Below are 57,671 nucleotides of genomic sequence, written 5' to 3'. Positions count from 1 at the left end.
GCTGCCCTTCGCCGGCCGACTCGCCGCCGCGATCGCCCTGGCCTTCGCCCCCATCTTCTGCGCCAACCTCATCTTCTCCGACCGACTCGCACTGGCCCCCGACCCGACTTCCGCGTTCGGCGCGAATCTGCTGGGCGCGCTGACGGGGGGCGCGCTTGAATACCTGGCCCTGATGACGGGCTATCAGACGCTGCTACTGATCGTCGCCGCGCTGTACCTGGCGGCATGCATCGCCATGCAGGTCATCGGACGCGGACCGGGCCGACAGACCACACGGATGCCGGACGAGACCGTGACCATCAAGACCTAGCCGGCACGAAATGCCTCCCCGTCGACGCCGGGTATCGCTCGCGGGTCGTAACCACCTAGGCGTGGTCGAGTTGGTCGGCCAAGCCGGCCAGATCGTCGGCGTACAGGTCGAACCCGTCCGAGAAGGCGGGCGGGTCGCCGACAGGGCGGGCGACGTAGGCGGTGCGCAGGCCGAGGCGCTGTGCTCCGCGCAGGTCCCAGGCATGGGCGGCGACCATCAGGAGCCGCTCCGGTGGTCGTCCGGAGACGGTGACGGCCAGCTGATAGACGGCCGGGTCCGGCTTGTAGGCCCGGGCTTCCTCGGCGGACAGGGCCTGGTGCCAGCGCAGTCCGGCGTAGGCGTTGAGTCCGAGCAGCGCCGTCCGGCTCGCGTTGGAGAGTCCGATCAGCGGGAACCGTTCGGCGAGCCGGGCGAGCCCTGCCACCGTGTCGGGCCACGGCGGGAGCCTGCGGCCGGACAGGGCCAACGCCGCCACGGCGGTCGGGTCGTCGACTCCGGCGGCATCGGCGACGAGCCGGGCGGCTTCCAGGTCGAGGACGTCGCTGGGGCGGTAGTGTCGGGCGCCATCGGCGATGCGACGCTGCTCGCGCTCGATGTACTGCTGCCACAGCGACAAGAGCCGCTCGACCCCGGGATCGTCGAACGACGGGTCGAGTTCACGGATGCCGGCGCGGATCCCGGCGGGTTCGTCGACGAGCGTGCCGAGCACGTCGACCACGACGGCATCGATCTCTGGCTCTGACTCTGGCATGAGAGCGGTCTCCTGGACGAAGCAGGGGAGCGAGGGTGGCTATTGGCCGAACACGGCCGGCAGCCACCCTGATTCCCGAACCGCACGACGGGTGGGGCCTCGGGTTGACGGTGCGCACCCGGACCGGTAGCCACGACGGCTCAGCCCTCCATGCCGACGGCTCCCCGATCCTGCACGCCGGAGCGCGTCAGCGCGAGGGCCGCGATGTCGTCGTCGAGCCTTCCGCCGCTGTGCTGGAGCAGATCCCGGTGCAGCTGGTCCAGCAGCTCGCGGGGCTGCTCCAGGCCCTGCCGCCGCATCCAGTCCCGCAGCGGGAAGAACTGTCCGGCGTGGTCCCGGGTCTCCGATACTCCGTCCGTGTACAGCAGCAACTGGTCACCCGGGGCGAAGGCGACGCTGTCGACGCAGTAGCGGTCACCGATGAGCGCCGCGAGGTTGAGGGGCGGGGAGGGGACTGTGGGCTCCAGGACCCGGACCTTCCCGCCATGCGCGATCAGCGGCGGGGGGTGCCCGCAGTTGAGAAGCCGTAGGTGGCCGCCCCCGTGCGGGATCTCGGCCAGGATCGCGGTGGCGAAGTGCTCGGGCTGGTCCGGCGCGGGAAACGCGGCGCTGTGGCGCGTGACGGTGGTCTCCAGGCGGTGAACGATGCCCCGCAGGTCGGGCTCGTCGTACGCGGCCTCCCTGAAGCAGCTGATCACCGCCGAGGCCGCCCCCACTGCGGACAGACCCTTGCCCCGTACGTCGCCTATGAGCAGCCTGACCCCGTGCGGTGTACCGATCGCCTCGAAGAAGTCGCCGCCGATCCGGGCCTGCTCCTGGGCCGCCAGATACAGCGACTCGATCTCGACGTCGGCGATGCGGCGCGGCAGCGGGCGCAGCAGCACCTTCTGGGCCGCGTCGGCGACGAGCCGGACCTGGAAGAGTATTTCCTCTCGCTGGAGTCGGACATGACTGCCGTATGCGGCCGCCAAGGTGACCGCGACGATCGCGGCCGACGTGTACTGCGTCCCCAGATCGGTGTAGAAGAAGCTGAGGACGATCATGAGCAGCAGGCAGAACGCCCCCAGCAGCATCGTGGGGAGAACGGGCCACATGGCGGCGGCAAGGGCCGGTGCGGCGGGCAGAAGGCGGCTGACGGCGATCTCCCTGGGTGTGGAGAACGCCAGGCCGGCGATGAGGACGGTCAGGACCACGGGTGCCAGCCGGGCAGCTTCCCATCGGCCGCTGTAGGCGGGGCGACGGCGCCACAGCCGTGCAGACATGATCACAAAATGCATCATATCGGCCTAAACGGGCATCAGGCACGGAAGGATCATGTGCCGCGCGCGAGAATCTGCGGTGCGCGGCCCCGCCGGGAGGGGCTGAGACCATGCGGCACATCGCCGTAGAGACACCCGAGGTCGGCCGAGCAAGGATCGGTCGGGCTCTGGCCACTCGGGATCACCGGTGTTAGAAAGGTCGCATGGCGAGTCGTTTCGCCCGTTTTCTACGCCTATCAGTCAAGCGCCTGATCAGCAAGAGCACGCGGAGCGTAGCCGGGCAGGTGTTGGTTTTCCAGGTGGCTCTGGTAGTGCTGCTCGTCACCTGCGGCGTCTTCGCTCTCATCCTGCAGTCGGAGCGGGACACCAACGCCGAGGCCAGGCGCCGCTCCACGGCCGTCGCGCAGACCTTCGCGCACGCACCAGGCGTCCTGGCGGCTTTGCAGAGCCCGGACCCGAGCAAGATTCTCCAGCCGCTCACCGAGGCGGCACGCCGGGCCGCGGGCGTCGACTTCATCGTGGTCATGGACACCAAGGGCATCCGGTACACGCACCCCTTGCCGGACCGGATCGGAAAGCGGTTCGTGGGCGAGATCGGGCCCTCGCTGGCCGGGAAGGTCTATGTGGAGAGCGTCAACGGCCCGCTCGGCCGCGAGGTGCAGGCCACGGTCCCCATCGAGAACGCCGACAGCGAGGTGGTGGCCCTCGTCTCGGCCGGAATGAAGGTCAAGAACGTCGAGAGTGAGCTGGCCCGGCAACTACCGATCATCCTGGGCGCCGGGGCCGGAGCGCTCGTGTTGTCCACCGGCGTGACGGCACTGGCGGGCAGGCGGCTGCGACGGCAGACCCACAGCCTGGCACCGGACGAGATGACCCTGATGTACGAGCACCACGACACGGTGCTGCACTCCGTTCGGGAAGGGTTGCTGATCGTGGCCGCCGACGGGCGGCTGATGCTGGCGAACGACGAGGCCAGACGGCTGCTGGAGCTGCCCCCGGACGTCGAGGGACGGCATGTCTCGGAGCTGCCGGGCCTCGATCCCGAGACGAAGGCGCTGCTCACCTCCGGGCGCGAGGCCACCGACGAGGTGCACCTCGCGGGAGAGCGGCTGCTCGCGGTCAACCAGCGGCCCACGGATCGCGCGGGAGGCCCCGAGGAAACGGTGGTGACGCTACGCGACTCCACCGAGCTGCAGGCGGTGACCGGCAGGGCGGAGGTGGCACGGGAGCGGCTCCGGCTGCTGTACGACGCCGGACTCCACATCGGTACCACCCTGGACGTGCTGCGCACCGCCGACGAGTTGGCGCGGGTCCCCATTCCTCGCTTCGCGGACTTCGTCACCGTGGACCTGGCCGACGCCGTCCTGCACGGCGAGGAGCCGGCCCCCACGGGCACGGACATGCGCCGCGCGGCCGTGAGCGGCATCCGGGACGACCATCCGCTCTCCGAACAGGGCCGGCTCTTCGACTATCAGCCCGCCACGCCCCAGGCGCGCGGCTACGGCAGCGGCCGCTCCCAGTTGGTGAGCGATCTGCCGAACGCCACGGGCTGGCGCGTGCAGGACCCGACGCGCGCCAAGGCGATCATCGACTACGGCATCCATTCCCTCATCACCGCACCGATCCAGGCCCGTGGCGTCGTGCTGGGCATGGCCAGCTTCTGGCGCGCGCAAGAGCATGAGCACTTCAACGAGGAGGATCTGTCGCTGGCGGAGGAGCTGGTGGCCCGTGCCGCGATCAGCATCGACAACGCCCGCCGCTACACCCGCGAGCACACCCTGGCGGTGACCCTCCAGCGCAGCCTGCTGCCGCAGGCCATGCCCGAGCAGAACGCCCTCGACATCGCCTATCGCTACCTCCCCGCCCAGTCGGGCGTGGGCGGAGACTGGTTCGACGTGATCCCCATGCCGGGGAGCCGGGTGGCACTGGCCGTCGGCGACGTGGTCGGCCACGGCCTCCACGCCGCCGCCACGATGGGACGGCTGCGGACCGCGGTGCACAACTTCTCCGCCCTCGATCTGCCACCCGACGAGCTGCTCAGCCATCTGGACGACCTGGTCGGAAGCATCGACCAGAACGAGGCGGCGGAGAGCGCGGCGGGCGTCGTGGGCGCCACCTGCCTGTACGGGATCTACGACCCCGTGACGCGCCACTACGTCATGGCGCGTGCGGGGCATCTGGCGCCCGCACTTGTCCACCCCGACGGAACCGTCACCTTCCCGGACGTGCCGGCGGGTCCGCCGCTGGGCCTCGGCGGCATGCCGTTCCAGACCGCGGAGCTGTGCCTCGCGGAGGGAACCCAGCTCGTCCTGTACACCGACGGCCTCATCGAGGACCGCAGGCGTGACCTGGACGTGGGCATGGAGCTGCTGCGCGACGCGCTGGCCGGCCACCCCGGCCGACCGCCCGAGGAGACCTGCCAGGACGTACTGCACAGCCTGCTCCCCGAGCGCCCCAAGGACGATGTCGCCCTGCTCGTCGCCCGCACCCGGGAACTGCCGCCCGACCGGATCGCCGACTGGGACGTACCACCGGACCCGGCCGCCGTCGCGGGCATGCGCGACGCCGTGTCCCGAAGGCTCGAAGCGTGGGGCCTGTCGGAGTTCGGCTTCACCATGGAGCTCATCCTGAGCGAGCTCGTCACCAACGCCATCCGCTACGGCTCCGGGCCCATCCACGTACGGCTGATCCACGACCGTGCGCTGATCTGCGAGGTGGCCGACGGCAGCAGCACCTCACCGCATCTGCGGTACGCCGCGACGACGGACGAGGGAGGCCGGGGACTGTTCCTGGTGTCGCAGATGGCCGAGCGCTGGGGCACCCGGTACACCCCGCAGGGCAAGGTGATCTGGGCCGAACAGACCCTGCCCGAGGCCGGCCGTCGGCCCGTCCCCGCACCGGCCGACGCCGGCCCACCCGTCACACGGGGTGATCGGGGCGGTGGAGAAGCGGGCGCAGGGTCTCGATGACGGTCGGGTCGTCCACCGTGGAGGGGATGGGTTCGTCGTGGCCGTCGGCGATGCCGCGCATCGTCTTGCGCAGGATCTTCCCCGAGCGCGTCTTGGGCAGGGCGGCCACGATGGCGACCTCCTTGAGGGAGGCGACGGCGCCGATGCGCTCGCGGACGAGCTGGACGAGCTCGGCCTCGACCTCGCCCGGGTCGCGGACGGCGCCCGCCTTCAGGACGACGAAGCCGCGCGGGACCTGCCCCTTGAGGGCGTCCGCGACGCCGATGACGGCGCACTCGGCGACATCGGGGTGAGCGGCCAGGGCCTCTTCCATGCTGCCGGTGGACAGCCGGTGTCCGGCGACGTTGATGACGTCGTCGGTGCGGCCCATGACGTACACGTAGCCGTCCTCGTCGAGGTGTCCGCTGTCGCCGGTGAGGTAGTAGCCGTCGTAGGCGGAGAGGTAGGAGGCGACGTAGCGTTCGTCGTCGTTCCAGAGAGTGGGCAGCGAACCGGGCGGCAGGGGGAGCTTCACGACGATCGCGCCGTCGACGCCGGCCGGCACCGGCTGCCCCGAGGGGTCGAGGACGCGGACGTCCCAGCCCGGCAGCGGAAGGGTGGGCGAGCCGGGTTTGACGGGGGCGGCCTCGATGCCGACCGGGTTGGCGACGATCGGCCAGCCGGTCTCCGTCTGCCACCAGTGGTCGATCACCGGGATGTCCAGCAGGGCGCTCGCCCAGTGGTAGGTCTCGGGGTCGAGACGCTCACCGGCGAGGAAGAGGTACCGCAGCCGGGAAAGGTCGTAGTCCGAGGTGAGGGCGCCCTTCGGGTCCTCCTTGCGGATGGCGCGGAAGGCGGTGGGCGCCGTGAACATGGTCTTGACGCCGTACTCGGCGGCGACCCGCCAGAACTGGCCCGCGTCCGGGGTACCGACGGGCTTGCCCTCGTACAGCACGGTCGTGGCACCGGCCAGCAGCGGCCCGTAGACGATGTACGAGTGCCCGACGACCCAGCCGACATCGGACCCGGTGAACATCGTCTCGCCCGGGCCGATGTCGTACACGGCGCCCATCGACCAGTGCAGAGCCACGGCGCAACCGCCGCAGTCGCGGACAACTCCCTTGGGTTTTCCGGTCGTTCCAGAGGTGTAGAGGATGTAGAGGGGGTCGGTCGCGGCCACGGGAACACAGGCGGCCGGCGGTGCGTCGGCGACCAGGTCGGCCCAGTCGAGGTCGTCCGGCCCCAACTCGGCCCGTTCCTGCGGCCGTTGCAGGATCACCCGCTTCTGGGGCTTGTGCCCGGCGAGTTCGATCGCGCGGTCCAGCAGCGGCTTGTACGGGATGACGCGCTTGCCCTCGATGCCGCAGGAGGCGGAGACGACCACCTTGGGGGTGGCGTCGTCGATACGGACCGCGAGTTCGGGTGGGGCGAACCCGCCGAAGACGACCGAGTGGACGGCGCCGATGCGTGCGCAGGCCAGCATCGCGATGGCGGCCTCGGGAACCATCGGCATGTAGATCACCACCCGGTCGCCGTGCCCCACACCGAGCCCGGCGAGTGCCCCGGCGAAGGCCGCCACCTCGTCCCTCAGCTGCGCGTAGGTGTAGGTACGCCGGGTGCCGGTCACCGGGGAGTCGTGGATGAGCGCGGGCTGTTCGCCCCGGCCGGCCTCGACGTGCCGGTCCAGCGCGTTGAAGCAGACGTTGAGCCGGCCGTCCGGGAACCAGCGATGGAAGGGTGCGCCCGAGGAGTCCAGGGCACGGGACGGCGCCACCTCCCAGTCGACGCCCTCCGCCGCCCGCAGCCAGAAGCTCTCGGGGTCTTCGAGGCTGGCCCGAAAGACGTCCTCGTACATTCCCATCGCGCTCTCCTTGACCAGAGTCGTGGTGGCCTGACGGCCGCCATGTCACTGAGGTCATTCTGGATGCGTACGTCGATGGCGTGCGAGGGCGATGGCCCAGGCGGGGACCGGTCAGCCGTTGGCGAGCAGTTCCAGCGTGTCGATCACGCGGTGGGAGAAGCCCCACTCGTTGTCGTACCAGGCGACCACCTTGACATGGCGGCCGTCGACGCGGGTGAGGGCCGAGTCGAAGATCGACGAGGCGGGGTTGCCGACGATGTCGGACGACACGAGCGGGTCGTCGGAGTACTCCAGGACGCCCGCCAAGGGGCCCTCGGCCGCGGCGCGGTAGGCGGCCAGCACGTCATCGCGGGTCACGTCGCGGGCGACGGTGGTGTTGAGCTCCACGAGCGAGCCCACCGGAACCGGTACGCGGATGGAGTCGCCCGACAGCTTGCCGTCGAGGCGCGGCAGCACGAGGCCGATCGCCTTGGCGGCGCCCGTCGTGGTCGGCGCGATGTTGACCGCGGCGGCGCGGGCCCGGCGGGCGTCGCGGTGCGGGCCGTCCTGCAGGTTCTGCTCCTGCGTGTAGGCGTGCACCGTGGTCATGAATCCGTGCTCGATGCCGGCGAGTTCGTCGAGGACGGCGGCCAGCGGTGCGAGCGCGTTGGTCGTGCAGGAGGCGTTCGAGACGATCGTGTGCAGGGCCGGGTCGTAGACGTCGGTGTTGACCCCGTAGGCGAGCGTGATGTCCGCACCGTCGGACGGCGCGCTGACCAGGACCTTCTTGGCGCCCGCGTCGAGGTGGGCGCGGGCGGCCTTGGCGGAGGTGAAGCGGCCGGTCGACTCCAGCACGACGTCGACGTCGAGTTCGGCCCAGGGCAGCTGCGCCGGCTCACGCTCGGCGAGCACCGTGATGCGATGGCCGTCGACGACGAGGGTGTCGCCGTCCACGGTCACCGGGCGGCCGAGCCGGCCGGCCGTGGAGTCGAAGGCCAGGAGCCGGGCAAGGGCGGTGGGCTCGGTGAGGTCGTTGACGGCGACGATCTCGAGGTCGCTGTCGCGTTCGAGGAGGGCGCGCAGCACGTTGCGCCCGATGCGGCCGAATCCGTTGATGGCGATGCGAGTCATGGATGCCCCTTGGGTGTCCCTACGGTTCGTCACCACCAGCCTCGCCTGCGGGATCCGGCCGGGGCAGTGGCGGGAGCGCCATGGTTCGCAAGGATCGCGCCACGGCTCGGACGGCCTGCTATGCGCCGCGGGTGAAGGTGCGGCGGTACTCGCTCGGGGTGGTGCCGAGGATGCGCTGGAAGTGCATGCGCAGATTCGCGCCGGTGCCCAGACCCACGTCGCCCGCGATCTGCTCGACGCTCCGCTGCGACCGCTCCAGCAACTCGCGGGCCAGGTCGATGCGGGCCCGCATGACCCATTGCATCGGCGTGTATCCGGTGTCCTCGACGAAGCGCCGCGAGAAGGTGCGCGGTGAGACCGCCGCGTGTTCGGCGAGGGCTTCCAGGCTGAGAGGTTCGTCGAGCCGATGCAGGGCCCACTCGCGGGTGGCGGCGAACCGTTCCCCGAGCGGCTCGGGCACGCTGCGCGGGACGTACTGCGCCTGGCCGCCGCTGCGGTAGGGGGCCGCGACCAGGCGCCGGGCGGCGTGGTTGGAGGCGGCGACGCCGAGGTCAGCGCGCAGGATGTGCAGGCACAGGTCGATGCCCGAGGCGGCGCCTGCCGATGTCAGCACGCTGCCCTCGTCGACGAACAGGACGTTCTCGTCGACCCGGACGAGGGGGTGCTTCTCGGCGAGCGCCCGCGTGTAGTGCCAGTGCGTGGTGGCGCGCTTGCCGTCGAGCAGGCCCGTGGCGGCGAGCGCGAAGGCGCCGGTCGAGATGGCGGCGAGGCGGGTGCCCCGCTCGTGGGCGGCGGTCAGCGCGTCGACGACGGCGCGCGGCGGATCGTCACGGTCGGGGAACCGGTAGCCGGGTACGAAGACGATGTCGGCCCAGGCGAGCGCGTCGAGGCCGTCGGCGACGTGGTACGCCAGACCGTCCCCGCCGGTCACCAGTCCGGGCGCCGCACCGCACACCCGTACCTCGTAGGGCATGCTCGCGCGCCTCGTGAACACCTGTGCCGGGATGCCGACATCGAGCGGTTTGGCACCTTCGAGCACAAGGACGGCGACACGGTACAGGCGAGGGGGCGGCACGGGAACAGAGTACGAGCGGTCGGGGCCGCCACGATCATCCGCGACCCCTCCCTCTTGTCTCGAACGGCACACCACCCGTACGCTCCCTCCTCGTACCGACCGGCCGGTATGCCGTGTGGGAGCGTCGGTACGTGACTACGGCAGCCTGCCGACCGGGTCGGCCGTACCGGCCGCCGATCCCACGCGAGCGTCGAAGGAGCCGCCGGAGATGAGCAGCATCAACCGCCAGGTGCGCCTGGCCGCACGTCCCGTGGGAGAGCCGCGGGCCACCGACTGGGAGCATGTCGAGGAGCCGGCCGGGCAGCCCGGCGACGGGGAGTTCCTGGTGCAGGTGCTCTGTCTGTCGATCGACCCGGCGATGCGCGGCTGGATGAACGCGGGCCGGTCCTACATCCGCCCGGTGGAGCTCGGCGAGGTGATGCGGGCCGGCGCGGTGGGAAGGGTGATCGCCTCCCGGCACTCCGGGTTCGCGGTCGGCGACCATGTGTCGGGCTCGTTCGGCGTGCAGGAGTACTGCGTGTCCGACGGGCGCGACGTGACAAAGGTCGACCCGGCGGCGGCCCCCTTGCCGACGTATCTCGGCACGCTCGGCATGTCGGGCCTGACGGCCTACTTCGGCCTGATCGAGGTCGGGCGTCCCGAGCCCGGGCAGACCGTCGTGGTCTCCGGAGCGGCCGGGGCCGTCGGCAGCGTCGTCGGGCAGATCGCCAAGATCCTCGGCTGCCGGGTCATCGGCATCGCCGGCGGCGAGGCCAAGTGCCGCCTGGTGGTGGAGGAGTTCGGTTTCGACGCCGCGATCGACTACCAGAACGAGGACGTCCGCAAGGCGCTGCGCGAGCACGCCCCCGACGGCGTCGACGTGTACTTCGACAATGTCGGCGGAGACGTTCTGGACGCCGTGCTGCTGCGGCTGGCGCGCGGTGCGCGCGTCGTCGTGTGCGGTGCGATCTCCCAGTACAACAGCACCAAGCCACAAGGTCCCGCCAACTACCTGTCGCTGCTGGTGAACCGCGCCTCCATGACGGGCATCGTGGTGTTCGACTACGCCGACCGGTACGCGGAGGGCATCGCACGCATGGCCACGTGGCGGGCGGAGGGCCGGCTCAAGTCCCTGGAGGACGTGGTGTCCGGATCGGTCGCGGCGTTCCCCGACACCTTGATGCGGCTCTTCCGTGGCGACAACCACGGCAAGCTCGTGCTGAAGATCGCGGACTGACCGGGCCGAGGGGAGGGAGAGATCCGATGAAGGCACTGACCTACCACGGCCGTCACGACATCCGCTACGGCGATGTCCCCGACCCGGCCGTCACCAGCCCCACCGACGCGGTGGTGCAGGTGACCGCGGCCGGCATCTGCGGCAGCGACCTGCACATCTACGGCGGCAACCCGTTCAGCCCGGAACTGGGCTACACACCGGGACACGAGTGCGTCGGGGTGGTCGTCGACACCGGCGGCCAGGTCACCCGCGTCAAGCCCGGCGACCGGGTTCTGGTGCCCGCCTCGGTCGGCTGTGCGCACTGCCGATCGTGCGCGGCCGGGTTCACCGCCCGGTGCGAGCGTGCCAAGTCGAGCACGGAGCTCTGCTACGGAGTGAGCCCGCAGCTCCCGGGCAGCCAGGCCCAGGCCCTGGCGGTGCCCTACGCCGACGTCAATCTGGTGTCCCTGCCCGAGGACATCTCCGACGAGGCCGCGGTCGTCCTGACGGACAACGCTCCCACGGCCTGGTACGGCTGCCGCCGCGCCCGCATCCAGCCCGGCGAGACCGTCCTGGTCATCGGCCTCGGCCCGGTCGGCCTCATGGCGGCCCAGTCCGCCTTCGCGATGGGAGCCGCGCGGGTGCTGGGCGCGGACCTGGTCGCGGAGCGCCGCACCTTCGCCGCAACGCTGGGTGTCGAGCCGGTCGAGGGCGAGGACGTGCGGGCTGCCATACGGGAGATGACCGGTGGACGCGGGCCGGACGCCGTCGTGGAGGCCGTGGGCTCCGACACCACCATCGAACTCGCCCTCAAGGCGGTCCGGCAGGCCGGCCGGGTGAGTGTCATCGGGGTCAGCCAGAACAAGGCATTCCCCTTCCACATGGGACTGGCGCAGATCAAGGAGCTGGAATTCGCCATCGGCCTGTGCTCGGTGCACTACGAACTCCCTCCCCTGATCGCCCTCACCCGCGCCGGCCGGATCAAGCCCGAGGTCGTGGTCTCCCACCGCTTCGCCCTCTCCGAAGGCCCGGCGGCGTACGAACTGTTCGCGGGCCGCTCCGACGGCGTCCGCAAGATCCTCCTCGACCCCACCGGCTGAAGCGGCGCTCTCCTTCGCTCCCGTGGGCGGCATACCGCGCCGCCCACGGAAAGCGCCGGTCAGCGGACCGTCCGTACCGCCTCCTCGATGACACGGGTGACGTCCGGGTGGGACACGCTCACAGCGTGGGAGGACTGGATCTCCTCTATGTGGGCGTTGGCGCGCTCGGCCATGTAGACCTGAGCATCCCTGGGGATGATCTGGTCATGGGAGCCCACCAGGGCCCAGGAACGGATGGTCTTCCAGGCAGGCTCATCAGAGGGCTCGTTAAGGGCCGTGCCGGTCCCGGGACGCTGGGAGACCGCCATCAGACGGGCGGTGTCCGCGGGGACGTCCGCACCGAACGCCTGACGGAACTTGGACTGGTCGATGTAGAAGTCGAAGTCCTTGGACCCGTCGGGGTTGGTGATCGGGACGGGACGCAGAACGTCGCCGATGACGCTGCCCTCGAACTTGCTCACCAGCTCATTGGCGCTCTCCCCCTTGTCGGGGAGGAAGGCGTCGGCGTACACCAGTGCCTTGACGTTGGCGGAGCCGTAGGCAGCGTTGCTGATCACCGCTCCGCCGTAGGAGTGCCCGACGAGGACCACGGGCCCGTCGATGCTGGCCAGCAGGTTCTTGACCAGGGCGGCGTCGCTGCTCAGACCCCGCAACGGGTTGGCCGCGGCCACCACCGGGTAGCCGCCCTTCTTCAACTGTTTGATGACGCCGTTCCAGCTGGAGGAGTCGGCGAATGCGCCGTGCACGAGCACGACGGTCGGCTTGCCGCCCTTTGCGGACATGGTCTCGGCAGCGCTCGCCGGACCGACCGTCGTGGCGAAAAGGCCGGCAGCGGCAGCCGCCGTGGCTACGAGGGTGAGAGGGGTGCGGGCACGCCGAAGGCGCGGGAGACAGTACATGAGGAGCCCTTTCGAGGCGAAGGTTTCGACCATGTCCGGTCAGGTGGACATGGCCGCGGCAGGGCAGGGCGGCTGCCGCGGGTCATGGATGCGCACGAGCACCGAGGCGGGCAGGCAGCCGAGTGAACGGCTTCAGCGCTGCTCGTTCTTCAGGTGCTGCGCCTGAACAGCGCAGGACTCTCAGCTGCTGTGAAGGACGGTGCGCAGGGTATGGATGGCCTGCTCCGTCGCAGCGGTTGTGGCCTGCGTGTGCCGCAGGGGGTTGAGCATCATGAAGTCGTGCAGGATGCCGTTGTAGCGGATGCTCGTGGTGGGCACGCCGGCCTTGGACAGCTTGCGGGCGTACGCCTCGCCCTCGTCCCGCAGCACGTCGTTCTCGTCCACGATGACAAACGCCGGCGGTAGCCCGCGCAGCTCCTCAAGGCTCGCGCGCAGCGGCGAGGCGGTGATCTCCGCCCGCTGGGCGGGGTCGGTGGTGTAGCAGTCCCAGAACCAGGCCATGCCCCTCGCGGTGAGGAAGGGCCCGTTCGCGAACTCCCGGTAGCTGTCGGTGTCCTGAGCCGCGTCCGTCACGGGGTAGTACAACGACTGGTGGACAAAGGTCACGTCACCGCGCTGCTTGGCCATGAGGGTCAGCGCCGCGGTCATGTTGCCGCCGACGGAGTCGCCGGCCACCGCCAGCCGGGAAGCGTCCAGGTCTTCCCCAGCACCCTTCTCGGTGATCCAAAGTCATGAGTGCCGGCGTTGCCGAGGACCCAGCCGCCACCGTGCACGTACAGGACGACCGGCAGCTCGCCCTGGCTGCCGACGGGCCTGACGATACGTACCCGCACATCGCCCACATCGGCGGGCACCGTGATCCACTTCTCCTCCACGTCCGGCTTCTCCACGGGTGACGCCTGGAGGTCGTCCAGGACCTTCCGAGCGCCCTGAGGGCCTAGTTCGTACAGAAACGGCGGGTTGGCCGTCGCATCGGCAAGCGTCTGAGCTGCAGGTTCCAGAACGGGACTCATCATCACTGCACTCCTTGGCCATCGGGCTTTTGCCCTGGTTTTGCCCTTATGACAAAGAAGGTGCGAAACCTGTGACACACCCCGACCCGAACCACCCCGGGGTTCGGTAGCGCGGGATCTTGCGCCCAGACTGCAACCGCTTGCCCTCCGTTCCCGTCTGTCCCACGGGTGGCTGACCGTCGGCCGTCCGGCTGACCCGCGCAGGCGGGCGGCCATGTTGATGCTTGGACGGACATGCAGAAGAAGACCGTAATCATCGTTGGTGTGTGCGTGGGTCTGTGCGCCGGCGCCTGGGCCATCACGCCGGTTCTGAAACAGCACAACGAGTCCTTCCCGGACGCGTTCAACGACCACTTCCTCAAGGAACGGGTCAAGACCTTCGCGACCACGCGCGACGCTCCCCAAGTGGGCGACGGCGAGGGAATGTTCGTCCTTCCGGACTGGGTCCCCGAAGATGCCACGGACATCAAGGTCAAGATCCAGACCGATGGCAACGCCGAGCTGATCCGTTTCACGCTCGCCGACGGCCGGCCGAAGCTCGACAACGGGAAGGGCTGCTCCAGTGGTGGCGTCTTCGGCGACAGCCCGTCGCTCGTCGCGGACTGGTGGGGACAGGGAATCGGCGAGGGGGACGGACGACCGGACTGCTCCGGGCAGTACCAGTTCCGAGTGGTGGTCAAGGACGGCAAGGCCTACGCCTGGAGCAACGGCGACCTGGTGGAAGGCTGACCTCGCAGGCGCGACCTCTGCCCGGGACCGGGCTGACAGCCCTCAACCCCCCTCCTAAATCTGTGGTGCCCGGGAGGAGTTGGCCGCTACCCTCCGGCTGGGCAGAGCGAGGTGGGTGACCGCGAGGGGAGCCGGGCATGGGGACTGGGCGTGTGCGGACCGGCCGTTTGGGTTTGCTGACCGAGCAGTTCGACTGCGCCAGGGAGAGGGCGCAGGTGCGGCTGACGGGGCTCAGCGACGAGGAGTATCTGTGGGAGCCGGTACCGGATTGCTGGTCGATCCGGCGCCGGAGCGAGGCGACGACGCCCAGGGCGTTCGGGCCCGGCGACTGGGTGCTCGACCAGGGCGCCCCCTACATCCCGGCGGGCGAGTACGCCGAGGTCGCCCGGCAGGCGGCCGACGGCATGTCGGTTGCCAAGATCGCCGACGACTGGAGCGTCAGCGTCGAGCAGGTCGAGGCGATCCTCAACCACTCCGGCCCGCCGGAGCCCGAGGTGACCCCGGTGACGACGATCGCGTGGCGGCTGGGGCACCTGCACTACTGCTTCGCGGGCGAATGGGAGTGGACCTTCGGCGAACGGCGGCACGAGCCGAAACTGCTGGTCGACTTCACCCCCAGCGCCACCCTGGCACTCGAGCGGTTCTGGGCACTGATCGACCGCTGGCGCGACAGCGTCGGCACCGTGACCGACGCACAACTCGACACCGTCGGCTTCTCCCAGTACCCGTACGGCTCCAATCCCGACGAGTCGTACCTCGACGTGTTGTGGGGGGCCAACCTCGAATTCATCCACCACATGGCCGAGATCGCCCTCCTGCGTGACCTGTGGCAAGCCCGCTTCAGCGCACGCGGGTAGAGCCGGGTCCGGGTCGGGAGGACGGGTTCCGGGGAGGAAATTCCCTGGCGTGGGGATCGGGAACGGGCGGAGACTCGTCTCATGGCTGACTTTGGGGCGTTCCGGGAGGCGGTCACCGCGTGGGCGGCCGGCGGCCCCGACGGCCACGCACACGAACTGGCCGCGCGGCTGCCTGTGCGGGCGGCCGTCCTGCTCGAAGGACCGAGCGACGTGGCGGCGGTCAATGCGCTGGCCGAGCGGCGCGGCCGGGACCTGGAGGCCGAGGGAATCTGCGTCCTGACCATGGGTGGCGCCATGAACGTCGGGCGCTACGCCCGTCTCCTCGGTCCACCCGGCCTGGGCCTGCGCCTCACGGGGCTCTGCGACGAAAGAGAACGGCGCTACTACACCCGTGCCCTGGAGCAGGCCGGTGCCGCACCGCCGAGGTACTTCGTCTGCGCGGCGGACCTGGAGGACGAGCTCATCCGCGCCCTGGGCACGGGCCAGGTGGAGGAACTCGTACGAGGGGAGGGTGACCTGCGCGCCCTGCGGACCTTCCGGTCCCAGCCCGCGCAGCAAGGACGCACCGCCCACCAGCAGTTGCGGCGGTTCCTCGGCACGAAGAAGGGGCGCAAGATCCACTACGGCCGCGTCCTCGTCGACGCCCTCGACCCCGACCACGTACCCGCCCCGCTCGTCGGCCTGCTGGCCAGCCTCTGACAGCGGCCGGCACCCGCTTCGAGAGCGGTCGCCTCGTCGAACGCCCCGAGGGGTCCGCCCCGGCGTGACACCCCTCAACCGACCTGCAACTACTGCCTGTTGCTCAGGGAACCAGCGCCCATGGCACTACGCTGCTGTGTCGTGCTGGAGACGCGTCTCGACACTGATCGGATCCGGGCGGCTCGCCAGGTCATCGACCCGGTCTTTCTCGACACTCCGCTGTACCGCTGCGAGGCGCTGGAGTCCGGTCTCGGGTGCGCGGTGAGCATCAAGCTCGAAACGGCGAACCCGGTCCGCAGCTTCAAGGCCCGCGGCACCGAGGTAGTCGCGAGCCTGCTGGCCGACCAAGCCTCGCGAGCCGCGGTGTGCGCGAGCGCGGGCAATCTTGGCCAGGCCCTCGCGTGGTCCGGTCGCGGCCGGGGACTCGACATCACAGTCGTGGCATCCCGCTTCGCGACTCGGGCCAAGCTTGATCGCATCCGCGCATGGGGCGCCGGGTTGGAGCTGGTGGACGGCGACCACGAAACGGCCCGCGAGCGGGCGGCGGCCATCGCACGGTATGACGACATCCGGCTGGTCGAAGACAGCCTGGACATCGAGACCTGCGAGGGCGCGGCGACCATCGGCCTGGAGCTGGTGGACACCGCGCCGTCGTTCGACACCGTCCTGATCGCTCTCGGCGGCGGGGCGCTGGCCACCGGTGTGGGTCATGTCGTGAAGGCCCTGGCACCCGAAGTCGAGGTGATCTGCGTCCAGCCGCTGGGCGCACCGGCGCTGACACGCTCGTGGCACAGGCGACGTGTCGTCACCACCGACTCGACCGACACCATCGCTGACGGCGTCGCCGGCCGGTGTCCCATCCCGGCCGTCCTGGACGACCTGCTCCTGGTCGCTGACGACGCCGTCCTGGTCCAGGAGGCGTCGATCATCGCCGGTATGCGGATGCTCCTCGACCATGCCGGCCTCGTCGTCGAGCCTTCGGCCGCGCTCGGCATCGCGGCGATCCTCGAAGACCGTGACCGCTTCGCCGGCCGACACGTCGTCACCATCGTGTGCGGCAGCAACGTCGATCTGGACGCCTACCACCGCTGGGTCGGGACGGCTCCCCTCCACCGGTCTTGACCGCCCCGGGCTTGGCCCACGTTGCTACAGAGCGATCAGACCGGCTGTCGTTTCGCTGAAGCCACAGACATCGCAATAGAACGAACGCAGGTGCTCCTCGAAGTCGACGTGAAGCCACTCGCACTTCGCGGCACGCGCTTCCTCGGCCGCCGTTGCGACGAGCTCGGCACCGACTCCCTTTCCCCGGCAATGCCGGGCGACGACCGTGTCCAGGACGACAGCATGAACCGTCAGCTTGGAGCCCATTGAGGCCAGCATTGCCGAAGTCGCCCCGCCACTCGTAGATCGTAATGTCCGTGATGGGGCATCGCTTACCTGTGCGGACCACGACAGGGTGCTCCATCCAGGGTTAGAGTGCCGTCGCTCCCCACGCCCAGCTGAAGGCCATAGGAAGGCAGCGCGTTCCGTGAACCACACCCACGAGTCCACCGGCTCCGTCGGCGAGCGCCGCCTGCAGCACCTTCTCGGCACGGCCGACCAGGCCGCCACTTTCTACGACCGCCAGGTGCAGACCCGTCTGACCCCGCAGATGGCGGATTTCATAGGGCGGCAGACCATGGCGTTCCTGTCCACGTCGGACGCCGGCGGAGCCTGTGACGTCACGTTCCGTGCCGGTCCCCCGGGCTTCGTCACCGTGCTGGACGACGGCACCCTCACCTACCCCGAGTACCGTGGCAACGGGGTCCTCGCCAGTGCGGGGAACATCACCGAGAACCCGCATATCGGCCTGCTCTTCGTCGACTTCGCCCAGGACCACATCGGCCTGCACGTCAATGGCGCCGCTCGGCTCCACCGGGACGAGGACCAACGGCGCGCCTACCCCCGCCTTCCTGTGGACACCGCTCCAGGACGCAGGCCCGAATTCTGGGTGCACATCACGGTGGAGGAGGCGTATGTGCACTGCTCCAAGCACATCCCCCACCTCGTGCCGGCGCCGCGTCCCCGCCCGGGGGCCCAGCGGCCAAAGGACGCCGACTACTTCGTCCCCCGCGCCGAGCACGAGTCCCCGGCGCACGAGGGCGAGCAGCCTGCCGGAACTCGCACCGGATCCCTGCCGGGCAGGGGTTGACCCGTGACGGTGCCGACGGGCGTGACCCGGCGGCGCCCGCCCTGGCGATGACTACGGCCGGCAAGCAGCGAAGTCGGCACCACGTACCGTGGCCTCGGCGCGGCAGGTCGCGCGGAGGGCCACGGTACGAGCGTCACAGCTCCCGCGGGGCATAGCCGTCACGTGTCGCCGAGTCCCCTCGGCTCGCTGTCACGGCGCCATTTCGTACGCCCCGGACAGTGCCTCGACACGCTCCCAGACGCGCCCCGAACGCGCCTCGTCGACGACGGGTCGCCGGACCGCACCGATCGCCCAGCTCTGCTGAGCCGCAGTGGCGGAGTCCTTGCCATGCAGCTCGACGGCGTAGGCGGAGAAGTCGCGGACGAGGACGGAGAACAGCTCGTCGAGCACGTCCTCGTCGAGGCCCGTCAGGCGGGCCTGCTCCAGGATCAGCTGGCCGTGCACCACCAGCGCGAACAGCTGGCCGACGGCGAGAAGAAGATCGAGGTCGCGGCTCTGCTCCTCGTCGGGCGCTGCCGTGGCGACGAACTCGCACAAGGCGTCGGCCTGCTCCCGGAAGCGGGCGACGTTCGGCACCCCGGCATACGCGTCGTAGGCGGGACGCCAGTCATGGAAACGCACGGAGCCCAGGCCGCGGGCCGGTCCCTGCTCGAAGAGGAAGGTGTCGTCGGCGGCGTCGAGGCGGGTCGGTACGGCCGCGAACTCCGCCGGGTTCAGGAGGTGGTTGCGCATGAACTTGAGGATCAGCGCGAGGTTGACGTGGACCGTGCCCTCAAGCTTGGGCAGCCCGCGGATCTCGACGGCGGCCTGTGCGAAGTAGGTGTCCTTCTCGAAGCCCTTGGCGGCGATCACGTCCCACATCAGGTCGATGACCTTCTCGCCCTCCGTGGTCACCTTCATCTTCGTCATCGGGTTGAAGAGCAGGTAGCGGCGGTCGTCCGGCGAGGCGGAACGGAAGTAGTCGACGGCGCGGTCTGAGAACAGCTTCATGCCGACGAGGCGGACGTACGCGTCGGCCAGCTCGCGGCGCACGTGCGGGAAGGCGGTGACGGGGCGGCCGTACAGGATGCGGTTGTGGGCGTGGGTGACCGCCTCGTACATCGCGTGCTCGCAGATGCCGATCGAGGCGGTGCAGAGGTTGAACTTGCCGACGTTGACGGTGTTGAGGGCGGCGTCGAAGGCGGCCCGGCCCGTGTGCAGGACGTCGTCCGGGCCCACCGGATAGTCCGCGAGGCGGAACTCGCTGACGTACTTCGAGGAGTCGACGACGTTCTTCACGAGGTGATAGGCCGGGTGGCGGCTGTCGGCGGCGAAGAAGACGTAGCCGTCCGGGCCCTCGATGTCGGTGCGTCGGCCGAAGACCGAGACGAGCCCGGCGGCGTTGCCGTTGCCGATGTAGTACTTGGAGCCCGTGGCCCTGAAGCCGCCGTTGCCGTCGGGCGTCAGCAGCATGTCGGTGGAGTAGATGTCGGCGCCATGGGTCTTCTCGGAGAGGCCGAAGGCGAACACCTCGCCCTGGCCGAGGAGTTCCGCCGCGCGGGCGCGAGCCGCGGTGTTGTCGCTCTGCCAGACCGGTCCGAGACCGAGGATGGTCACCTGCCATGCATACCAGTAGTCGAGACCGTAGAACCCGAAGATCTCGTTGAGGGCGGCGATCCGGGCCGTGTCCCAGCGCTGGTCCTTGTCGCCGGCGGCGGACGCCGGGGTGAGGAAGGTGGCGAACAGCCCTTCCTTGGCGGCGAACGCGAGGAAGTCGGCCAGCCAGGCGCGGGAACGGTAGTCCTCGATCAGCCTGCGCTTGCCGCGGTCCTCGAACCAGTCGACGGTGGCACGCAGCAGCCGGCGGGTCTCGGGGTCGAACTGCGCCGGGTCGTACGTGCGCGGGTTGAAAAGGAGGGAGTCGGCCATGGAGGTCCGCCTTCCGAGGGTTGAGGGTTGAGGGTGAAGAGTGCGGGAATGGAGGTCGCGGAGCGCGGGCGGCGGTGGCCGACGGCTCAGTTGTGCGGGTGGGGCGTGCCGAGGCGGCGGAGGGTGGCGAGTACGTCGTCGAGCCAGGCGATCGTCATGCGCTCGTACGCGATGCCGCCGCGCAGCACGACATGCTGCAGTTCCTGGCCGGCGTCGAGCGAGGCGGGGGCCGCCGGGCCGGTGAAGTCGCGCAGTTCCCCGGCGAGATAGTGCGCGAGCCGGTCGCTGTGCACCTGCCGGTGCCGTTCGACCTCACGGATCAGCAGGGACGGGTCGTCGAAGGCCGCGCCGCGGATCTTCACGGCGAGCTCGTGCCGGATGCTCTCGGGTTCGATCGGTTCGTGCAGCCACTGTGAGAGGGCGGCGCGGCCGGGACCCACGACGGAGTACTCCTTCTTGTCCGGCCGGCTCTGCTGCGGCAACCCGCGGACGCTGAGCAGGCCGTCGCTCTCCATGCGCTTGAGGACGCGGTAGATCTGCTGGTGCGTGGCGGTCCAGAAGTATCCGATGGATCGTTCGAACCGCCGGGCCAGCTCGTAGCCGGAGCCCGGCTTCTCCAGCAGGGAGACGAGGATCGCGTGTTCGAGCGCCATGCCCAGATCCTCATATGCAACTCGTTGCATAGCCAAGGGGTGGCGCCCGGGTGAGACGGGGCTCACGCCCTGGGGCGGTGCAGGACTCGCCCAGTGGGTCGTCGCGGTCGAACGGACCCGGCCCCAGCGAGGGCCTGGGGGGCATAGGAATTCCCTATAGCTGGTGCTGACTTTTGGTCTTTGCCTCTCTTTCTTTTCCGGCCGTACCTTCGATCGAGCGGAGATTTCACGATCGAGAGGACCGATGGAATGACGACAATGGAGAACGGATCAGGAACGCGGGAACTCGCGGGAAAGCGGGCCCTGGTCACGGGTGGTACTCGCGGAATCGGAGCGGCCGTCGTGCGCCAACTCCTGGACGCCGGTGCCGAGGTGCTCACGACCGCCAGGGCGGCGACGAACACGGGGCCGGAGGGGGCCGGCTTCGTGGCGGCCGACGTACGGACACGGGCCGGCGCGGAGGCGCTCGCCGCGGCCGCGCAGGAGGTGCTCGGCGGGGTGGACGTCCTGGTCCACAACGCGGGTGGGGCGCAACCGTACAAGGGAGCTCTGGCCATCCCCGACGAGGTGTGGCAGGACGCGCTGGACCTGAACTTCCTGGCGTCCGTGCGGCTGGACTCGCTGCTGGCACCGGGGATGCGGGAACGGCGTTCGGGAGCGATCGTGCACGTCTCCTCGGCGGCGGTCCCCCCAACGCCACCACCGTTCCTGCACTACACGGCGGCGAAGGCGGCGCTGGAGAACTACAGCCGGGGACTGGCCGCGGAGCTGGCCCCGTTCGGGATCCGGGTCAACACCGTGTCTCCCGGCAGGACCGCCACCCCGGGCGGCGAGGCGACGCGGGAGCAGTGGGCGCGTCTGGACGAGGGGCCCGGCCAGGCCACCAACACCCCTCCCCTCGGACGTGAGGGGCAGCCCAACGACATCGCGCACGCAGTGCTGTTCCTCGTGTCCGACCGCACGAGCTGGCTGACCGCGAGCAATCTCGTCGTGGACGGTGGAGAATTCCCCAGGGGGTGACGCCTCCGGAATTCCGAACACGTCGGCCTCGATAATGAGGAATTCCGCGGCGCCGCTTCCTTTCTCTCTGGCGTCAGGAAATCGGTGAGAGGGAAGGGGACTCGGACCAGGTCTCCTTACGCAGGAGTTCGAGCAGGGTCGTCTCCGCCGGGCCCTCGCCGTGCCGGACCACGGCGAGGACGGGCTGGGACACGACCGGGAACACCGGGCGCGCTAGGTGCTCGTGACCGTGGGGCACCGCGGAGGCCGGCACGAGCGTCACCCCCAGCCCGTTGGCGGCCCAGCGCACGGCAGTCGCCGTCTGGGACACACGGGCGACCGTCTGCGGGGTCAGATCGTTGTCCCGCAGCACCTTCAGCAGTACGGCGTCGAGCGCGCTGTCGCGGTCGAACCTCACCCACGGCTCCCCCTCAAGCTCGCGCAGTTCGACCCGGTCCGCGGCGAGCAGCCGATGCCCGGCGCCCAGCACCACGACGAACTCCTCGTCGCCCAGGTGGTGGGCGTCGGCGGGGCTGCGCTCGCACGCCGCCATCAGGGCGAGGTTCAGCACGCCCCGTCGGCACAGCCGCTCCAGCTCGGCGTGGCTCGGCTCCTCGAAGACGGTGACCTCCAGCTGCGGGAAGCGGCGACGCAGCGCGCCCAACGCGCCCGGTAGTTGCCGCGTGGCAAAGCCCATCTGCACCGCGACCACCAGCTCGCCCACCAGCTCGTCGGCGCCGGCCCGCGCCGTCGCCCTCGCCCGCCGCGCCGCGCTCACCGCGACCTCCGCCTCCCGCAGGAACGCACGTCCGACCACGGTGGGCACCAGGCCGGTCGGCGTGCGGGCGAACAGTTTCACTCCGAGTTCCCGCTCCAGGCCGCGGATCTGCTGGGACACCGACGGTTGAGCGACGCGCAGCAGCTCCGCGGCCGCCGTCACCGAGCCCTCCTCGGCAACGGCCAGGGCGTACTCGTACTGACGAAGGCTCATCGGCTCCCGTCCCTCCCCGCAGGTGGACCGCGGTCCCCCCGTTTGAAATCGTTGTCGAAGTAACTCAGTTCCGTCGGCGAAGATTCCCGTGGACACGGCCGGCTCGACCCACCCCGACTCGCCGCACGCACCACCACCCCGCGCGAGATCGACGGCCGCGACGGCCTCGCCGCCCGGCCATCACCCCAAGCGGACACAGGCCGTCCCCGGCACATGCAGATGCTCGCCCCTGAACCCCGTACGCAACGCGCGATCATGCGTGACGAGGACGACTGCGCCCGCGAAGTGGGCCAGCGCCGCCTGCAGTTCTTCGACCAACGCTGGGGACAGGTGGTTGGTCGGTTCGTCGAGCAGCAGGAGATCAGCGGGCTCGGATACCAGCCGTGCGAGGTCCACGCGGCGGCGCTGGCCGTACGACAGCTCGCCGATGCGTAGCCGGAGCTCCGCCGGGCGGAAGAGACCGAGGGCCAGCAGGGCGTGCGCGTGTTCGTCGGCGGAGCCCACCCGGCCCAGCGCGAACGCCTCCACCACCGTCAGGCCCGGCGGCCACGGCGTCTCGTCCTGGCGTAGATGGCCCACGCGGCCCGGCACCCGCACCGAGCCCTCGTCGGGCCGCAACTCGGCTGCGAGCAGCTTCAGCAGAGTGGTCTTGCCCGCGCCGTTGGGGCCGGTGACCAGCAGCCGGCCGGAGCGGCCGAGGGTGAGGGAGTCCAGGTGGAGGCGGTCTCCCACCCGTACGTCCGACAGCTGTACGGAGGGGAGCTCGGCCGGTGACGCATCCGCGCCCTCCCCCGTCGTCCCGACGCGTGCGGTGAACGTCAGCGGCTCCGGCGGCGGCGCCACCGGGTTCGCCGTCAGTCGGTCGACCCGCTCGCGGGCGTTGCGGATCCGGGCCATCGCGCCGTGCGCCCGGCCGCGGGCCCGGAAGCCGCCGTGGCCGAAGTTGGCCAGCGGGGCCTTGCGCGGGATGCCGCCGAGGCGGACCGCGTGGCCGGCGGCCAGCCGCTCGTTGCGGGCCAGCTCGTCCCGCCACTCCTGGTACTCCTGGAGTCGGCTGCGGCGTTCCGCGGCCTTGGCGGTGCGATACCCGGCGTAGCCGTCTCCGTACCGGGTGACCTTTCCCGCGTCGGCCTCCAGAACCGTGGCCGTCAGGCGCTCCAGGAAGACACGGTCGTGGGTGACCGCGAGCACCGTGCCGCGATGGGCCCGCAGTTGTGCCTCCAGCCACTGAACGGCCTGGTCGTCCAGGTCGTTCGTCGGCTCGTCCAGGAGCAGCAGCTCCGGGCGGCCGGCGAGGACGGCGGCCAGGACCAGCCGGGAGCGTTCACCGCCGGAGAGGGTGCCCAGCCGTCGGTCGCGACGGAGGGCGGGCAGACCGAGATGGGACAGGGCGAGGTCGACGCGGTGGTCGGCGTCGTAACCACCGCGCGCCTCGTAGCGCTGGAGAAGGGCGGCGTACGCGGCGAGCGCCACCGGGTCCGCGCCGTCGCCGAGCGCCTGCTCGGCCCGCCGCAGCTCCCCCTCCAGCGCGCGCAGGTCCGCGAGAGCCAGGTCGACCGCGTCCTGGACGGTCGCGGTCGGCGGCAGGGGGATGGTCTGCGGAAGGTAGCCGATGCCGCCGACGGCGGACACGGTCAACTCGCCGCTGTCCGGGCGCTCCTGGCCCGCGATGAGCCGCAGAAGGGTGGACTTGCCCGAGCCGTTCTCTCCGATGAGCCCGACCTTCTCGCCCGGCTTCACAGTGAAGGACACCTGGTCGAGGACGGTGCGGCCGGGATAGCGCTTGGTGACGTGGTGAAGGGTGAGTTGTGAGCCGCGCATGAGCGGATCCCTCCTGGCCGCAGGCTTCGGCCCGGGCCGGATCGGGTGGATGGGAGGGCACGATGGGGCGCGACGATGGCGGAGCGTTGCTCTACGCCATCGGCGCCGACTTTCTCACAGGGAACCCATGCGGAGGACGGTACGACATGACGGAGCTATTAGCAAGACGATACGTCTCGTCGCTATTCACGAGGAGGCATGGAGCCCGCACGCATACCCAGCCCCAGACCCAGACCCAGAACTGTGTTGCCCCACCACATGTGTGCCTGACCTGGGAGGAAGTGGCGCACATGGCCTCCGGAACCACCGCTCCCCCCTCCCCCACCACCCGCCAACCTCGTCACCGTCGGGCGACGGGCCGTGCGGCCTCAGCGGTAGCGAGTGATCCGAGAGCGACCCGGCTCAAGGGTGAGCCGGCCGCGGCGGACCGCGGCCGGTGAGAGGGCTCCTTCGTCGATGTCGGGGCGCAGCCGCGTCACCCGGTTCACAGCGAGGCGGTCTCCGACGCGGTGGTCCACGCGAAGCCGTCCGGGTCGGTGAACGGCTCGGCATCGCTGCCGATCGTGAGCCGGTGCGATCCGGTGCCGTCGGGAGAGACGCCGGCGACCTTGGCCAGGCCACGGCGCTTGTACAGCGCGAGCTTGACGGGATCGGCCTCGGTGGCGAACTCGACGTACTTGCCGCCGAAGCTCTTCGCCACGGTGAGGCCGCGCTCGACGTAGAACTGCTTGCTGGCCTTCACGTCCTCGACGCCGAGCAGGAGCACGAGCTCGTCGAACTGCCGGGTGGCCGGGCCGGTGTCCTTCTTCGACGACGACGCGACCTGCCAGATCGTCCCGTCCGGTGCCTGTACGACGCCCCCATAGCCCCAGAGTGACTTGCTGGCGGGCTTCAGCGTCGCGGCACCGGCCCCGACGGCGGCGTCGATGAGGGCGTTGACGTTGGCCGGCTGGGACACCACGAGCGACAGCGTGAACCCGCGGAAGCCGGTCGACGGTGTCTCCGACGCCCGCAGGCGTACCTGGCCGCCCAGCTCGAACGCGGTGGTGTAGAAGCGGTCGGCGGCTGTGGGGTCGGCCACCTCAAGGGTGACGGATGCGATGGAAGTCATGGCAAAGACGCTAGCTACGACCACGAGAACGGCGCTTCTCGAATTCCTGACCGGAACGGAACCCAGGACGTGTGCGTACGGCGCGATCCCGCCGGGATTGCTCCATTCGGTGACCGGGGTCCACCATCGGCAGGCTCGCGACAGACGACGCGTGGCGGCAGGGCGTACGGCTGACGACGGCGCCGCTGATCGCACACGCGCTCCACGCGGCGCGATCAGGTCCGGTCCGGTCAGGTCAGTGGGGGCAGCTCCCCGTCGGAGGCGCGGTCGCGCTCGGAGGACAGCGACTCCTTGATCGCGCGGAAGAAGGACCGCCGCTCGACCAGCTGGGCACCCCGCACCTCGGCCAGGGGCTCGGGGCGATACCCGAAGCCGGCCGGGAGTGAGGGCAGCCCGAGCGTGGCGAACGCCTCGTCGAGGTGCTGTCGTGGATCACCTGTACCGCGCAGTACCGCGGTGAGGGGTCGGTGGTCCGTCATTCCGTAGGCAGCCGCCAGCGCGGTCGCCCGGTCCTGTGCCTCTTCCTGCGTCGGCATCTCGGCGGGGTCGGCCCACCAGGCGTGAGCGGTCACCAGGCGGCCGTCGCGGTACAGGTGGAGGGTGTAGTCAGCGCCCTCCTTGGCCGCCACCAGGACCGGCCACTTCTCACCCCGGCTGAAGGTACGCGCCAGCCGGGGCAGCCCGCCCTCGCCGAGCAGGGTCGTGCGCGTGCCCTTGCGGCGGCCCGGAGGTTCCGCTGAGGGCGCGGTCTCGACGAAAGTGGCGTTGCCGGGTACCGGGACGAGACGCATGGTCGTGCCGGTGATCAGAATTGCCTCGCGGACGTCCCGCAGTGGTGCGCCGGCCAGAGCGATGGCCATGGCCGCGGGCGGGGGCGTCGCTCGGGCCGTATCCGCTGTGTCCGTCGTGTCGGCGTCAGTTGTATCCCCCGTGCTCGCAGTGTCCGCCACGTTCGACGGGCCGACGGCGGTCGGCGCTGGTGCGGAGCCGCCGAAGTACGGTGTCCGGCGGGCGACATGGGCGCGAACTCCCTGGCGCATGAGGAGGAAGATCTCCCGTGGATCGCCCAGGTACGCCCAGGGGAATGTGCGCGCGTCGGTGCCGATGAGGCGGAAGACCTCCAGGGCTTCGGCCTCGCGCCCGGAGCGGATCAGCGCGAGCGCGAGGTGGTTGCGGAAGCCCGCCGCTCGCCGGTCGCCCGGCCCGAACACGGCGGACAGCTCCAGGCCCGACTCGACAAGCCCCTCGATCCTGGACCACGCCAGCGGCCCCTGTCCGATCCCCGCCTCGTGCTCCAGCGCGTACTCGGTGACCGCGTGCAGAGGCAGTCCGCGCAGCGGTGAACCCTCAGGGGACGCCGCGGCGGCCGACTCGGCGAACTCGAACATCTCCGCGTGCGAGCCGTACCACTTCTGTGCCAGGTACTGCACCGCGCGGGCATGCAGCCCCACGTGATGCGGGTCGGCTTCACGCCCCCGGGCCAGATACTCGTCGAACACCTCGCGGGGAGCTCCGAGCCCCATGGCATGGGCGATGAGGATCCGCCAGGGAACGGGGTCTTCGGGGTTGAGGTCGGCGGCCTTCCGCAGCACCGGTTCCGCGTCGCGCAGGACGGTGCGGAACGCCCGGAACTGGTCCTGCGACACGTGGCGGGCGCGCGCGGAGGTACGTATCTGCCAGGCACGGTCGATCTCCAACTCGGCCGCCACCAGGCCGAGATCGGGATCGAAGGGCCGCTCCTGCCGCCAGTCCTCGAGCCATCCGGTGTGGTGCAGGGCGAGTTCGGCCAGGGCGGAGCTGTACTCACCGCGCCGTTCCCAGTCGCGGGCGATGCGCGCCTGTGCCAACAGTTCCGCCGCCGGTGCCCAGGCACCTGACCGGGCCGAGGAGAGCGCTGCCCGCAGAGCGGAATCCGGCGCGTCCACCTCCACTGTGCCGTCGGGCGGCAGTCCCTCGCCGGTGGCCGCGAAATGCCGCATCATCCGAGGCACCGCGAACACGTCAGGCAACCTGCCCACAACCCACCCCTCCCCCACGGCCCCCCGGCCGCGCACAGTCGATCAACGACGAGGCGCAAACCTTACCGATCATTGTCGGCTACTTAGTGGTAACTCCATGGGTCCCTTTTCGAAGGGTGGAGAGCAGCGCCTGATCCCGAACGAAGGAGCCCCGACGGCCGTCTGCGAGCTCTCCATGGGCCTCGTCGCCCGGCAGTGCGCGGGCCAGGACGCGTGCGCCCGCGGCAGAGCTTCTGGCTGGATTCCTCTCGGCCGAATCCGGCTGGTGGGGGCAGCCCGGCCGCCGTCTCGACGGCGGGTTTGTACAGTTCCAGCACCTCAGCCCGCTGTTGCGGATCAGGTGCCGCCCTGGTCCCTCCTGGGGCATCCCGAAGCCCCTGGCCGGTTGGGGCTCGTCAGTGCTGTTTCCCCGGGACATCCGATGGCATGCCCGACTCGAACTGGCGCAGTTGCGCGGCGATGGGGATACTCGCCCGCGCCAGCGACAGTGCCAGCCGGTCGGTGGGCTCGAGGCCGGCACGCAACGGCGCGTAGACGGGCCGCCAGCCGGACGTGAAGTAGATGATCCCCTGGGTCCTCGACGAGAAGCCGAAGCCTCCCCCGTACTCGGGGAAATCGGGGATCTGATCCGTCGGCTTGAGATGTGGGCGCATCGCCTCACGCAGGTTTTTTTGCAAGGTGGTGTATCCGGAGGCACCACGCACGGGAACGACCAGCACCAGTCGTTGCGGCGGGACGACCCTGAACGCCTCGGCCAGTTCCCACGCGACGCCGTCACTGTCTCCCAGGATCAGCACCACCAGACGGGCGCGCACCATCATCGTCGTCACGGTGGCGTGCCACTGGTGGCGAGGGAGGTAGAAGCGTGCGGCACCATCGGGGGCCAGCTGCTCGCCGGGCACGCCGACGGCGATCGGGGGGCCGGCCCAGCTCAGGGCACGGCAGATCTTCTGCTCCTCCGGGACACCGATCGAGAACCAGCCCTTGATCAGAGTCTTCGCGGTGAAAACCTGCTGGTCACGCAACAGGCGCGGGTCCTCGTCGAAGGGCCTCAGCAAGAGCGAGAAGGTACGCGGTTGAACCTCGTCGGGGGAGTTCACCACCCGGGAGGTCTTCGCGCGCACATACAGGCGGAACACACGGTTGCCGCGCGCCAGGCACAGCGCTGCCAAGGAGGCTGCCATCGCGTAAACGGGGAGGATATCCAGGCTGAGGGTCGTCCCGCCCTCGGTGGCCGCCGCCCGCGCGCCCACGTATGCCAGAGGAAGCAGGGCCAACGTCCCCCACATGACCATGGAGGCTACCGGCCGGAGAGAGCCGGGGCTGTCCTCGGTCCGGGGCGCGATCACCATGGCGTAGGCCCTGCTCTCCCCGACAAGCGCCGCTATGACCACGACCATGGATGCGGAGAGCGACAACAGGTCAGTCCAGTCGGCCGTCCGCTCCTGCGTACGCACCTCCTTGCCGACAGCCAGGACGACGGGAGCGAGGATCATTGCACCCAGACTCACCAGGAGCACGCCCATCTGCATCCCGTAGCGCACGACCAAGGTGCGTCTCCAGGAACTCTGGACACTCCCCGGCTCTTCACGCTGCGCCGCGGAATCGCGTAACCCGAACTCCTGCGCAATAGACTCCGACATGTACACCAGGGACTCCCGCCGGTGCCTCTCGCCGAGAAGGTATACCGCCGAGAGGAGACCGAACATCAATGTGGTGGACTGCGGATGGCCCATGAACATTCCATAGACCGAGTAAGCGATACTCGCCACCCCCAGCAGACACAACAGCCGCCCCGTGAACATCAGGGCCGCCCCCGCCTGCCTGGCCTCTTCGGCACTGCTGATCCGCATAAGGACCCCCGACCCTCTTGCGTACGGAACAGTCCAGGATGCCTCACCACGCCGCAGGCCCGGGCCCGAACATGGACAACGGCGCGAAGCAGCCGCGTCGACGGCAGGCTCGCAGTGCTCGTCAGTTCCACCTCGCCCAGGCAGTACCACCCCTGCCGGCAGAAGCCGGTGGACACACGGTCCAGGGGTGGTGGGCAGCTGCGCGGCGACCTCGCTGAGCCGCCGGGCGAAGTAGTCCAAGGTCGCCTGGGTGATGCCGGAAGGTGGTTCTCATCCGTCGGCGTGCGCGGCGGATGGCGGTGTGGCGTGCCGGAGTTCGTGAGCTTCGGCGAGGAGGAGGTAGCCGGCGGCGGTCCAGGTGTAGGCACGGTCGCGCAGGCCCGTACCGGTCAGGGCGTCGAAGTTCTCCGCGAAGCCGGAGGTCTCGCACAGAGCGCGGAAACGGTCGCTTATCTCGTCCGCGAGCCGGTGGCGGCCGGCGCGGCGCAGGCCGTCCTCGATGAGGACGGTGGAAGGTGCCCAGATCGGGCCGCGCCAGTAGCCGTCTGCGCGGTAGTGGGGTGAGGTGGGCAGTTCAGTGGCCAGTCCGTACGGGGTGAGATGGGTGTCGATCCTGGCGGCCAGGGCCTTGGCCACGTTGTCGGGCAGGTGTTCCCCGAGCACCATCGGCATCAGGTCCAGCAGACTGGACGTGCTCCACGTCTTTGACGTGTCGACGCCTCGAGCGACGAACCGCTCCCCTGTCCACAGTTGGTCGAGCATGGCGGCCTGGGTCGCGTCGGCGGTACGGGTCCATCGGCGAGCCTCACCGGGAAGACCCAACTCGTCGGCCAGTTCCGCGAGTTCGCGGAGTTGAAGGACGAGGAAGGCGGCCAGGTCGGCGGTGACGACCACGCGTTCGGGGTCGAAGGTCGTGGCGTTGTCCCAGCCGCTGTCGTTGCCGTGCTGGTAGTGGGGCAGGTCGGCACCCGGTGCGCGGCGCGCGGTGAGCCAGAACTCCGTCCAGCGACTCAACCGACGGTAGATCTCGGCGAGTTGCGTCCGGTCGAGGGGGTCGGGGAGCCGTCGGCGCAGGTGGGACAGGGTCCAGCCGTGGATGGGTGGTTTGACGAAGTTGTAGAGGACCTCGGAGTGGGTCACCGAGTCGGGCAGTGCCCCGCTCTCGTCCTGGTGGTCGAACGGCAGCGAGAACTGGTCCCAGGCCAGGTCGGGCGCCCCGGGCGCCAGGGCCAGGGCGTTGAAGCAGTGGTCCCAGCTCCAGACCTTGTCCATCCAGTGCTTGGACATCAGCACCGCGGGCCGGGTGACGAGGGATGCCGGGCGGACGGTCGCCGACCACATGACGTACGCGGCGAGTTCGGCGGCCGGGGTACCCGGCGAACGCCAGGGGGCCACCGCGTCCACGAAGGCGGCGAAGTCCCTCTCCGCCGCCGCGACGACCTCGCTGAACCTGGTCGAGGAGGCGTAGGGACCGCGTGCACTGTCCAGTTCCTCGACGGCCGCCTCCCAGACCGCTCCGGCGTCCGCGCTGATCGTGAGTCCGCGGTCGCTGCCGCCGAGGGCCTGGCCACCGGTCTCTTCGACGGCGGAGCCGGACAGTACGGTGATCCGGTAGCGGCGCCCGGTCTCGTACGAGGTGAACACGTGGGCGCCGTCCGCCGGGTCACGGTAGAAGTACGTGCCCGTGAACGGGGTCAGCGCCCGGTCCGCCGCGGTGATGCGCAGGCCCAGCCCCTCGCCTCGCAGGCGGACGGTGTCCGGTGACTCGTAGGTGAGGTCGATGCGCCCGTCGTCCCGGGCCCACCCGAGCAGGCTGGGCGTGGACTCGACTCGGGTGTCGGCCCGGTCGCCCGTCGTGGCGTCGAGGGGGACGAAGCGCAGGACGGCGTGCATGCCGTTCTGGTGCGACACGAGGTGCAGGTCCTCGGCGCGGGTCCGTTCGGCGAGCACGGGGGATATGCCGAACCAGGAGCCGTATGTGCTGAACGGGATGTCGTGGATGGAGAAGGCCGGGCCGGATCGGGCGGCGGTCATCAGGCGTTACTCATTTCTTGGGCAGAGGCCGGGGCCGGCGAGGGGCAGCGCCGTGGTCGGCTCAGGGTCAGTCCTTCACCGCTCCGGCGGTGACGCCGGCGGCGACATAGCGCTGGGCGAGGACGAGGATGACCGCTGCGGGCAGCGAGGCCACGACGGCGGTGGCCATGATGGCGTTCCACTCCTGGTTGTTGTTGCCGATGTAGTGGTAGATGCCGAGGGTGATCGGCTCGTGGGCGCCACCGCCCGCGAGGGTGCTCGCGAAGACGAAGTCGGACCAGGACCACAGGAACGCGAACAGCGACACGGTGACGACGGCGTTGCGGCTCATCGGCAGCACGATCGACCGGAACGTGCGCAGGGGCCCGGCCCCGTCCGTCTTGGCGGCCTGGAGCAGTTCCTCCGGGATGCCGGACATGAACGCGGTGAAGATGAGTACGGCGAAGGGGACCGCCAGCGTGGAGTCCGCCACGATCAGGCCCGGTACCGACTGGAGCAGCCCGAGGCTGAGGTAGATGGCGTAGAAGCCCATCGCCATGATGATGCCGGGGATCATCTGGGCGACCAGGAAGAGGAAGCTGAGCACACCGCCGCCGCGCGGGCGCAGTTTGGCGAGCGCGTAGCCGGCGGGCGCGGCCAGGAGCACGGTCAGGGCCACGGTGCCCAGACCGATGACGAGACTGGTGCCGAGGTAGGGCAACTGCTGGTCGAAGACGGCACGGTAACCCGCCAGAGTGCCGTGGGTGGGGAACAGGTCGGGCGGGCTCCTGCGCATGTCCTGGTCGCGGGTGAAGGACACGTTGAGCATCCAGTAGACCGGGAAGAGCATGACCGCGGTGAGCGCCAGGCCGAGGGCCGTCTTCCACCCCGTACGGCGGCGCCGGTGCAGGGAGTTCATGCCGGCGCCTGCCTTCTCTGGACCCTCAGATACACCAGGCCGAAGACCAGGGCGGCGACGACGAGCAGGTTGCCGACGGCCGCTCCTGGGCCGAAGGCGGGCAGCAGGTTACCGAAGCCGAGCCGGTAGGACCAGGTGGCGAAGGTGGTGGACGAGTCCGCCGGGCCGCCCTTGGTCATGATCCAGATGATGTCGAAGACCTTGAGGGTGTAGACGAGGCCGAGCAGCAGGGTGATGGCGGACACCGGACGCAGCAGGGGGAAGGTGATGCTCCGAAAGCGCCGCCACGCGCTCGCGCCGTCGAGGGCGGCGGCCTCGTACAGGCTGCCGGGGATGGACTGCAGGCCGCTGTAGAGCACGACCAGGTTGAACGGGACGCCGATCCAGATGTTGGCGATGATCACCGAGGTCAGCGACCAGGACGGCGAGGTCAGCCAGTTCACCGGATCGGCTCCGACCGCGCTCAGCACGGCGTTGACGAGACCCGAGTCGCTGTTCAGCATCCACGACCAGGTGGAGGCCGACACGATCAGCGGCAGCAGCCACGGGACGAGGAACAGGGCGCGCAGGGTCGCCGAGAGCCGGAAGTGCTGGTTGAAGAAGACCGCGAGGGCCAGGCCGATGGCGTACTGGAAGAACAGACAGACCGTGGTGAACACGATCGTGTGCACCAGCGCGGGGGCGAAGGTCGGGTCGTCGAAGATGGTCCGGTAGTTGGCGAGGCCGGTGAACGGCGCGTCGCCCTGGACGAAGGAGCGGACCGTGTAGTTGCGCAGACTCAGATCGAGGTTGCGGTAGAGCGGATAGGCGTAGAACAGGCCGAGGTAAAGGGTGACCGGGGTGAGGAAGGCCCACGCGGCCCACTGCTGCGAACTGGGGCGGCTGCGAGGGGAGGCGGAACGGGGCGGGAGCGGGGCGGCGTTGGCCGACCCCTTCCGGTCGGCCCCGGGGTGATGTCGGGGCGGGTGTGTCGTCTGCTTCATCGGCCGCACATCACTTGACCGCGCTCTGCGCCGAAGTGAGCGCGTCCTTGGGGGACTTGGCGCCGCTGAGAGCGGTCTGGACCGCCTTCCACATCTGTTCGGAGATCTTGGGGTACTTGGTGCCGAGGTCGTCGCTGGTACGGCCCTTGGCCGCGCCGACCGCATCGACCCAGGGCTTCAGCTTGGCGTCGGAGGCCACCTGCTTGTCCTGCACCTCGGTGGTGGGGGCCACGTAGGAGAGTGTGGTGTCGGTGGCGTAGAGGTTCTCCGTGCTGGTCAGGCAGGTCACGAGCTTCTGTGCGGTGGTGTAGCGGCCGGTGTCGCCCTGGACGGGAACGGTGACGAACTCCCCGCCCGTGGGGGCCGCGGCGTTACCCCCGGTGGCGGCGGGGATGGGCAGGACGCCGTAGTCGAAGCCCGCCTTCTCGGCATTGGCGAGCTGCCACGTGCCGTTCTCGGCGAAGGCGTAGTCGCCGCTCGCGAACTCCTGCCAGCTGGTCGTCTGGGTGTTGTTGATGACCGAGTTGGGCGCGTACCCCTTCTCCAGCCAGTCGGTCCACAGCGACAGCGCCGACACACCCTGGGCGGAGTCGAGTTCGGTGAGCTTCGCGCCCGAACCCCAGAACCACGGCAGGAACTGGAAGCTGCCCTCCTCCGTCCCGATCGCCGAGAACGTGATGCCCTTCATGCCCGCCTTCTTCACCTTCTCCAGCGACGCCGTCAGCGACGGCCAGTCCTTGATCGAGGCGACATCGACACCAACGGCCTTCAGGACCTCCTTGTTGTAATAGAGCGCGAGGGTATTGGCGCCGATCGGGGTGCCGTATGTCTTTCCGCTCGACTGACCGGCCGCAAGCAGGTTGGGGCTCACCTTCGAGACGTCCACCTTGTTCTCGTCGGTCGTGGTGAGTACGCCGGCCTCCGCCAGCGTGGAGACGACCGGGTTGTCGACGATGAGCACGTCCGGGGAGTTGTCCTGCTGGGCCGCCAGCAGGACCTTGTTCGTCAGGTCGCTGGTGTCGAAGGCGGTCCGCTTGATCTTCACGCCCGCCTTGGTGCCGCAGCCGTCGAGCAGCTTCGCCCACGCCGAGTCCTTGGCGAACTGCGGGTACGGGTCCCAGATGGTGTAGGTGCCGCTGTCCTCGCCCTGCGTGCTCGTGCTGCCGCCGGACGAGCAGGCGGTGATGCCGGTGGTGAGGGCGACGACGGTCAGGGCCACGGCGGTGAGCCGCCGTCCGGTGGATCTGTTCATGGCGCTTTCCTTAGAGATGTGGGCGCGGCACACCGAAAAGAGGGCATGCCGAGGAGAGCCTCGGGAGGACTGCCGGCCGAGCGGGGCAGGTGAATGAACGGTGCTTACCTACGACGGCTGTCGAGCGCGGGGATGAGAAGGACAGCTCTCAGTGGTTGAGGTCGGTGTCGGAAACCGGGTGCCGGTAGGCGGGTGCGGTGCTCGAGCGGAGCGAGACGGGCGGCGCGAGGAGATGGTGGCGCGGTGCCGCGTCGGGGTGATCGAGCCGCTCGACGAGCAGTTCGACGGCGAGGCGCCCCATCTGCTCCGCCGGCACGTCGGCCGCCGTGAGCTGCGGGGTCACCGTCTCCGCCCACCGGCCCGCCACCACTCCCGTGATGGAGAAATCACGCGGCACATGGAGGCCCGCCACGGCCAGCCCCCGGTACAGACCGCCCAGAGCGGCCTCGTTCAGGGTGACCAGCGCCGTGGTGGCCGGATCGTCGTGCAGGATCCGCTCCACGCATGCCTGGCCGGAGGCGGCGTCGTCGCCGCAGCAGTACGTCCGCACGGTGAGCCCGCGCTCGGCCGCCGCCTTGGTGAAGCCGTCGAGGCCGCGGTGCGCCGACTCGTAGCCGGCGCGCAGCAGGTGCTCGGGCCGGTTCACGAAGGCGATCCTGCGATGGCCCAGGTCCGCGAGGTGGTGGACGCAGGCGGCGGTCAGTGCGGTGTGATCCAGCCCGACCCACCAGTCTCCGTCCGGCTGCGCGGTGCGACCGATGCAGACGGCGGGGAAGTTCTCGGCGACGAGGTGGTCGATCCGGTCGTCCTGGAGCCTGATCTCCATCAGGATCGCGCCGTCGACTCGCCGCTCGGCCAGCAGCCGCTGGAAGGAGCGGTCGCTGTCCACGCCGCTCGGGGAGAGCAGCACGTCGTAGTCGTAGGCCGCGGCGGCCTCCACCACGCTGCCGATGAAGTCGAGTTGCATGCCGGTGTAGTGGTTGCCGGCCGGCGGAAAGACCAGGCCGAGGGTGCTGGTCCGGCCGTTGGCAAGGGCACGGGCGCTGGCGTTCGGGCGGTAGCCCAGTTCGTCGATGACCCGCTGGATCTTCTGCCGGGTCTCGTCGGACACCGGGCGCTTGCCGCTCAGCGCGTACGACACGGTGCTCCGCGAGACACCGGCCCGCTTGGCGATCTCACCGATGTTCACGGCACTCCTTCGTCGAACCGGTTCCGAAGCGAGCCGGGTGTCGAACCGGTTCGCTGCCAGGGAAGCTAGGAGCGGTCGAGCCCGCTGTCAACACCTTGCGCGAACTTCCGGGAACCGCCGTTCAATCCATGTCAGAAGTATTGCTGGCTCTTTTTGAGGAGTGCTAGCTTCCGGCGAACCGGTTCGAGTGAGCCGCACCAACCCCAGCTTCACCCCGACATCGGGCCCCGGAATTCCGGGCCCGCACAGCTCTATCCACATCGAACCGGTTCGACTCACGACTCACGGGACAAACCACCTCACTGGAGACCTCAGTGCGACGCACACCCAGCAGAAAGAGAGCGGGCGCCGGCACCGCCGCCGTCACAGCCCTCGCCGCCCTCCTGGCCGTACCCACAGCCGGCACGGCCGGCGCGGCGGAGCCCGAGCAGCTGACCATCGACCTCGCCACCGACACCGGCGCCTTCCACGGCGGCGCCTCCGGCTCGCTGTACGGCGTCTACGGCGACGGTGTTCCCAGCCGCAACGTTCTCGAAGGCATGCACGTCCGCACGGTGTCGACGAAGGCCCAGGACGGCCCCCAGCATCCGGGCGCAGACGCCCTGGAGATGCTGCCGCCCTTCGTGGACTCGGGCGGCAAGGACGTCTACATCTACATGACCGACATCTACCGCGGCTTCCCGTACCAGTGGCCGGGCGCGGACGGTCCGGCGCGGCTGGCCGACTTCAAGGAGAAGATCAGGAAACAGGTCCAGCAGGTGCTGACCATGGGCGACTACCAGGACAACGTCGTCTACGTCCCCTTCAACGAGCCCGAGGGGAACATGTTCGGCACGGGCGAGTGGAGCTACAACAAGATCTCCTGGCTGAACGACCCGCAGTACTTCCTCGCGGCGTGGAAGGAGGTCTACCACCTGATCAAGAGCCTGGACCCGGACGCCCGCATCGCCGGCCCCAACACCAGCGTGCTCTACGACCAGGTCAAGGGCTTCCTGCAGTACGCCAAGTCCAACGACGTCGTCCCGGACGTGATGACCTGGCACGAGCTGTCCAGCCCCGCCGCGGTCCGCACGAACGTGGCGAAGTACCGGCAGATGGAGAAGGACGTCGGGATCGACCCACTGCCGATCAACGTCAACGAGTACGGCCACAACTACCACCTCTCCGTGCCCGGCCAGGTCGTGCAGTGGGTCTCCGCCATCGAGGAGTCCAAGATCGACGCCGATCTGGCGTACTGGAACATCGACGGCAATCTCAACGACTCGGCCGTGGAAGCCAACAAGGGAAACGGCCAGTGGTGGCTGTTCAACGCCTACGGCCAGATGTCCGGGCACACCGTCCAGGTGACCGCCCCGCACCCCAACCAGCAGTACACCCTCCAGGGCGTGGCGACCCTCGACGAGGACAAGAAGCAGTCCCGGGCGATCTTCGGCGGCAAGAGCGGTGACGCGGACGTCGTCTTCAAGAACATCGACCCCAAGCTGTTCGGTACGACGGTGCACGCCACCGTGCAGGAGATCCCCTGGACCGGACAGGTCGGCGACTCGCCCCAGCCACTGCGCCTGGCCGACCGGAAACTCGCGGTCGGCGCGGACGGCACCGTGACGCTGCCGATGGCCGGCATGAACGAGATGTCCGCCTACCAGGTCATCCTCGCCCCCGGCGGCAAGGGCGGGACACCGGCCGAACCCTCCGTCGGCTGGCGGAAGACGTACGAGGCGGAGAACGCCACCTACACCGGCAGCGGCTACTCCAAGAACGGCCCCGAGGGATCGCCCTCCCAGGTCGGGAAGTTCGCGACCTCGGGCGCCTACAACGTCGGCGGCCTGCGCACCGGCTCCGACGGCGTCCTCGGCTTCGACGTCGAGGTCCCGCAGGACGGGACGTACGACCTGAGTGTGTTCGCCAACTCCTACAACCTGTACGACCTGGTGAAGGAGCAGGGCCCCACCAACGTATTCCTGCGCGTCGACGGCAAGGACCCGCAGGAACTGCGGCTCCCGCTCGGCTACAAGTGGGTTGTCTGGGGCCACACCGACACCACGGTGAAGCTCACGGCCGGCAAGCACCGCATCACGCTCGCCGCGAAGGACCCGGACCTGGGTGTCACCAAGGGCGACGCCATCATCGACAAGATCGACCTCGCCCTGCGCGACGAGCACGTGACCGCACCCGCGATCTACGAAGCCGAGTACGCCACCCTCTCGGGAACCCGGCCGCGCTACACGGACGCCGCTACCTCGGGCCCCGGCACGGTGCCCCTGGGCAAGGGCGACTCCGCGACCTTCTGGGTCCACGCCCGCGCAGACGGCGAATCGACCATCTCCGTCGACCACTTGGGCGGCGGCCGGGCCGGTCTCTCCCTCAACGGCGAGAAGCTCGACGTGCCGGCAGTGGGAGGCGGCAAGAAGGGCCAGGACAGCGTCCTGGTGTTCCTGTCCGGCGGCATCAACAAGATCACCGTCACCGGAGCCTCGGGCGAACTGGCTCTCGACCGGCTGCGGGTGACTCCGTCGCACGGCGCGCTGGTGCCGACGATCTACCAGGCGGAGGACGGCCATCTGAGCGGCGCCGCCAAGGTGACCGACGCCTACACCTTCGCGTCCGGCGGCAAGGCGGTCACCGACATCGGTGACGGCAAGGCCAACGCCCTCGCCTTCGACGTCACCGCCGCTCGGCCCGGGCGGCACGCGGTGACCATCCGCTACTCCAACGCCGAACAGGCCCCGGCCACCCACTACAACCCCGACCCGATCGCCCGCCACGCCGACCTCTCCGTCAACGGCGGACCGGCTCGCCGGGTGCTGTTCCCGACCACCTTCCACTTCAACAACTTCTGGGAGCTGACCGTCCCCGTCACTCTCGAGAAGGGCACCAACCGGCTCACCTTCACCGCGCAGGAGCTGCCGGACTTCAACGGTGACACCTACAACCAGTACGACCAGCGCTCCCCGTACGCCCCGGTCATCGACCGGATCGCCGTCACCCCGCTCACGCAGGCACCACCAGCCAGGGCTGGCCGGGCGACAACGGTGACTGGACACAGTTCGACAACTTCGTCACCCAGCTCATCGGCGACGTACGCGCCAACAACATGACCGTCCAGTGGGACCTGTGGAACGAGCCCGACGGCATCAACTTCTGGGGCGCCTCACGGACCCAGTACCTGCAGATGTGGTCGCGGTTCCACACCCGTGTGCGGGCCGCGTTCCCGAACCAGCCCATCGTCGGGCCCAGCCTCGCGAGCCGGCCGAACGCCTCCAACGCCTGGTGAACGACGTTCCTCAGCACGCCAAGAGCCACAACGTGGCCCCGGACATCTGGAGCTGGCACGACCTGCCGGGCGACCCGGTCACCGACGTCGGACGGGCCAACTCGACGCTCGCCGCAGCGGGGTTGACCAACTCCCGGCCGTACCAGATCGACGAATACGGTGCCCCGTCCCAGCAGACCCCCGGCGGCGGCGCCTGGTTCATCCTCGGCAGCGACGGCAACACCGGCACGGTCAACGTCAACCTCACCGGCCTCAACACGACGTCGGTGGTGGAGAACAGCAGGGTCCGTGCGGTCGTCCAGCGCGTCCCCCACAACAGCGGGGCCGCGGTGGCCGGGCCCGAGACGATCTCCGACACCACCCTCGTTGTCAACGGCAGCGCCGCCTCGCCGGCCCTCCCGTGGTCCAGCGCCAAGGACGGCTACACCGTCACCCTGCTGCCGCCGTCCAACACCACCGTGTCCACGGTGGCCGTCAGCCAGAACAGCGGTCAGTGCAGCCACGACCACCAGCTCGTCGCCGTACACAGCGGCAAGTGCGTCGACGTCTCCAACGTCTCCACCCAGCCCCGGGCCCTGGTCCACCAGTGGACCTGCGACCCCGCCAGTGCCCTCGGCACCAAGAAGAATCAGATCTGGCGTCTTCAGGGCAAAGCCTGACGAGCCAACTCCCCTGCCCACGGCCTCGGTTCGCATTCCGACTGTGCACCGAGGCACCACTCCTTCCCACGACGCGGCCCGGCGGTGCCGCTGCGCACGCGCTGGCGGCACCGCCGGGCTCAGTGTCCTGTGTGGGTCTACTCAGTCACTTTCAGCAGCTTGTTGGGCGTTCCGCTGCTCGGGTTGGTGATCTTGTCGCCGGTTGCCGCGCCGGTGAGCGCGGTGGCGACCTGAGCGGGAGTGGCGTCCGGGTGCCCGGCCAGGTAGACGGCGGCGGCTCCAGTGACGTGGGGGGCGGCCATGGAGGTGCCGGAGATCGTCTTGGTCCCCTGGTCGCTGTCGTTCCAGTCGGAGGTGATGTCCGAGCCCGGCGCGTACAAGTCCACGATCGAGCCGAAGTTGGAGAAGTCCGACTGGGCGTCGTCCTTGGTGCTGGACGCGACCGTGATGGCTTCGGGGACCCGGGCCGGTGAACTCTGCCCCGCGTCCGCCGACTCGTTGCCGGCGGCGACCGCGAAGGTGACACCCGAGGCGATGGCCTTCTTGACCGCCTCGTCGAGAGCGGGGTCCGCGCCGCCGCCGAGACTCATGTTGGCCACCGAGGGGCCCTGGTGGTTCTTGGTCACCCAGTCGATGCCGGCGACGACCTGCTCGGTGGTGCCCGAGCCGTTGTCGTCGAGCACGCGGATCGCGACGATCTTGGCCTTCTTGGCCACCCCGTGGGAGGCGCCGGCGATGGTTCCGGCCACGTGGGTGCCGTGGCCGTTGCCGTCGTCGGCCGTGTCGTCGTTGTCGATGGCGTCGAACCCGGAGGCGGCACGGCCTTCGAAGTCCTTGTGGCTGATGCGTACGCCGGTGTCGATGACGTACGCGGTCACTCCTTCCCCGGCCTTGTCCGGGTAGGTGTACTTGCTGTCGCCGGCCGTGTCGTTCTGGTCGACGCGGTCCAGGCCCCAGGACGGCGGGTTGTCCTGGGTGGCATTGATGTGGAACTTCTTGTTCTGGACCACCTTGGACACCGCGGGGTCGGCCGCGAGCCGCTTGGCCTCCGTCTCGGTCAGGCTTCCGGCGGAGAAGCCGTTGACCGCCGAGCCGTAGGTACGGCTGATCTTGCCACCGTACTCGGCGGCCAGATCCCGCTTCTCGCCCGTGGACGCCTTCTGGTCCAGGAGGACGATGTAGCTTCCGGCCACGGCTCCTTCGGCATTCAGACCGTAGACGGTGCCCTCCGCGGCCTGTCCGGCCTGAGCGATGGGGGACACGTAAAGGCCGGCGCCGACGACGGTTGCGACGGCCGCGATCGCGGTGACGATCTTGGCCTTGCCTGAGCGTTTGTGATGCGCCGTCAAGAGGGGTCTCCTCGTGAAGTGGGGGGATTTGCGTTCGAACGGCAGCGCTGCGCGTGCTCAGGAGAGTGCCGACTTGTCGCGAGCAGATCAATCTCTTGATGTGACCCCGACGTCCGACGGATGGTCGACCTCCACGGGATTCACGCACATTCGAAGCAACCCGAGCGCAAATGTGCAGCGCTGAACGCTGGTTGAATCACCAAGGAACGGTCCAGGATTATCTGTGCCGATTTCTTCACCGTCTACTCACATGCGGTGGCGTTGAGCGTCACCTTGCATGGGCAACCGGGTGCGCTCGAGGCACTGTTGGGCCGCCTCCTGACCCGGACGGGTCACGGCCCAGGCGTAGCTGACGTCGGCTTCTCCGGCGCCACAGCGTGCCTCGGCCTCCACGCACTACAGCTGCGGGAGCACCTCGCCGGCGATGAGTTCCAGGTGATCGAGGTCATTGAAGTCGATCAGTCGCAGATGGATCCGGCTTGCGCCGATCGCGGAGAACTCGCCGAGCCGCTGCACGAGCTGGGCCGGGGATCCGACCACCGGATCCTCCGGCGGCAGCGCACTCTTGACATGCAGCGGGGCGGCCCGCCGTTGCGCCTCCGCGTCGGTACGGCCGATGGCGACCACGACCCCGGCCGAGAGCACCAGCGGTGGCTGACCGGCGTCGTCCCGTCCGGTCCGGTCGCACGCCTCGGCGACCCGCTGGTACGCCCGGGCCGTCTCCGCCACCGGCTTGAAGGGCATGTTGAATTCGTCGGCATACCGAGCGGCCAGCTCCGGGGTGCGCTTGGGGCCGCGGCCCCCGACGATGATCGGCGGCGCCGGCACCTGCACGGGCTTCGGCAAGGCGGGCGCGTCGGCCAGTTGGTAGTGGTCGCCGCGGTAGCTGAAGCTCTCGCCGACCGGTGTCCGCCACAGGCCGGTGATCACCGCCAGCTGTTCCTCCAGCCGATCGAAGCGCTCCGGGGCGGGCGGGAACGGGATGCCGTACGAGGTGTGTTCCCGTTCGAACCATCCTGCGCCGAGGCCCAGCTCGACCCGTCCCCCGCTCATCCGGTCGACCTGCGCCACCATCACGGCAAGCGGGCCCGGCAGCCGGAAGGTCGCCGAGGTGACCAGGGTGCCCAGCCGGATCCGGGAGGTCTCCCGGGCGAGCGCGCCCAGCGTGAGCCAGGCGTCGGTAGGGCCTGGCAGCCCGGGATCGGCGCCCATCGCCTGGAAGTGATCGGCCCGGAAGAAGCCCTCGAACCCGCCGGCTTCGACGAGTCGGGCGAAGCGCAGCTGATCCTCGTAGTCGGCGCCGCGGTGCGGCTCGGTGAAGACGCAGATCCGCAGGCTCATCGCCCCTCCGTTTCGGCCGACGTGGATGTGTCCCGTTCCATCAGCAGCTCGTGCAGATCGGCGCTGCACCGGGCCACTTCGTCGAGGTGCGCGGTTCGGCCCAGCGTCCTCGGCCGGGGAATGGCGACCTCGACGATCTTGCGGATCCGGCCCGGGCGCGGGCTGAGCACCACCACCCGGTCGGCGAGCACCACGGCCTCGTCTATCGAGTGGGTGACGAAGACGACCGTGGACGAGTTCTCGATGTGGATGCGCTGCAGCTCCACCGCAAGGTCCGCGCGGGTCAGCGCGTCGAGTGCGGAGAACGGTTCGTCCATGAGCATCACCCGGGGCTCGCCCATCAGCGACCGGCACAGTGCGACGCGTTGCTGCATACCGCCGGAGAGCTCGTGCGGCCGGTGCTTCTCGAAGCCACTCAGTCCGGCCGTCTCCAGCAACCGCTTCGCCCGTTCGCGGTACTCGGCCTTGTTCCAGCCGAAGATCTCCACGGGCAGCAGGACGTTGTCGAGGACGGACCGCCAGGGCAGCAGTGCCGGCCGCTGGAACAGCATGGCGACATCCCGCCCGGCTCCGGTGACTCGCTCGCCGCCGATGGTGATCTCGCCCTCGGTGACCGGCAGTAGCCCGGCGATCAGCCGGAGCAGTGTGGACTTGCCGCACCCCGACCGGCCCATCACCGCCACGAACTCACCCTCGGTGATGTGAAGGCCGATGTCCTGGAGCGCCACCGTCGAACCGGACCGGCTGGTGAAGCTCCGGGACACACCGGTGAGTCTGATCATCCGGCGGTCTCCCCATCCACTGGCGATCGCCATGTCGGCCGGTTCGTAACGCCCAGTCAGGCTACCCGCAGCAGGCCGCTCGGCGGTACCTGTCGTCCCGTCGGTGAATGCCCCGGTGCCCCACACCTGGCCCACAACTAGCCGTCCCTCGTACGCTGTTGCCCGCACCAAGTGTCATGCCCGCGGCGGTTCCGCCACGCCGTTCCGTCTCGTCTGTCACGTCCGTCTCGACGCCCCCTCCGCCGGCGCAGTCGGCGGTCGGAAAGGACAACACTGTGCGCATGATCAGGTTCGCCCGTACGGTCGCCGCGGTGGCCCTGACCACGGCGCTGGCGCTGGTGGCGGGATGTGGCGGCTCGGATTCCGACGCAGGCGCCGGTGAAGACGGCAAGGCACTGAAGAAGGTGACCTACCTGACCTCGTTCGGCAACTTCGGCCGGGACGCGTACGCCTGGGTCGCGAAGGACAAGGGGTTCTTCGAAGAGGCCGGCTTCGACGTGGAGATCAAGCCGGGCCAGGGCACCGGCGGCGTGATTCCGGCCGTCGTGAGTGGCCAGGCGCAGTTCGGCCCGATCGACCTGACGGGAGGTCTGCTGCATATGGGCAGCGGTCAGGCGAAGGACTTCGTCGCGGTGGCCGCCATCCAGCAGCGCACCATGGCCGCGATCGCCACCACCGAGGGCAACGGCATCGCCACACCGAAGGACCTCGAGGGCAAACGGCTCGCCGACACGCCCGGCTCCGTCGTACGCAACCTCTTCCCGACGTACGCCCGACTGGCCGGCGTGGACGCCGACAAGGTGACCTGGGTCAACGGCGAGGCACAGACCCTGATGGGCACGCTCGCCGGCGGTTCGGTGGACGGCATCGGCCAGTTCGTGGTGGGGAAGCCGACGATCGAGGCGGTGACGAAGAAGAAGGCCGTCCTGCTGCCGTACAGCGACGTGATACCCGACCTCTACGGAAACGTGCTGATCACGTCGAAGAAGATCGCCGAGCAGGATCCGGAGATGGTGAAGCGGTTCACCGATGCGCTGCTCAAGGGCTTGGAGTACAGCCTCGCCCACTCGAAGGAGGCCGCCGAGATCCTTGAGCGGAACGTGGACGCCACGAACCCGACCGCTGCGGCCGCCGAGTTGGAGTTGATGGCCGAGTACGTCACGCCGATCGGTTCCGGCACGGCACTCGGGACGCTGGACTCCGCACGTGTCGCGAGGAGCATCGCGATCCTGGAGCGAGCGGGCGCGCTGCGGCAGGGAGTGTCCCCTGAGCAGATCATCGACTTCGACCTGGTGCCGAAAGCCTGATCGCGCCGCGCCGGAGAAGGGCCGCGCCGGGAGAAGGGCCTCACCGGAAAAGGGCCTCGCTGGGAGAAGGATGGGATGACCGAACTCTCGAAGCCGCAGCAGGCCTCGGCGGCGGGCCCGAGGCCGGTGCCAGTGCCACGAGTCGGCCCACGGCGCAGGACGGGCCTCGGCATCGTGCTGCTGCCCTTGGCGGGGCTTCTGGTCGCGCTCGGCGTGTGGTGGCTTCTCACGTCGGTGCTGGGGGTGATCCACCCGGCTGTGCTGCCTCCGCCAGGTGCCGTGCTCTCGGCGTTCGCCGCAGCCCCGATCCGGTTTCTGGACCATGCCGGCGACACGACCGTGGAGACGGTGGTCGGGTTCGTTCTCTCCAGCGGCTGCGGTGTTCTGATCGGACTGTCACTGGCGGGCTCGCGGGTACTGGAGCGAATGTTCACGCCGCTGCTGGTCGCCGTCAACGCGGTTCCGAAGATCGCGCTCGGGCCGCTGTTGGTGGGAGCGCTCGGTTGGGGGCAGAAGCCGGTCCTGACCATGGTCTTCCTGCTCTGCTTCTTCCCGATCGTGCTGTCCACCGCAGCCGGCCTCACCTCGACCCCGGCGGACCTGGCCGAGTTGGCGCGCTCGCTGGACGCCTCGCGCTGGCAGGCGTTCCGGAAGGTGAGGTTGCCCGCCGCACTGCCGCAGATCTTCGTCGGGCTGAAGGTGGCCATGCCTCTGGCCGCGATCGGCGCGGTCATCGGCGAGTTCCAGGCCGGTGAGAGCGGGCTGGGCTATCTGATCGTCCAGGCGGGTGGGGTCGGCGACACCGCCACCGCCTGGGCCGCGATCATCCTGATCGGATTGATGAGCATCCTGCTCTACTTCGCTTTGGTGTTGTTGGAACGGTTGGCGCTGCCCTGGGTCAGGGACACCACCTCGCGCGGCTGAACCGGCTGGGCTCGTGGCTGGGTCCCCACGGCATTCCTTGTCGGTTTTCACTTCGTCCGCGAGGCGGAGGCCGATGATGTTGTTGGCCTCGTCCGCCTTGTTGTCCGCATCGGACCCGGGGAGGTCCTTCGCGACCTTGTCGAGGGTGCCCAGGGAGTCGGAGGAGTTTTCCGCGACACCGGCCTTGCTGGTGCCCGTTTGCGCGAGTACGGAGAGGCCTGCTCCGGCAGCGGCGACGGCCAGCCGATAGGAGAGGGCGAGTTCGGGGGCGCCAGATTCAGCCCCGCCGTCGGCTGTGAAAAACGATGAGTTGATCGGCCCGTTGGGAGAGGTTCGCGGCGGTTTTCCCGTATCTGAATGAGCGTCAGCTGACCTGGACCACCAAGTCGCTGCGGCGGGGCGGGCGATTCCCCTCCGGGACTCCTACGGCGTCCTGGAGGCCCACGCTCGACAGCATGCAACGGTGACGAGCAGTTGCGGTCGGTCGTGTGGCGCTTCCGTCAGCCTGCGGGGCGCCGGTTCGACACCGATGGTTCGGCGGTGGCGGCGAGCAGGGCGGTGTCGTCGTCGACCCGGTCGGGGGTGTTCAGCAGCTCCAGGGCTCGTTCGGTGATCTGTTGCGGGTCGGTGCGGGCGTCGGCGGGCAGCGTGCCGCAGGTCTGGCGCAAGGCCTCCAGGCAGCCGTCCAGGGACAGCGCCCGGTTTTCCACCAGGCCGTCGGTGTACAGCAGCAGGCTGCTGCCGGGCTGGAACGCCACCTCACGGTCGACCGGAGTGCTGCCCAGTCCCAGCGGCAGCGCCGGGGGCAGCTCCAGATAGGCGGTGTCGGTCGCTATCAGCAGGGGCGGCAGGTGCCCGCTGGCGGCGTAGCGCAGGCGGTGGCGGTGTGGGTCGTAGACCGCGTACAGGCAGGTGGCGAAGCGTTCGGTGGCGAGCGACTGCAGGTAGGCGTCCAGCCTGGCCAGCACCTGGGCCGGGCCGGCGCCCTCCATCGCGAGGCTGTGCAGGGCGGAGCGGAGCTGGCCCATCACGATGGCGGCTTCCACGTCGTGGCCCATGACGTCGCCGATGGCCAGCCCCACGGCACCGTCGGGCAGTGCGAGCACGTCGTACCAGTCGCCGCCGACCTCGGCGCCGCGGTTGCTGGCCCGGTAGTGGGTGGCCAGGCGCACGCCGGGCACCTGGGGCAGGCGGTGGGGCAGCAGGGCGCGCTGCAAGGTCAGGGCGAGGCGGCGCTCGTTGTGGTACCGGGTGGCGTTGTCGTAGGCCAGGGCCAGGCGGTGGGCGAGGTTCTCCAGATACTTGCGCTCGACCGCGGAGTAGCCGGTGTGCCGGACCAGTACCAGGGCCCCCAGTGTCTGGTCGTGGGCGTGCAGCGGCAGGGCCAGCATGGAGGCGGGCGGCGGGTGCGGGCCGGCTGGGGCCGGGGCGGTGCCGTTGATCGCGTGGGTGGCGGCGCTGGCCAGGGCCTCGCGGGCAAGAAGTGGAGTGCCGGCGATGTATGTCGGGGGCGATTGTGCCGGGGCGGGTCTTGCGGCGGTGAGGTGGATGCTGATCTGGTCGGCGAAGTCGGGCAGCAAGATCTGGCCGGCGGTGTGAAGGATCTGGTCCGGGTCGAGGGTGGCGGACAGCCGCAGGCCCGCCTCGGCCAGGGAGCCCAGCACGGCCAGCTGGTTGCGGGTGTCGGTCAGGACCTGTTCACGCAGCCGGGACAGCTCCAACCCGGTGCGGACGCGCGCCAGCAGCTGGCGCGCGGAGAAGGGTTTGGCCAGGTAGTCGTCGGCGCCGGCCTGCCGGCCCTGCACGGATTCCTCCTCCCCGGCGCGGGCGGTGAGCAGGACGATGGGCAGGCGGGCGGTGCGCGGGTCGGCGCGCAGCGCCCGGACCAGCTCGAAGCCGTCCATGCGGGGCATCATCACGTCGCTGAGCACCAGCTCCACCGGCTGCGCCAGGGCCATCTCCAGGGCGGCCCGGCCGTCGGCGGCGAGCAGGACGTCGTAGTCGGGCTGCAGGAGCTGGGTGAGGTAGGCGCGCATATCGGCGTTGTCGTCGACGACCAGCAGGCGGGCCCGGCGGGGGCGGTCGGTTTCATGCGGACCGGGGCCGTGGGTCGCGCGGGCGCGCGGGGCATCGTGGGGCGCGGGGGCGTGCGGAGTGCGTGCCGCGGAGGTCGCCGCGGCGGGGACGGGGTCAGCCGCCAGCCAACCCAGCGCCTCGTCCACATAGGCCGCGGCGCGGCCGGACGGGCCGCCTCCGCCTTCCCCGGGGGATCCGACGCCGGCCGCGGCCGAGTGCGGGCGGGGCCGGTGGGCGGCGGCGAACGGGAGGTCCACGGTGACGCAGGTGCCCTCGCCGAGACGGCTGTCCACGCCGACGGTGCCGCCGTGCGCTTCCACCAGGTCCTTCACCAGCACCAGGCCGAGGCCGCTGCCCTCGTGAGAGCGCGAGCGGGCGCCGCGGACCCGGTAGAAGCGCTCGAACAGGCGCGGGAGCTCGTCCGCGGGGATGCCGGTGCCGGTGTCGGTCACGGTCAGCCGGGCCCGTTCGCCAACTGCGGCCACCTGCACCCGGGCGCCGCCGGTGAAGGTGAACTTCAGGGCGTTGCTGAGCAGGTTGAGGAGGATCTTCTCCCACATCTCCCGGTCCAGGGACACCGGCTTGGACAGCGGCGGGCAGTCCACCTCCAGCGTCAGCCCGGCCGCCTCGAAGGCGGAGCGGAACACCCCGGCCAGCTCGGCCGTGGCACGGGCGAGGTCGACCTGCTCGAGGGCCGGACGTACCTGCCCGGCATCGGCCCTTGCGACCTCCAGGAGGGTGTTGACCTGCTTCAGCAGGCGCAGAGCGCCACGCTCGGCCAGCTCCAGCTGCTCGCGCCGCTCGGGCCGGTCCTCGTCGGCCAGGACCTGCTGGAGCGGGCCCAGGAGCAGGGTGAGCGGGGTGCGCAGTTCATGGCTGACATTTGCGAAGAAGGTGGTCTTGGCCCGGTCGAGCTCGGCCAGCGCCTCCGCCCGTCGGCGCTGCTCGTCGTGGGCGAGCGCGGCCGTCAGCGCCCCGGCCACGGCGGCGGCGAGCACCTCCAAGAAGTCCCGGTAGGCCCCGGACGGCGGGAAGCAGGGGTTGACGCCCACCACCAGGACGCCTCCCACCTCGCCCGCGCATTCCAGCGGCAGAGCCAGCGCCTGCTCGACCGGGAGCCGGGAGGCCGCGGCGTGCTGGCCGGCCGTGTTGCCGCCGGTGAGCGCGACGGCGGGCAGCGTGACAGGGGCACCGGCGGCGACCACCTGCGCCAACCGGGCGGCAACCTCCGACCCGTCGGCCGCACTCAGCGAGACCGCCGCGGGCGCCGGCCGGAGCCCTACGGAGGCCGCCGGCCGCAGCATCCCCGGCTCGGTGGCCAGGTACAGGCCCAGAAACGGGACCTCCTCGGGATAGGAGCCCAACACCTCCGCGACGACGCGGGCGACCTCGCCCGGGGTGACCAGCCCGGCGGTGCGGGCGCCGGTCTCGCTCAGCAGGCGCAGCCGGCGCTCGCCCAGTACCCGGCCGGTGGTCTCGGTGATGATCTGCAGCACGCCGCCGGCGGTGCCGTCGTCCAGCAGCACGGGCTGGAAGGAGGAGTCGAAGTAGCACTGTTCCAGAAAGCCGTGGCGCTCCATGATGAGCGGCTCGTCGGGGATCAGCAGGGACTTGCGGGTGTCGGTCACATAGTGGAAGTGGGAGCTCACCGGGTGGGCCCAGACCTCGGGGAACACATCCTTATAGGGCCTGCCGAGTGCCCAGGGGTGCTTGGCGCCGACAATGGGAGAGGATCCCAGGTTGTACAGCGTGGCGAATTCGGCGCCCCAGTACAGAGCCATCCCGTGCTCAGAGGTGAGCATGAGGCGCAGGGTGTCCACCAGGGGTCCCGGCCAGGACTCGGGCGGCCCGAGCGGCGTCGCCGCCCACTCGATCCCGGCCAGAAGCTCGCCGAACGCGCCGGCCTCGGCGAACATCCGGGCCGCCGCGGTGCGCGGGTCATCGGGCCGGGTCATCGAGAAATCTTCCTCCTGGCGCCTATGTGGTCCGCCCGCGCCCTCCCACTGCCGACGGCCACTCGCGCTGCGCACCCTCCGGGCAGATCGGACACCAGATCCGATGGTTCTGGCTATGGTTTCGCCAGAATTACACGGATGAATAATCAAATACTGCGATTTGCTCAGCAGTGTACGCTTTCAGGCGCATGCCAGCGGCGAGAGGAAGACGGGGAGCCGCAAGGGCAGGACGTGGACTGCCCGGGCTGCGCTTGCTGGTGGTGATGCTGGTCACCGCCGCAGGATCACCCTGGTGTGGGCCGACGGCGGACACGCCGACTCGTCGACTGGCCCCGGTTCCGCCTCGCGCTCACCATCGTCAAACGTACCGATGCTGCCACGGGGTTCGTCGTCGTACCGCCTCACCGGCGAAGCCACGGCGTGCCTCCGCCAATGTGCGGCAGCCTTCGGCGCGGGTGCGGACGAAACCCCAGTGCAGGAGTCAACGCTGCACGCCGGTTGGAATGTCGCCGTCCGGTGCCTGATGGGGCAGCCGTTCCAGTGTGGCGGCGATGCCGGCCCGTCCCACGACGTCGATCAGTGCCTGCCCGATCACGGAGACCGGTTCGCGGGCCGGGACCACCAGCCCGATGCGCTCCGTACGGACCGGGCGGACCAGGGGAACGGCGCGCATGCCCGCGGGCACGCCGAAGACGTGGAGCCAGGCGTGCGGCACGACGCTCGCCCATTGACCGGCCCTGACCTGAGCGAACAGGGAGGCGATGGAGTCGGTCTCGACCCGCGGTGTCACGGATACGCCCACGGCCTCGAACACCGCGTCGAGCACCTGTCGGCCCTGCATCATGGGGTGCAGCAGACACAGGGGGTACTGGGACGCCTCCTCCCAGGAGATCTCGTCGGGCCCGGAGCCGGGCGCGGTCCGCTGGGTCAGCAGCACATAGCGTTCCTGGTAGAGCGGTACGAACTTGAAGTCGTGCGCGGCGACGGAGCTGTGATAGGTCACGGCGGCGTCGAGTTCGTACGTCCGTAGCCGGTTCACGATGTCCTCGGCCTGGAGGTCGGCGAAGACCTGGACGGTCGCCAGCGGGTTGGCGGCACAGAACGGCTGGGTCAGCAGCGCGACCGCCGTGGCCGCGGTCGGGACGGTGCCGATGCGCAGCCGGCCGCTCAGCCCCGCTCGCAATGCCTGGATCTCGCTCTGCATCGCGTCACGGTCGGCGAGGATGCGCTGTGCCCACAGAACGACCCGCTCGCCCTCCGGGGTGAAGCCGTCGAATCGGCGTCCCCGCTGGACCAGGGGGATGCCGAGCTCGTCCTCCAGCTTCCGGATGCCTTCGGACAGGGCCGGCTGGGACACGTAGCAGGCCTGGGCCGCCTTGGCGAAATGGCGGGCGCGGGCGAGGGCGACGAGGTACTCGAGTTGGCGCAGCAGCACGCCTCCATGATCCCCCGCACCCGGCCCGCCCGGCACCGTCACCGCGCGGCGGTGATCGGTGCTGCCTGTCAGCAGATAGGAACTACCGCTTTGACCTGCCGCGAAGCGCTGGCGAAGAGTGTGCTGCGAACGGTGGGCGGGATATGTCGCGCCCGCGCAAGTCCAGGCGCGCGGGCTGCCCCGCTCCTGGACTCGCCGGACGCCGCCGAGCATGCCCGCCCCAGGACGGAGAGGGCGTGGTGTGCGATGCGGGATATCGACGAACCGGACGAGGGCGAGCTGTCCGTGACGGCCCCCAAGTCGTGGGCGACCGGTGCTCCCGCGGTCGTGCACGCACTGCAGTACGCGCTCGGGCAGACCTCGCCGAAGCGCACCGCGCTGACCCTGCTCAACATCAACCAGGCGAAGGGCTTCGACTGCCCGGGCTGCGCCTGGCCGGAGCCCGCTCCCGGCAAGCGCCACCGCAACGAGTACTGCGAGAACGGCGCCAAGCACATCGCCGACGAGGCGACCTCCCGACGGGTGACCGCCGATTTCTTCCGCCGGTACTCGGTGGACGAGCTGAGCCGGAAGTCGGACTACTGGCTCAACCAGCAGGGCCGGCTGACCGAACCGATGGTGCTGCGCGAGGGCGCGACCCACTACGAGCCGATCGGCTGGGACGAGGCACTGGACCTGCTCGCCGACGAGTTGCGCGCCCTGGAGCACCCGGACGAGGCACTGTTCTACACCTCCGGACGGCTGGCCAACGAACCGGCCTTCCTCCTCCAGCTCTTCGCCCGCGCCTTCGGCACAAACAACCTGCCGGACTGCTCCAATATGTGCCACGAGTCCAGCGGTTCGGCACTGAACGAGACCCTGGGCATCGGCAAGGGCAGCGTCAGCCTCGACGACCTCTACGACTCCGACCTGGTCTTCGTCGTCGGGCAGAACCCGGGCACCAACCACCCGCGCATGCTGTCCGCGCTGGAGGAGACCAAGCGCCGCGGCGGCCACGTCGTCGCCGTCAACCCACTGCCGGAAGCCGGACTGCTCCGCTTCAAGCACCCGCAGAAGGCACGCGGCATCATCGGCCGCGGCACGGACATCGCCGACCAGTTCCTCCAAATACGGCCCGGTGGCGACCTGGCCCTGTTCCAGGCGCTGAACCTGCTGTTGCTGGAGGCCGAGGACAAGGAACCCGGCACCGTTCTGGACCGCGAGTTCATCGAGGCGCACACCACGGGCTACGACGCCTTCGCCGAGCACATCCGCGAGACCTCCTGGGACGCCGTCCTCGAGGCCACCGGCCTGAGCAGGGACGAGATCGAGCAAGTCCACGAGCGGGTGCTGGCCAGCCGCAGCGTCATCGTCTGCTGGGCGATGGGCCTGACCCAGCACAAGCACGGCGTGCCCACCATCCGCGAGGTCGTCAACTTCCTCCTGCTGCGCGGAAACATCGGCCGCCCGGGCGCGGGAGTGTGCCCGGTGCGCGGACACAGCAACGTGCAGGGCGACCGCACCATGGGCATCTGGGAACGCATGCCCCAGCCGTTCCTCGACCGGCTGGGACAGGAGTTCCGCTTCACCGCGCCAACCAAGCACGGCCTGGACTCCGTCGACTCCATCAGGGCCATGCTCGACGGACGGGCCAAGCTGTTCCTCGGAGTCGCCGGCAACTTCGTACGCGCGACGCCCGACAGCGACGCCACCGAACGCGCCCTGCGCAACTGCCGCCTGACCGCGCACATTTCGACCAAACTCAACCGCTCCCACGCGGTGTGCGGACGCACCGCCCTGATCCTCCCCACGCTCGGCCGCAGCGACCGTGACGTCCAGGCGCGCGGCGAACAGTTCATGACGGTCGAGGACTCCATGAGCGAGGTCCACGCCACCCGCGGCCGGCTCGCCCCCGCGTCCGCGCACCTGCTCAGCGAGGTGTCCATCATCAGCCGCCTCGCCGGCAAGGTCCTGGGTGCCGAACCGGACATCCCCTGGGCGGACTTCGAGGCCGACTACGACCTCGTCCGCGACCGTATCGCCCGGGTCGTCGACGGCTTCGACGACTTCAACGAGCGGGTTCGGCGGCCGGGCGGTTTCCGCCTGCCCAACCCGGTCAACGAGAAGGTGTTCCGCACCCCCTCCGGGAAGGCCGTCCTCACCGTCAACGACTTCACGATGCTCCAGGCGCCCGAGGGCCACCTCGTCCTGCAGACCCTGCGCTCGCACGACCAGTGGAACACCATTCCGTACGCGATGGACGACCGCTACCGAGGCATCAAGGGCGGCCGGCGCGTCGTCCTCGTCAACCGCGTCGACCTCACAGACCTCGGCCTCGACGACGGCACCCTCGTCGACCTCATCAGCGTCTGGACCGACGGCTCGGAGCGCCGCGCCGACGGCTTCCGCGTCGTCGCCTACCCGACGCCCCGGGGTTCAGCGGCCGCCTACTACCCGGAGACCAACGTCCTGGTGCCGCTCGACAGTGTCGCGGACATCAGCAACACGCCCACGTCAAAGAGCGTGATCATCCGCCTGGAACGGGCATCCGACCAGCCACCTGCGTAGCAGAAGTGGATCACCCGCTCACGGAGCGCACCCCGTGACCGGCCGACGCTGCCTACGAGACGGAGGGCCCCGGCTACTCAGTGGCGGGCTACGGGAGCGCCAAGCACGAGGGGGGCAGTCACCTACCGAACCTCGCCCGATCAGGCTTCCCTCGCACGAGCCGGGTCTGGACGTGAGCGCTGCGCTGACGCCACTTCAACCTCGCTCTGGGCACCGTCACCTGACCCGTTGATCGGGGCAGCCTGGTCGTGCCCTGGGCATGGTGGTCTGCAACCGGGATGATGAGCGAGCTGGATGCGGCGATCGCCCATGGGGGAGAGACAGCTCATGAAAGCTTGTGTGGTCGGGGCCGGCCCCGGGGGAATCGTCACCGCCAAGGTGCTGCTGGAGAACGGCTTCGACGTCACGGTCTTCGACAAGTACCAGCAGGTAGGCGGTATCTGGTCAGCGGACGGCTGCTACGACGGGCTGGCCAACCAGTCCGCGCTCCGCCTCTTCGAGTTCGCGGACCTGCCCAACAGCCTGCACTTCGCCCGCGCGGTGGACACGCAACGCTACCTGGAGAACTACGCCGAGACCTTCGGTGTACTGGACCGTGTCCGACCCGGCACCGAGGTGATCTCCATCCGGCCGGTGGACGGGCCCGGGCGGATGGGTACCTCCGGCTGGTCGGTCGACTCCCGGCCCGTCGGCGACAGGGCGGCGGACGTTCATCACGAGACATTCGACTACGTCGTGGTCGCCAGTGGGGCTCATCATCATGCCCAAGTGCCCGAGCTGCCCGGGCGTGAGTTGTTCCGCGGGACCGTGCTGCACTCCAACGAGGTGAGGGCCGGCACCTTCGCCGGGCGGCGCGTGGTCGTCGTGGGCGGCGGCAAGTCCGCGTTGGACCTGATCACCCGCGCTGCACACGAGGCGACCTCGGCCACACTCGTCCAGCGCAAGGTGAACTGGATGATCCCCGAGCGGCTCCTGCTCGGTCTGGTCAACTACAAGTGGATCCTGTTCACCCGGCTCGGCGAGGCGCTCCTGCCCCGCTACCACGATCCGGCCTGCATCCGTCCGATCGACCGCATCGACGACCGGGTCAAGCGGGCTCTGTGGTGGCTCATCACCCGCGACATGCTGCTTTCCACCGGGCTGTACCGGCTGCCGAAGCAGTTACGGCCCGCTCACGCGCTCCCCTTCCACCTGGCCCACGCGGGAGTGATACCACGCGGCTACACGCGGGCCGTCCGCCGCGGCCTGATCGCCGCCAAGGTCACCGCCGTCGAGGCGTATACCGACAAAGGGCTGCGACTGGCGACCGGCGAGGAAGTGGCGGCGGATGTCATCGTGTTCGCCACGGGGCACCACAAAGTCTTCCCGTTCCTGGATTCGAGCGTGCGCGTGCACGATGCCGACGGGCGGCTGCGGCTGTACCGAGGCATCGTGCCACCCGACGCCGACCGGCTGGGGTTCGTCGGTTTCCGGCAGGTCTTCAACAACATCATGGGCGTGGAACTCACCGCGCACTGGCTGACCTGCAATTTCCGGGCAGCACTGCGCAGCACTCCGGGCGAGCAGGAGATGCAGGAGGCCATTGACGCCCGCCTGGCCTGGCAGGAGCAGGTGCTGCCCGGATCCGGCGGCTACGACTTCGGCCCGTACGACATCCATTGCGCGGACGAACTCCTGCACGACATGGGGTTGCCGTCCCGCCGCGCCGGCAACCTGCTGGCCGAATACCTGCTTCCCGGCGGAGTCGCACACCGCTACGCGGGCCTGACTCGACCGAGGGAGAAATGAATGCGGAGCATGGGCGGCCCGAGCCTCTGCGACCCCCGCTGACCTCCTGACGAATGCCCGCAGGTGTTTGTGTGTGCCGGGGGACGGCGCCTGCATCCAGGGCCTGTTGCGAGTGGATCGTCTGTCAGACCTGCCTGGGATGCTCCGAGCATGGAGATGACAGTGCAGCTGACGATCGACTGCTCCGATCCGCAGAGAATGGTGACTTTCTGGGCCGAGGCCCTGGGCTACGTGCCTGAGCCTCCGCCGGGCGGGCACGCCACGTGGCGTGCTTACTGGGCGGCGGTGGGGGTGCCCGAGGCAGAGTTGCCGGCCGGTGCCGGGGATATTCCGGAGTCGATCATCGATCCCGCGGGACGTGGACCGAGGGTGTGGTTCCAGCAGGTTCCGGAGGCGAAGGTCACTAAGAACCGGTGGCACTTCGATCTGAAGGTCGGTGGGGGCCGTGACGTCCCACTGGACGTCCGCACACAGCGGGTCAAGGCTACGGTGGAGCGGTTGGTCAAAGCTGGTGCCACCGTGCTGCGGATCAAGGATGAGCCGGACATGGGGCTCTACGCCGCCGCCATGCAGGACCTCGAGGGCAACGAATTCGACGTCGTCTGAGGGCCGTTGCGACGGTGCCGGTCACAGCCACTCGTTCACGGCTGCGACCAGCACCTCGCCTCGTAGCGGACGGGGAGCTTGTCGTACCTCGTGGCCACTGCCCTCTGCCTTTTACATCGGTTGATCCCGCACTCGACCGCATGGCGCTCGCGGTAGTCCACCGCATCGAAACGCGGCGGTCGGCCGCCACCGGAGCCGACGCAGGTAGGCGCGGTTCTTGTGGGAGGAGTACGCCCGATCGGCACGTAGTGGATCCGGGCGGACGCGTGGCCGGCCCGATCCGATGGGGGGACGCGGACGTTCTCCAGCACGGGCTCGAATTGCGGCGAGTCGCCGCGCTGCCCGGCCGTCACCACGATCGACATGGGCTTTTGGCCCTGCTCGACAGTCACGTGCAGCTTGGTGGTGAACCAGCCACGTGAGCGTCCCAGCCCGTGATCACAGGGCTCTGTGGAATCGACGCTCAGGTCCCACGTGATCCCGCCCTTCGCGTCGGCCTGGGACTGAAGTCGGGTGAGGACCCGGTGCCAGGTGCCGTGGAACTCCTGTCCGAACCCGGAACCGTATGCCGTCGATCAGCTGCCGCCGGGGCCAGATGGGCGGCCGTCCCACCTTCGCTCCCTTGGGCAACTACGGCTCCAACACCGCCCACTGTGCATCCGTGAGGTCTCCCCCCGCCATGACCCACGATCATTCATCGCTCAAGGTCCACTTTCGATACACGTCCTAAAAGAGCGTTTTGTCCCGGCGAGGTTGTTTGGTGGCGCTCTGGGTGGCGAGTGGACATGAGACCGGTGAGGCGAGCGTGCTCAATGCGGGCTGTGTGACAGCAGACGCCGCACCTCTGCCCGTTTAGGTCGAGTCGCTCCTGTCTGATCCCAAGGCGCCCCTGATTACCGCCGTTTGCGCCCTGGGGACAAGCCAAGTCCGACGGTACTAACGAAACATGCCGCCACACCGCCCATATCCCAGCGACCTCTCCGATGCCCGCTGGGAGCTGATCGGTCCCACACTCACCGCCTGGCGGGCCGAGCGCAGAGGCAAGGGCCTGGACATCGGCCGCCCACCTGAGCACGACCTGCGCCGCATCATGGACGCCATCCTCTACGTCGACCGCACCGGGATTCCCTGGCGGTACCTGCCGCACGACTTCGCCCCCTGGGAGACGGTCTACGGCTACTTTGCCGCCTGGCAGAAGGAAGGCATCTTCGGCCAACTCAACGGCCTGCTACGACGCCTGGTGCGGGAGGCCGAAAACCGGGATGCCGAGCCAAGCGCCTGCGTGCTGGACGCGCAGAGCATCAAGACCTCCGCCAACGTTCCCGCGGCCGGCAAGGCATCGATGCGGGCAAGAAAATCGCAGGCCGCAAGCGCCACCTCGGCGTCGACACCCTCGGCCTGCTGCTGGCCGTCTGGGTGACCGCCGCCAGCGTCTCCGACAACACCGGCGGCATCCACCTGCTCTCCCAGATCGCCACCACAAGCCCCCGCGTGACCAAGGCGTGGGCCGACACCGGCTATCGCACCAAAGCCATCGACCACGGCGCCCGTCTCGGCATCGATGTCCAGGTCGTTCAACGCGATCCCGGCACCAAGGGGTTCAAGGTGATCCCCCGGCGTTGGGTGGTCGAGCGGACGCTCGGCTGGCTCATGCACCACCGCCGCCTCGCCCGCGACTACGAGACCCACCCGCACCGCTCCGAAGCCATAATCCACATCGCAATGATCGACCTCATAAGCCGACGGCTCACCCGCGAATCCACCCCGAACTGGCGCCACACCTGAACCTCGAACCAAACAACCTCGCCGGGACAAAACGCTCTTTAAAAGAGCGTTTTGTCCCGCCGAGATTGTTTGGTGGCGCTTTCGGTGTGGGCTGACTTGAGCCGGCTGAGACAGGTGCGCTCAAGGCGTCGCCTGT

42 protein-coding genes and 2 pseudogenes (1 of these 44 running past the window's edge) are annotated in these 57,671 nt (G+C 69.5%); 19 read left to right on the top strand and 25 right to left on the bottom strand.

Translation table 11 applies throughout. The annotated features are described in order from the left end of the window. Nucleotides 1–310, top strand: the 3' portion of a protein-coding gene (locus ACIA8X_RS31105) for a spermidine synthase (RefSeq protein WP_393444261.1). It extends 1,700 nt beyond the left edge of the window; only the last 310 of its 2,010 coding nucleotides appear in the window; its start codon lies beyond the left edge, outside the window; the stop codon is at nt 308–310. Between the two features lie 55 nt (nt 311–365). Here ACIA8X_RS31105 and ACIA8X_RS31100 read toward each other — a convergent pair whose 3' ends face one another. After that, nucleotides 366–1,061 (bottom strand): haloacid dehalogenase type II, encoded by a 696-nt coding sequence (locus ACIA8X_RS31100; protein ID WP_399459668.1) that lies wholly within the window; start codon nt 1,059–1,061, stop codon nt 366–368. 140 nt (nt 1,062–1,201) lie between these two features. After that, the gene (locus tag ACIA8X_RS31095) at nt 1,202–2,323 is read right to left on the bottom strand and encodes a PP2C family protein-serine/threonine phosphatase (protein WP_393444265.1); all 1,122 of its coding nucleotides are present in this window, start codon (nt 2,321–2,323) and stop codon (nt 1,202–1,204) included. A gap of 200 nt (nt 2,324–2,523) precedes the next feature. Here ACIA8X_RS31095 and ACIA8X_RS31090 point away from each other — a divergent pair, with 200 nt between their 5' ends. Further along, nucleotides 2,524–5,289, top strand: coding sequence for a SpoIIE family protein phosphatase (locus ACIA8X_RS31090; RefSeq protein ID WP_393444267.1), 2,766 nt, complete (start codon nt 2,524–2,526; stop codon nt 5,287–5,289). On the opposite strand, the gene ACIA8X_RS31085 is transcribed toward ACIA8X_RS31090, so the two are convergent. The 3 genes from ACIA8X_RS31085 to ACIA8X_RS31075 all read right to left on the bottom strand — a co-directional run bounded on the left by ACIA8X_RS31085 (nt 5,240) and on the right by ACIA8X_RS31075 (nt 9,314). Next, entirely contained in the window at nt 5,240–7,129 is a 1,890-nt protein-coding gene (locus ACIA8X_RS31085; RefSeq protein WP_399459667.1) for a propionyl-CoA synthetase, read from the bottom strand. The two genes, ACIA8X_RS31090 and ACIA8X_RS31085, sit on opposite strands and share 50 nt — an antisense overlap. Before the next feature lie 111 nt (nt 7,130–7,240). Further along, nucleotides 7,241–8,239 carry a type I glyceraldehyde-3-phosphate dehydrogenase gene (gap, locus tag ACIA8X_RS31080; RefSeq protein WP_399459666.1) on the bottom strand — a complete coding sequence of 333 codons (999 nt, stop codon included), beginning with the start codon at nt 8,237–8,239 and terminating at the stop codon, nt 7,241–7,243. 118 nt (nt 8,240–8,357) lie between these two features. Continuing rightward, the gene (locus ACIA8X_RS31075) at nt 8,358–9,314 is read right to left on the bottom strand and encodes a GlxA family transcriptional regulator (protein WP_393444273.1); all 957 of its coding nucleotides are present in this window, start codon (nt 9,312–9,314) and stop codon (nt 8,358–8,360) included. A 208-nt stretch (nt 9,315–9,522) separates the two neighbouring features. On the opposite strand from ACIA8X_RS31075, the gene ACIA8X_RS31070 reads away from it, so the two are divergent. Both ACIA8X_RS31070 and ACIA8X_RS31065 read left to right on the top strand, forming a co-directional pair. After that, nucleotides 9,523–10,530, top strand: a complete 1,008-nt coding sequence (locus tag ACIA8X_RS31070) for an NADP-dependent oxidoreductase (RefSeq protein WP_399459665.1) — start codon at nt 9,523–9,525, stop codon at nt 10,528–10,530. 26 nt (nt 10,531–10,556) lie between these two features. Continuing rightward, nucleotides 10,557–11,609: an alcohol dehydrogenase catalytic domain-containing protein gene (locus tag ACIA8X_RS31065; protein ID WP_393444277.1), complete on the top strand. Its 1,053-nt coding sequence runs from the start codon at nt 10,557–10,559 to the stop codon at nt 11,607–11,609. A 59-nt stretch (nt 11,610–11,668) separates the two neighbouring features. Here ACIA8X_RS31065 and ACIA8X_RS31060 read toward each other — a convergent pair whose 3' ends face one another. Both ACIA8X_RS31060 and ACIA8X_RS31055 read right to left on the bottom strand, forming a co-directional pair. Further along, nucleotides 11,669–12,508 (bottom strand): alpha/beta fold hydrolase, encoded by an 840-nt coding sequence (locus ACIA8X_RS31060; protein WP_399459664.1) that lies wholly within the window; start codon nt 12,506–12,508, stop codon nt 11,669–11,671. A 180-nt stretch (nt 12,509–12,688) separates the two neighbouring features. Then, nucleotides 12,689–13,524, bottom strand: a pseudogene (locus ACIA8X_RS31055) (alpha/beta hydrolase). Nucleotides 13,525–13,755: 231 nt separating this feature from the next. Here ACIA8X_RS31055 and ACIA8X_RS31050 point away from each other — a divergent pair. From ACIA8X_RS31050 to ACIA8X_RS31035, 4 genes are all read left to right on the top strand, one after another. Then, nucleotides 13,756–14,250, top strand: coding sequence for a hypothetical protein (locus ACIA8X_RS31050; RefSeq protein ID WP_399459663.1), 495 nt, complete (start codon nt 13,756–13,758; stop codon nt 14,248–14,250). 137 nt (nt 14,251–14,387) lie between these two features. After that, on the top strand, nt 14,388–15,107 hold the full coding sequence (locus tag ACIA8X_RS31045) for a DinB family protein (protein ID WP_399459662.1): 720 nt from the start codon (nt 14,388–14,390) through the stop codon (nt 15,105–15,107). An 81-nt stretch (nt 15,108–15,188) separates the two neighbouring features. Then, complete coding sequence (locus ACIA8X_RS31040; protein WP_399459661.1) at nt 15,189–15,806, top strand: TOPRIM nucleotidyl transferase/hydrolase domain-containing protein; 618 nt, start codon at nt 15,189–15,191, stop codon at nt 15,804–15,806. Nucleotides 15,807–15,926: 120 nt separating this feature from the next. Next, complete coding sequence (locus ACIA8X_RS31035; protein ID WP_399459660.1) at nt 15,927–16,928, top strand: threonine/serine dehydratase; 1,002 nt, start codon at nt 15,927–15,929, stop codon at nt 16,926–16,928. Nucleotides 16,929–16,952: 24 nt separating this feature from the next. Here the strand turns inward: ACIA8X_RS31035 and ACIA8X_RS31030 are convergent, their stop codons facing one another. Continuing rightward, entirely contained in the window at nt 16,953–17,174 is a 222-nt protein-coding gene (locus ACIA8X_RS31030) for a GNAT family N-acetyltransferase (RefSeq protein ID WP_399459659.1), read from the bottom strand. A gap of 160 nt (nt 17,175–17,334) precedes the next feature. On the opposite strand from ACIA8X_RS31030, the gene ACIA8X_RS31025 reads away from it, so the two are divergent. Next, on the top strand, nt 17,335–17,997 hold the full coding sequence (locus ACIA8X_RS31025; RefSeq protein WP_399459658.1) for a pyridoxamine 5'-phosphate oxidase family protein: 663 nt from the start codon (nt 17,335–17,337) through the stop codon (nt 17,995–17,997). A gap of 189 nt (nt 17,998–18,186) precedes the next feature. Here the strand turns inward: ACIA8X_RS31025 and ACIA8X_RS31020 are convergent, their stop codons facing one another. Beyond that, a complete protein-coding gene (locus ACIA8X_RS31020; RefSeq protein WP_393444291.1) occupies nt 18,187–19,905 on the bottom strand; it encodes an acyl-CoA dehydrogenase family protein in 1,719 nt (572 codons plus the stop codon). An 86-nt stretch (nt 19,906–19,991) separates the two neighbouring features. Beyond that, nucleotides 19,992–20,558, bottom strand: a complete 567-nt coding sequence (locus tag ACIA8X_RS31015) for a PadR family transcriptional regulator (RefSeq protein WP_393444294.1) — start codon at nt 20,556–20,558, stop codon at nt 19,992–19,994. 249 nt (nt 20,559–20,807) lie between these two features. On the opposite strand from ACIA8X_RS31015, the gene ACIA8X_RS31010 reads away from it, so the two are divergent. Further along, nucleotides 20,808–21,578: an SDR family oxidoreductase gene (locus ACIA8X_RS31010; protein ID WP_399459657.1), complete on the top strand. Its 771-nt coding sequence runs from the start codon at nt 20,808–20,810 to the stop codon at nt 21,576–21,578. A gap of 73 nt (nt 21,579–21,651) precedes the next feature. Here ACIA8X_RS31010 and ACIA8X_RS31005 read toward each other — a convergent pair whose 3' ends face one another. The 10 genes from ACIA8X_RS31005 to ACIA8X_RS30960 form a co-directional block, all read right to left on the bottom strand. Next, a complete protein-coding gene (locus ACIA8X_RS31005) occupies nt 21,652–22,548 on the bottom strand; it encodes a LysR family transcriptional regulator (RefSeq protein ID WP_393444299.1) in 897 nt (298 codons plus the stop codon). A 180-nt stretch (nt 22,549–22,728) separates the two neighbouring features. Beyond that, nucleotides 22,729–24,369, bottom strand: a complete 1,641-nt coding sequence (locus ACIA8X_RS31000; protein WP_393444301.1) for a TlrC/CarA/OleB/SrmB family ABC-F type ribosomal protection protein — start codon at nt 24,367–24,369, stop codon at nt 22,729–22,731. A 484-nt stretch (nt 24,370–24,853) separates the two neighbouring features. Further along, on the bottom strand, nt 24,854–25,480 hold the full coding sequence (locus tag ACIA8X_RS30995) for a glyoxalase (RefSeq protein ID WP_399459656.1): 627 nt from the start codon (nt 25,478–25,480) through the stop codon (nt 24,854–24,856). A 230-nt stretch (nt 25,481–25,710) separates the two neighbouring features. Further along, nucleotides 25,711–27,480 carry a hypothetical protein gene (locus ACIA8X_RS30990; RefSeq protein ID WP_393444306.1) on the bottom strand — a complete coding sequence of 590 codons (1,770 nt, stop codon included), beginning with the start codon at nt 27,478–27,480 and terminating at the stop codon, nt 25,711–25,713. A gap of 413 nt (nt 27,481–27,893) precedes the next feature. Beyond that, nucleotides 27,894–29,351 carry a hypothetical protein gene (locus tag ACIA8X_RS30985; RefSeq protein ID WP_399459655.1) on the bottom strand — a complete coding sequence of 486 codons (1,458 nt, stop codon included), beginning with the start codon at nt 29,349–29,351 and terminating at the stop codon, nt 27,894–27,896. Between the two features lie 270 nt (nt 29,352–29,621). Next, a complete protein-coding gene (locus ACIA8X_RS30980) occupies nt 29,622–31,385 on the bottom strand; it encodes an amylo-alpha-1,6-glucosidase (protein WP_399459654.1) in 1,764 nt (587 codons plus the stop codon). 67 nt (nt 31,386–31,452) lie between these two features. Further along, nucleotides 31,453–32,283 carry a carbohydrate ABC transporter permease gene (locus ACIA8X_RS30975; RefSeq protein WP_399459653.1) on the bottom strand — a complete coding sequence of 277 codons (831 nt, stop codon included), beginning with the start codon at nt 32,281–32,283 and terminating at the stop codon, nt 31,453–31,455. After that, nucleotides 32,280–33,266 (bottom strand): carbohydrate ABC transporter permease, encoded by a 987-nt coding sequence (locus tag ACIA8X_RS30970; RefSeq protein WP_399459652.1) that lies wholly within the window; start codon nt 33,264–33,266, stop codon nt 32,280–32,282. Before ACIA8X_RS30970 ends, ACIA8X_RS30975 begins: the two co-directional genes overlap by 4 nt. A 10-nt stretch (nt 33,267–33,276) precedes the next feature. Beyond that, a complete protein-coding gene (locus tag ACIA8X_RS30965) occupies nt 33,277–34,518 on the bottom strand; it encodes an extracellular solute-binding protein (RefSeq protein ID WP_399459651.1) in 1,242 nt (413 codons plus the stop codon). A gap of 148 nt (nt 34,519–34,666) precedes the next feature. After that, nucleotides 34,667–35,707: a LacI family DNA-binding transcriptional regulator gene (locus ACIA8X_RS30960; RefSeq protein ID WP_393444318.1), complete on the bottom strand. Its 1,041-nt coding sequence runs from the start codon at nt 35,705–35,707 to the stop codon at nt 34,667–34,669. A gap of 314 nt (nt 35,708–36,021) precedes the next feature. On the opposite strand from ACIA8X_RS30960, the gene ACIA8X_RS30955 reads away from it, so the two are divergent. From ACIA8X_RS30955 to ACIA8X_RS30945, 3 genes are read left to right on the top strand one after another with little or no spacing between them, the layout of a single operon-like run. Beyond that, nucleotides 36,022–38,805, top strand: coding sequence for a cellulosome protein (locus ACIA8X_RS30955; protein WP_399459650.1), 2,784 nt, complete (start codon nt 36,022–36,024; stop codon nt 38,803–38,805). Then, nucleotides 38,802–38,981 (top strand): hypothetical protein, encoded by a 180-nt coding sequence (locus ACIA8X_RS30950; protein ID WP_393444322.1) that lies wholly within the window; start codon nt 38,802–38,804, stop codon nt 38,979–38,981. Before ACIA8X_RS30955 ends, ACIA8X_RS30950 begins: the two co-directional genes overlap by 4 nt. Then, nucleotides 38,978–39,640, top strand: coding sequence for an RICIN domain-containing protein (locus ACIA8X_RS30945; protein ID WP_399459649.1), 663 nt, complete (start codon nt 38,978–38,980; stop codon nt 39,638–39,640). Before ACIA8X_RS30950 ends, ACIA8X_RS30945 begins: the two co-directional genes overlap by 4 nt. Before the next feature lie 137 nt (nt 39,641–39,777). Here ACIA8X_RS30945 and ACIA8X_RS30940 read toward each other — a convergent pair whose 3' ends face one another. The 3 genes from ACIA8X_RS30940 to ACIA8X_RS30930 form a co-directional block, all read right to left on the bottom strand. Next, nucleotides 39,778–40,989 (bottom strand): S8 family serine peptidase, encoded by a 1,212-nt coding sequence (locus ACIA8X_RS30940; RefSeq protein ID WP_393444326.1) that lies wholly within the window; start codon nt 40,987–40,989, stop codon nt 39,778–39,780. 396 nt (nt 40,990–41,385) lie between these two features. Then, nucleotides 41,386–42,330: an LLM class F420-dependent oxidoreductase gene (locus ACIA8X_RS30935; protein ID WP_393444329.1), complete on the bottom strand. Its 945-nt coding sequence runs from the start codon at nt 42,328–42,330 to the stop codon at nt 41,386–41,388. Further along, nucleotides 42,327–43,112, bottom strand: coding sequence for an ABC transporter ATP-binding protein (locus tag ACIA8X_RS30930; RefSeq protein ID WP_399459648.1), 786 nt, complete (start codon nt 43,110–43,112; stop codon nt 42,327–42,329). Before ACIA8X_RS30930 ends, ACIA8X_RS30935 begins: the two co-directional genes overlap by 4 nt. 281 nt (nt 43,113–43,393) lie before the next feature. On the opposite strand from ACIA8X_RS30930, the gene ACIA8X_RS30925 reads away from it, so the two are divergent. Next, on the top strand, nt 43,394–44,419 hold the full coding sequence (locus tag ACIA8X_RS30925; protein ID WP_399459647.1) for an ABC transporter substrate-binding protein: 1,026 nt from the start codon (nt 43,394–43,396) through the stop codon (nt 44,417–44,419). Between the two features lie 75 nt (nt 44,420–44,494). Continuing rightward, a complete protein-coding gene (locus tag ACIA8X_RS30920) occupies nt 44,495–45,343 on the top strand; it encodes an ABC transporter permease (protein ID WP_399459646.1) in 849 nt (282 codons plus the stop codon). 500 nt (nt 45,344–45,843) lie between these two features. On the opposite strand, the gene ACIA8X_RS30915 is transcribed toward ACIA8X_RS30920, so the two are convergent. Both ACIA8X_RS30915 and ACIA8X_RS30910 read right to left on the bottom strand, forming a co-directional pair. Beyond that, nucleotides 45,844–49,374 carry a SpoIIE family protein phosphatase gene (locus ACIA8X_RS30915; RefSeq protein ID WP_393444337.1) on the bottom strand — a complete coding sequence of 1,177 codons (3,531 nt, stop codon included), beginning with the start codon at nt 49,372–49,374 and terminating at the stop codon, nt 45,844–45,846. 481 nt (nt 49,375–49,855) lie between these two features. Further along, nucleotides 49,856–50,809 carry a LysR family transcriptional regulator gene (locus ACIA8X_RS30910; protein WP_393444339.1) on the bottom strand — a complete coding sequence of 318 codons (954 nt, stop codon included), beginning with the start codon at nt 50,807–50,809 and terminating at the stop codon, nt 49,856–49,858. A 246-nt stretch (nt 50,810–51,055) separates the two neighbouring features. Between ACIA8X_RS30910 and ACIA8X_RS30905 the strand changes: the two genes are divergently transcribed. The 4 genes and pseudogenes from ACIA8X_RS30905 (at nt 51,056) to ACIA8X_RS30890 (ending at nt 57,535) form a co-directional block, all read left to right on the top strand. Next, nucleotides 51,056–53,356: an FdhF/YdeP family oxidoreductase gene (locus tag ACIA8X_RS30905; RefSeq protein ID WP_393444341.1), complete on the top strand. Its 2,301-nt coding sequence runs from the start codon at nt 51,056–51,058 to the stop codon at nt 53,354–53,356. 327 nt (nt 53,357–53,683) lie between these two features. Beyond that, nucleotides 53,684–55,144 carry a flavin-containing monooxygenase gene (locus ACIA8X_RS30900; RefSeq protein WP_399459645.1) on the top strand — a complete coding sequence of 487 codons (1,461 nt, stop codon included), beginning with the start codon at nt 53,684–53,686 and terminating at the stop codon, nt 55,142–55,144. Nucleotides 55,145–55,294: 150 nt separating this feature from the next. Beyond that, on the top strand, nt 55,295–55,750 hold the full coding sequence (locus tag ACIA8X_RS30895) for a VOC family protein (RefSeq protein ID WP_399459644.1): 456 nt from the start codon (nt 55,295–55,297) through the stop codon (nt 55,748–55,750). A 946-nt stretch (nt 55,751–56,696) separates the two neighbouring features. Next, nucleotides 56,697–57,535: pseudogene (locus ACIA8X_RS30890) on the top strand (IS5 family transposase). The last annotated feature ends 136 nt before the right edge of the window (nt 57,536–57,671 follow it).

This window comes from Streptomyces sp. NPDC051738 (assembly GCF_044453205.1).
GTDB lineage: Bacteria > Actinomycetota > Actinomycetes > Streptomycetales > Streptomycetaceae > Streptomyces.
Note: the sequence above shows the minus strand (reverse complement) of the source record. Positions and strands in the feature narration are given on the sequence as shown.

Excerpts from the sequence above, each read along its gene's own strand:
- ACIA8X_RS31100 (WP_399459668.1), bottom strand. The coding sequence starts at position 1,061 with ATGCCAGAGTCAGAGCCAGAGATCGATGCCGTCGTGGTCGACGTGCTC.
- ACIA8X_RS31095 (WP_393444265.1), bottom strand. The coding sequence starts at position 2,323 with ATGTCTGCACGGCTGTGGCGCCGTCGCCCCGCCTACAGCGGCCGATGG.
- ACIA8X_RS31090 (WP_393444267.1), top strand. The coding sequence starts at position 2,524 with ATGGCGAGTCGTTTCGCCCGTTTTCTACGCCTATCAGTCAAGCGCCTG.
- ACIA8X_RS31085 (WP_399459667.1), bottom strand. The coding sequence starts at position 7,129 with ATGGGAATGTACGAGGACGTCTTTCGGGCCAGCCTCGAAGACCCCGAG.
- gap (WP_399459666.1), bottom strand. The coding sequence starts at position 8,239 with ATGACTCGCATCGCCATCAACGGATTCGGCCGCATCGGGCGCAACGTG.
- ACIA8X_RS31070 (WP_399459665.1), top strand. The coding sequence starts at position 9,523 with ATGAGCAGCATCAACCGCCAGGTGCGCCTGGCCGCACGTCCCGTGGGA.
- ACIA8X_RS31065 (WP_393444277.1), top strand. The coding sequence starts at position 10,557 with ATGAAGGCACTGACCTACCACGGCCGTCACGACATCCGCTACGGCGAT.
- ACIA8X_RS31060 (WP_399459664.1), bottom strand. The coding sequence starts at position 12,508 with ATGTACTGTCTCCCGCGCCTTCGGCGTGCCCGCACCCCTCTCACCCTC.
- ACIA8X_RS31050 (WP_399459663.1), top strand. The coding sequence starts at position 13,756 with ATGCAGAAGAAGACCGTAATCATCGTTGGTGTGTGCGTGGGTCTGTGC.
- ACIA8X_RS31045 (WP_399459662.1), top strand. The coding sequence starts at position 14,388 with ATGGGGACTGGGCGTGTGCGGACCGGCCGTTTGGGTTTGCTGACCGAG.
- ACIA8X_RS31040 (WP_399459661.1), top strand. The coding sequence starts at position 15,189 with ATGGCTGACTTTGGGGCGTTCCGGGAGGCGGTCACCGCGTGGGCGGCC.
- ACIA8X_RS31035 (WP_399459660.1), top strand. The coding sequence starts at position 15,927 with ATGGCACTACGCTGCTGTGTCGTGCTGGAGACGCGTCTCGACACTGAT.
- ACIA8X_RS31030 (WP_399459659.1), bottom strand. The coding sequence starts at position 17,174 with ATGGGCTCCAAGCTGACGGTTCATGCTGTCGTCCTGGACACGGTCGTC.
- ACIA8X_RS31020 (WP_393444291.1), bottom strand. The coding sequence starts at position 19,905 with ATGGCCGACTCCCTCCTTTTCAACCCGCGCACGTACGACCCGGCGCAG.
- ACIA8X_RS31015 (WP_393444294.1), bottom strand. The coding sequence starts at position 20,558 with ATGGCGCTCGAACACGCGATCCTCGTCTCCCTGCTGGAGAAGCCGGGC.
- ACIA8X_RS31010 (WP_399459657.1), top strand. The coding sequence starts at position 20,808 with ATGACGACAATGGAGAACGGATCAGGAACGCGGGAACTCGCGGGAAAG.
- ACIA8X_RS31005 (WP_393444299.1), bottom strand. The coding sequence starts at position 22,548 with ATGAGCCTTCGTCAGTACGAGTACGCCCTGGCCGTTGCCGAGGAGGGC.
- ACIA8X_RS31000 (WP_393444301.1), bottom strand. The coding sequence starts at position 24,369 with ATGCGCGGCTCACAACTCACCCTTCACCACGTCACCAAGCGCTATCCC.
- ACIA8X_RS30995 (WP_399459656.1), bottom strand. The coding sequence starts at position 25,480 with ATGACTTCCATCGCATCCGTCACCCTTGAGGTGGCCGACCCCACAGCC.
- ACIA8X_RS30985 (WP_399459655.1), bottom strand. The coding sequence starts at position 29,351 with ATGCGGATCAGCAGTGCCGAAGAGGCCAGGCAGGCGGGGGCGGCCCTG.
- ACIA8X_RS30980 (WP_399459654.1), bottom strand. The coding sequence starts at position 31,385 with ATGACCGCCGCCCGATCCGGCCCGGCCTTCTCCATCCACGACATCCCG.
- ACIA8X_RS30975 (WP_399459653.1), bottom strand. The coding sequence starts at position 32,283 with ATGAACTCCCTGCACCGGCGCCGCCGTACGGGGTGGAAGACGGCCCTC.
- ACIA8X_RS30970 (WP_399459652.1), bottom strand. The coding sequence starts at position 33,266 with ATGAAGCAGACGACACACCCGCCCCGACATCACCCCGGGGCCGACCGG.
- ACIA8X_RS30965 (WP_399459651.1), bottom strand. The coding sequence starts at position 34,518 with ATGAACAGATCCACCGGACGGCGGCTCACCGCCGTGGCCCTGACCGTC.
- ACIA8X_RS30950 (WP_393444322.1), top strand. The coding sequence starts at position 38,802 with ATGACCGTCCAGTGGGACCTGTGGAACGAGCCCGACGGCATCAACTTC.
- ACIA8X_RS30935 (WP_393444329.1), bottom strand. The coding sequence starts at position 42,330 with ATGAGCCTGCGGATCTGCGTCTTCACCGAGCCGCACCGCGGCGCCGAC.
- ACIA8X_RS30930 (WP_399459648.1), bottom strand. The coding sequence starts at position 43,112 with ATGATCAGACTCACCGGTGTGTCCCGGAGCTTCACCAGCCGGTCCGGT.
- ACIA8X_RS30925 (WP_399459647.1), top strand. The coding sequence starts at position 43,394 with ATGATCAGGTTCGCCCGTACGGTCGCCGCGGTGGCCCTGACCACGGCG.
- ACIA8X_RS30920 (WP_399459646.1), top strand. The coding sequence starts at position 44,495 with ATGACCGAACTCTCGAAGCCGCAGCAGGCCTCGGCGGCGGGCCCGAGG.
- ACIA8X_RS30915 (WP_393444337.1), bottom strand. The coding sequence starts at position 49,374 with ATGACCCGGCCCGATGACCCGCGCACCGCGGCGGCCCGGATGTTCGCC.
- ACIA8X_RS30905 (WP_393444341.1), top strand. The coding sequence starts at position 51,056 with ATGCGGGATATCGACGAACCGGACGAGGGCGAGCTGTCCGTGACGGCC.
- ACIA8X_RS30900 (WP_399459645.1), top strand. The coding sequence starts at position 53,684 with ATGAAAGCTTGTGTGGTCGGGGCCGGCCCCGGGGGAATCGTCACCGCC.
- ACIA8X_RS30895 (WP_399459644.1), top strand. The coding sequence starts at position 55,295 with ATGGAGATGACAGTGCAGCTGACGATCGACTGCTCCGATCCGCAGAGA.